The organism is Bradyrhizobium sp. AUGA SZCCT0431 (assembly GCF_018131065.1).
Classification (GTDB): Bacteria; Pseudomonadota; Alphaproteobacteria; order Rhizobiales; family Xanthobacteraceae; genus Bradyrhizobium.
Genome location: NZ_JAFCLR010000015.1, coordinates 114,436 through 170,841, shown reverse-complemented (window position 1 = coordinate 170,841; position 56,406 = coordinate 114,436). Strand labels below are relative to the sequence as shown.

General features: G+C 63.3%; 51 protein-coding genes (1 of these 51 only partly in view). 20 read left to right on the top strand and 31 right to left on the bottom strand.

Translation table 11 applies throughout. The annotated features are described in order from the left end of the window. Window positions 1–74 precede the first annotated feature (74 nt). From JQ567_RS17100 to JQ567_RS17090, 3 genes are all read left to right on the top strand, one after another. Window positions 75–1,148, top strand: coding sequence for a hypothetical protein (locus JQ567_RS17100; RefSeq protein WP_212439902.1), 1,074 nt, complete (start codon window positions 75–77; stop codon window positions 1,146–1,148). Window positions 1,149–1,314: 166 nt separating this feature from the next. Continuing rightward, window positions 1,315–1,713, top strand: coding sequence for a YciI family protein (locus JQ567_RS17095; RefSeq protein ID WP_212439901.1), 399 nt, complete (start codon window positions 1,315–1,317; stop codon window positions 1,711–1,713). Window positions 1,714–1,744: 31 nt separating this feature from the next. Continuing rightward, a complete protein-coding gene (locus JQ567_RS17090) occupies window positions 1,745–3,016 on the top strand; it encodes an RNA polymerase sigma factor (protein ID WP_212439900.1) in 1,272 nt (423 codons plus the stop codon). Window positions 3,017–3,018: 2 nt separating this feature from the next. Here JQ567_RS17090 and JQ567_RS17085 read toward each other — a convergent pair whose 3' ends face one another. After that, window positions 3,019–3,330 carry a putative quinol monooxygenase gene (locus tag JQ567_RS17085; protein WP_212439899.1) on the bottom strand — a complete coding sequence of 104 codons (312 nt, stop codon included), beginning with the start codon at window positions 3,328–3,330 and terminating at the stop codon, window positions 3,019–3,021. 177 nt (window positions 3,331–3,507) lie between these two features. Between JQ567_RS17085 and JQ567_RS17080 the strand changes: the two genes are divergently transcribed. Then, window positions 3,508–3,885 carry a hypothetical protein gene (locus tag JQ567_RS17080; protein WP_212439898.1) on the top strand — a complete coding sequence of 126 codons (378 nt, stop codon included), beginning with the start codon at window positions 3,508–3,510 and terminating at the stop codon, window positions 3,883–3,885. A gap of 249 nt (window positions 3,886–4,134) precedes the next feature. Here the strand turns inward: JQ567_RS17080 and JQ567_RS17075 are convergent, their stop codons facing one another. The 3 genes from JQ567_RS17075 to JQ567_RS17065 form a co-directional block, all read right to left on the bottom strand. Then, entirely contained in the window at window positions 4,135–4,368 is a 234-nt protein-coding gene (locus tag JQ567_RS17075) for a 4-oxalocrotonate tautomerase family protein (RefSeq protein WP_212439897.1), read from the bottom strand. A gap of 35 nt (window positions 4,369–4,403) precedes the next feature. Beyond that, a complete protein-coding gene (locus tag JQ567_RS17070) occupies window positions 4,404–5,114 on the bottom strand; it encodes an SDR family NAD(P)-dependent oxidoreductase (RefSeq protein WP_212439896.1) in 711 nt (236 codons plus the stop codon). 100 nt (window positions 5,115–5,214) lie between these two features. Then, the gene (locus JQ567_RS17065) at window positions 5,215–6,183 is read right to left on the bottom strand and encodes a LysR family transcriptional regulator (RefSeq protein ID WP_212439927.1); all 969 of its coding nucleotides are present in this window, start codon (window positions 6,181–6,183) and stop codon (window positions 5,215–5,217) included. Between the two features lie 227 nt (window positions 6,184–6,410). On the opposite strand from JQ567_RS17065, the gene JQ567_RS17060 reads away from it, so the two are divergent. Beyond that, window positions 6,411–7,922 carry a serine hydrolase gene (locus tag JQ567_RS17060; protein WP_249165514.1) on the top strand — a complete coding sequence of 504 codons (1,512 nt, stop codon included), beginning with the start codon at window positions 6,411–6,413 and terminating at the stop codon, window positions 7,920–7,922. A 62-nt stretch (window positions 7,923–7,984) separates the two neighbouring features. Here the strand turns inward: JQ567_RS17060 and JQ567_RS17055 are convergent, their stop codons facing one another. The 5 genes from JQ567_RS17055 to JQ567_RS17035 are packed head-to-tail and all read right to left on the bottom strand — an operon-like array spanning window position 7,985 to window position 11,577. Continuing rightward, complete coding sequence (locus tag JQ567_RS17055) at window positions 7,985–8,491, bottom strand: hypothetical protein (RefSeq protein WP_212439894.1); 507 nt, start codon at window positions 8,489–8,491, stop codon at window positions 7,985–7,987. Window positions 8,492–8,503: 12 nt separating this feature from the next. Next, on the bottom strand, window positions 8,504–9,310 hold the full coding sequence (locus JQ567_RS17050; RefSeq protein ID WP_212439893.1) for a molybdate ABC transporter substrate-binding protein: 807 nt from the start codon (window positions 9,308–9,310) through the stop codon (window positions 8,504–8,506). Continuing rightward, a complete protein-coding gene (locus JQ567_RS17045) occupies window positions 9,310–10,137 on the bottom strand; it encodes an extracellular solute-binding protein (protein ID WP_212439892.1) in 828 nt (275 codons plus the stop codon). The genes JQ567_RS17050 and JQ567_RS17045 overlap by 1 nt, the downstream gene beginning before the upstream one ends. Before the next feature lie 22 nt (window positions 10,138–10,159). Continuing rightward, on the bottom strand, window positions 10,160–10,882 hold the full coding sequence (locus JQ567_RS17040; protein ID WP_212439891.1) for an ABC transporter ATP-binding protein: 723 nt from the start codon (window positions 10,880–10,882) through the stop codon (window positions 10,160–10,162). A gap of 2 nt (window positions 10,883–10,884) precedes the next feature. Continuing rightward, entirely contained in the window at window positions 10,885–11,577 is a 693-nt protein-coding gene (locus JQ567_RS17035) for an ABC transporter permease (RefSeq protein ID WP_212439890.1), read from the bottom strand. A gap of 96 nt (window positions 11,578–11,673) precedes the next feature. Here JQ567_RS17035 and JQ567_RS17030 point away from each other — a divergent pair, with 96 nt between their 5' ends. Continuing rightward, window positions 11,674–12,567 (top strand): helix-turn-helix transcriptional regulator, encoded by an 894-nt coding sequence (locus JQ567_RS17030; RefSeq protein ID WP_212439889.1) that lies wholly within the window; start codon window positions 11,674–11,676, stop codon window positions 12,565–12,567. A 73-nt stretch (window positions 12,568–12,640) separates the two neighbouring features. Here JQ567_RS17030 and JQ567_RS17025 read toward each other — a convergent pair whose 3' ends face one another. From JQ567_RS17025 to JQ567_RS17015, 3 genes are all read right to left on the bottom strand, one after another. Beyond that, the gene (locus JQ567_RS17025; protein WP_212439888.1) at window positions 12,641–14,083 is read right to left on the bottom strand and encodes a serine hydrolase; all 1,443 of its coding nucleotides are present in this window, start codon (window positions 14,081–14,083) and stop codon (window positions 12,641–12,643) included. A 104-nt stretch (window positions 14,084–14,187) separates the two neighbouring features. Further along, window positions 14,188–15,297 (bottom strand): hypothetical protein, encoded by a 1,110-nt coding sequence (locus JQ567_RS17020; RefSeq protein WP_212439887.1) that lies wholly within the window; start codon window positions 15,295–15,297, stop codon window positions 14,188–14,190. Window positions 15,298–15,534: 237 nt separating this feature from the next. Continuing rightward, a complete protein-coding gene (locus tag JQ567_RS17015) occupies window positions 15,535–16,527 on the bottom strand; it encodes a tripartite tricarboxylate transporter substrate binding protein (RefSeq protein ID WP_212439886.1) in 993 nt (330 codons plus the stop codon). Between the two features lie 69 nt (window positions 16,528–16,596). On the opposite strand from JQ567_RS17015, the gene JQ567_RS17010 reads away from it, so the two are divergent. Continuing rightward, window positions 16,597–17,535 (top strand): helix-turn-helix domain-containing protein, encoded by a 939-nt coding sequence (locus JQ567_RS17010; RefSeq protein WP_212439885.1) that lies wholly within the window; start codon window positions 16,597–16,599, stop codon window positions 17,533–17,535. 31 nt (window positions 17,536–17,566) lie between these two features. On the opposite strand, the gene radC is transcribed toward JQ567_RS17010, so the two are convergent. The 4 genes from radC to JQ567_RS16990 all read right to left on the bottom strand — a co-directional run bounded on the left by radC (window position 17,567) and on the right by JQ567_RS16990 (window position 21,896). After that, window positions 17,567–18,280: a RadC family protein gene (gene radC, locus JQ567_RS17005; RefSeq protein WP_212439926.1), complete on the bottom strand. Its 714-nt coding sequence runs from the start codon at window positions 18,278–18,280 to the stop codon at window positions 17,567–17,569. Between the two features lie 127 nt (window positions 18,281–18,407). Beyond that, window positions 18,408–19,367, bottom strand: a complete 960-nt coding sequence (locus JQ567_RS17000; RefSeq protein WP_212439884.1) for an MBL fold metallo-hydrolase — start codon at window positions 19,365–19,367, stop codon at window positions 18,408–18,410. A gap of 269 nt (window positions 19,368–19,636) precedes the next feature. After that, window positions 19,637–20,461 carry a type I methionyl aminopeptidase gene (gene map, locus JQ567_RS16995; protein ID WP_211998364.1) on the bottom strand — a complete coding sequence of 275 codons (825 nt, stop codon included), beginning with the start codon at window positions 20,459–20,461 and terminating at the stop codon, window positions 19,637–19,639. A gap of 118 nt (window positions 20,462–20,579) precedes the next feature. Continuing rightward, window positions 20,580–21,896 carry a mechanosensitive ion channel domain-containing protein gene (locus JQ567_RS16990; RefSeq protein WP_212439883.1) on the bottom strand — a complete coding sequence of 439 codons (1,317 nt, stop codon included), beginning with the start codon at window positions 21,894–21,896 and terminating at the stop codon, window positions 20,580–20,582. A 274-nt stretch (window positions 21,897–22,170) separates the two neighbouring features. Between JQ567_RS16990 and JQ567_RS16985 the strand changes: the two genes are divergently transcribed. The 3 genes from JQ567_RS16985 to JQ567_RS16975 all read left to right on the top strand — a co-directional run bounded on the left by JQ567_RS16985 (window position 22,171) and on the right by JQ567_RS16975 (window position 26,452). After that, window positions 22,171–23,964: a potassium/proton antiporter gene (locus JQ567_RS16985; protein WP_212439882.1), complete on the top strand. Its 1,794-nt coding sequence runs from the start codon at window positions 22,171–22,173 to the stop codon at window positions 23,962–23,964. 187 nt (window positions 23,965–24,151) lie between these two features. Then, window positions 24,152–25,081, top strand: coding sequence for a glycine/sarcosine/betaine reductase selenoprotein B family protein (locus JQ567_RS16980; RefSeq protein WP_212439881.1), 930 nt, complete (start codon window positions 24,152–24,154; stop codon window positions 25,079–25,081). Between the two features lie 177 nt (window positions 25,082–25,258). Continuing rightward, window positions 25,259–26,452, top strand: a complete 1,194-nt coding sequence (locus tag JQ567_RS16975) for a CaiB/BaiF CoA-transferase family protein (protein ID WP_212439880.1) — start codon at window positions 25,259–25,261, stop codon at window positions 26,450–26,452. On the opposite strand, the gene JQ567_RS16970 is transcribed toward JQ567_RS16975, so the two are convergent. The 6 genes from JQ567_RS16970 to mepA all read right to left on the bottom strand — a co-directional run bounded on the left by JQ567_RS16970 (window position 26,449) and on the right by mepA (window position 30,692). Beyond that, complete coding sequence (locus tag JQ567_RS16970) at window positions 26,449–26,730, bottom strand: hypothetical protein (RefSeq protein WP_212439879.1); 282 nt, start codon at window positions 26,728–26,730, stop codon at window positions 26,449–26,451. The two genes, JQ567_RS16975 and JQ567_RS16970, sit on opposite strands and share 4 nt — an antisense overlap. A gap of 266 nt (window positions 26,731–26,996) precedes the next feature. After that, a complete protein-coding gene (modC, locus tag JQ567_RS16965) occupies window positions 26,997–27,671 on the bottom strand; it encodes a molybdenum ABC transporter ATP-binding protein (protein WP_212415108.1) in 675 nt (224 codons plus the stop codon). Window positions 27,672–27,673: 2 nt separating this feature from the next. Next, window positions 27,674–28,369, bottom strand: a complete 696-nt coding sequence (gene modB / locus JQ567_RS16960; RefSeq protein WP_192739217.1) for a molybdate ABC transporter permease subunit — start codon at window positions 28,367–28,369, stop codon at window positions 27,674–27,676. Then, entirely contained in the window at window positions 28,369–29,154 is a 786-nt protein-coding gene (gene modA, locus JQ567_RS16955; protein WP_212439878.1) for a molybdate ABC transporter substrate-binding protein, read from the bottom strand. Before modA ends, modB begins: the two co-directional genes overlap by 1 nt. Before the next feature lie 220 nt (window positions 29,155–29,374). Next, window positions 29,375–29,584, bottom strand: coding sequence for a molybdopterin-binding protein (locus JQ567_RS16950; protein ID WP_212265795.1), 210 nt, complete (start codon window positions 29,582–29,584; stop codon window positions 29,375–29,377). 160 nt (window positions 29,585–29,744) lie between these two features. Further along, on the bottom strand, window positions 29,745–30,692 hold the full coding sequence (mepA, locus tag JQ567_RS16945; protein WP_212439877.1) for a penicillin-insensitive murein endopeptidase: 948 nt from the start codon (window positions 30,690–30,692) through the stop codon (window positions 29,745–29,747). 244 nt (window positions 30,693–30,936) lie between these two features. Here mepA and JQ567_RS16940 point away from each other — a divergent pair, with 244 nt between their 5' ends. The 4 genes from JQ567_RS16940 to JQ567_RS16925 all read left to right on the top strand — a co-directional run bounded on the left by JQ567_RS16940 (window position 30,937) and on the right by JQ567_RS16925 (window position 37,684). Beyond that, window positions 30,937–31,371 (top strand): L,D-transpeptidase, encoded by a 435-nt coding sequence (locus tag JQ567_RS16940; protein WP_212439876.1) that lies wholly within the window; start codon window positions 30,937–30,939, stop codon window positions 31,369–31,371. A gap of 381 nt (window positions 31,372–31,752) precedes the next feature. After that, on the top strand, window positions 31,753–32,928 hold the full coding sequence (locus JQ567_RS16935; protein ID WP_212439875.1) for an ABC transporter substrate-binding protein: 1,176 nt from the start codon (window positions 31,753–31,755) through the stop codon (window positions 32,926–32,928). A 77-nt stretch (window positions 32,929–33,005) separates the two neighbouring features. Beyond that, on the top strand, window positions 33,006–35,123 hold the full coding sequence (locus JQ567_RS16930; protein WP_212439874.1) for a methyl-accepting chemotaxis protein: 2,118 nt from the start codon (window positions 33,006–33,008) through the stop codon (window positions 35,121–35,123). 341 nt (window positions 35,124–35,464) lie between these two features. Next, complete coding sequence (locus JQ567_RS16925; RefSeq protein WP_212439873.1) at window positions 35,465–37,684, top strand: bifunctional diguanylate cyclase/phosphodiesterase; 2,220 nt, start codon at window positions 35,465–35,467, stop codon at window positions 37,682–37,684. 848 nt (window positions 37,685–38,532) lie between these two features. Here JQ567_RS16925 and JQ567_RS16920 read toward each other — a convergent pair. From JQ567_RS16920 to JQ567_RS16910, 3 genes are all read right to left on the bottom strand, one after another. Continuing rightward, window positions 38,533–38,988, bottom strand: a complete 456-nt coding sequence (locus JQ567_RS16920; RefSeq protein ID WP_212439872.1) for a DUF1801 domain-containing protein — start codon at window positions 38,986–38,988, stop codon at window positions 38,533–38,535. 17 nt (window positions 38,989–39,005) lie between these two features. Further along, entirely contained in the window at window positions 39,006–40,178 is a 1,173-nt protein-coding gene (locus JQ567_RS16915) for an acyl-CoA dehydrogenase family protein (RefSeq protein WP_212439871.1), read from the bottom strand. A gap of 90 nt (window positions 40,179–40,268) precedes the next feature. After that, window positions 40,269–41,516 carry an MFS transporter gene (locus JQ567_RS16910; protein WP_212439870.1) on the bottom strand — a complete coding sequence of 416 codons (1,248 nt, stop codon included), beginning with the start codon at window positions 41,514–41,516 and terminating at the stop codon, window positions 40,269–40,271. Window positions 41,517–41,690: 174 nt separating this feature from the next. Here JQ567_RS16910 and JQ567_RS16905 point away from each other — a divergent pair, with 174 nt between their 5' ends. Beyond that, entirely contained in the window at window positions 41,691–42,815 is a 1,125-nt protein-coding gene (locus JQ567_RS16905; protein WP_212439869.1) for a DUF2652 domain-containing protein, read from the top strand. Window positions 42,816–42,917: 102 nt separating this feature from the next. On the opposite strand, the gene lepA is transcribed toward JQ567_RS16905, so the two are convergent. After that, entirely contained in the window at window positions 42,918–44,729 is a 1,812-nt protein-coding gene (gene lepA, locus JQ567_RS16900; RefSeq protein ID WP_212439868.1) for a translation elongation factor 4, read from the bottom strand. A gap of 115 nt (window positions 44,730–44,844) precedes the next feature. Here lepA and JQ567_RS16895 point away from each other — a divergent pair, with 115 nt between their 5' ends. Continuing rightward, window positions 44,845–46,449, top strand: coding sequence for a glycosyltransferase family 39 protein (locus tag JQ567_RS16895; RefSeq protein ID WP_212439867.1), 1,605 nt, complete (start codon window positions 44,845–44,847; stop codon window positions 46,447–46,449). A gap of 46 nt (window positions 46,450–46,495) precedes the next feature. Continuing rightward, window positions 46,496–47,293 carry an SDR family NAD(P)-dependent oxidoreductase gene (locus tag JQ567_RS16890; RefSeq protein ID WP_212439866.1) on the top strand — a complete coding sequence of 266 codons (798 nt, stop codon included), beginning with the start codon at window positions 46,496–46,498 and terminating at the stop codon, window positions 47,291–47,293. Between the two features lie 139 nt (window positions 47,294–47,432). On the opposite strand, the gene JQ567_RS16885 is transcribed toward JQ567_RS16890, so the two are convergent. The 5 genes from JQ567_RS16885 to JQ567_RS16865 all read right to left on the bottom strand — a co-directional run bounded on the left by JQ567_RS16885 (window position 47,433) and on the right by JQ567_RS16865 (window position 51,433). After that, window positions 47,433–47,759 (bottom strand): HPr family phosphocarrier protein, encoded by a 327-nt coding sequence (locus JQ567_RS16885; protein ID WP_212439865.1) that lies wholly within the window; start codon window positions 47,757–47,759, stop codon window positions 47,433–47,435. Continuing rightward, the gene (locus JQ567_RS16880) at window positions 47,756–48,157 is read right to left on the bottom strand and encodes a PTS sugar transporter subunit IIA (protein ID WP_021076632.1); all 402 of its coding nucleotides are present in this window, start codon (window positions 48,155–48,157) and stop codon (window positions 47,756–47,758) included. The genes JQ567_RS16885 and JQ567_RS16880 overlap by 4 nt, the downstream gene beginning before the upstream one ends. Before the next feature lie 133 nt (window positions 48,158–48,290). Next, window positions 48,291–48,812: an HPr kinase/phosphorylase gene (locus tag JQ567_RS16875; protein ID WP_212439864.1), complete on the bottom strand. Its 522-nt coding sequence runs from the start codon at window positions 48,810–48,812 to the stop codon at window positions 48,291–48,293. Next, on the bottom strand, window positions 48,809–50,620 hold the full coding sequence (locus tag JQ567_RS16870; protein WP_212439863.1) for a sensor histidine kinase: 1,812 nt from the start codon (window positions 50,618–50,620) through the stop codon (window positions 48,809–48,811). Before JQ567_RS16870 ends, JQ567_RS16875 begins: the two co-directional genes overlap by 4 nt. 111 nt (window positions 50,621–50,731) lie before the next feature. Next, a complete protein-coding gene (locus tag JQ567_RS16865) occupies window positions 50,732–51,433 on the bottom strand; it encodes a response regulator transcription factor (protein WP_016843287.1) in 702 nt (233 codons plus the stop codon). Between the two features lie 214 nt (window positions 51,434–51,647). Here JQ567_RS16865 and JQ567_RS16860 point away from each other — a divergent pair, with 214 nt between their 5' ends. The 3 genes from JQ567_RS16860 to JQ567_RS16850 all read left to right on the top strand — a co-directional run. After that, window positions 51,648–52,394 carry a HugZ family protein gene (locus JQ567_RS16860; RefSeq protein WP_212439862.1) on the top strand — a complete coding sequence of 249 codons (747 nt, stop codon included), beginning with the start codon at window positions 51,648–51,650 and terminating at the stop codon, window positions 52,392–52,394. 108 nt (window positions 52,395–52,502) lie between these two features. Next, window positions 52,503–55,121: a CHAT domain-containing tetratricopeptide repeat protein gene (locus JQ567_RS16855; RefSeq protein ID WP_212439925.1), complete on the top strand. Its 2,619-nt coding sequence runs from the start codon at window positions 52,503–52,505 to the stop codon at window positions 55,119–55,121. 281 nt (window positions 55,122–55,402) lie between these two features. Continuing rightward, window positions 55,403–56,406: the 5' portion of a phosphoenolpyruvate carboxykinase gene (locus tag JQ567_RS16850; protein WP_212439861.1), read on the top strand. 610 nt of this gene lie beyond the right edge of the window; 1,004 of the gene's 1,614 nt are visible here — the first part of the coding sequence; its start codon is at window positions 55,403–55,405; its stop codon lies off the right edge, out of view.

Genomic DNA, 56,406 nt, shown 5'->3' with positions numbered 1-56,406 from the left:
CGCCCGGTTCCGCGCACGCGGTCCAATCGTGGGGAAACTGAACCGCGGCGGGCCGGGAACCGTAGGGATCAGTCATGTCGCTCTTTGGCTATGTCAGGCGCATGTTGATGGCGCCCATTACGCTCCTGGTCTTGACGGTCGCTGGATCGGCTTCAGCGCAGTCATTGGTTCCGCCCCATCTTGCGGGCTGGTGGATTGCGGTCGACAACGTCGCCTTTCCGCCGCTGTGGCAGGATGGCACCATCGTGGCGATGGAGGAGCTTCTCATCATCGAGAGCGACGGGCGGTTCGAGAACCGCATGATGGGATTTTACGGTATCGATCCCGGCTATTGCGCCAAGGAAAACCTCTGCAGCGATGCTCCGCTGGTTGCCACCGGACGGCTCGCGCTTTCAGGTTCGACCCGCGCCACCAGCAAGGGACAGACTTTTGAGTCCGGCAACAAACTCCTGCTCAGCGATATCAGCACAGCGGCGAACCGAATTGACTCGCCGCGCGGCGATCCGATCATCCGCGCGCGCAGCGTGAGCGCAACAAGTGCCTGGATGGTGGAGGGTCGAGTGGATGTGGACGACGGTACCCTCTTCTTGCGTCGGGCCGCAGGCGAAGAGCCCCGTGCCTTTGTCAAGATAGCGCCCGAGAAATTGCGCCGGCTGCGCGCGGGCATCATCGTGTCCGACCTCTCCGCCATGCAGCATTGGCGCTGCTATCTCGCTTCCGCCACCGGCGGAGACGCCAGGTTGATGCCGCTGCGCAATGACAAGCCGATGCTGCCCGCGGTCCGCGACTACATCGCGGCTGCGCACTATTATTTGACCGCGCTGACCTACGCGGGCCGGCCAATGGTCGATGATCCCGATCCCGCCCAGCGTCAGCTTGCCGGCGTTGCGCTCGAGGACCTGATGACCGGATCGCTGGCAAAGCTGCCGCAGCCCAGGACCGTTCAGGAGCGGCGCGAGGTCAAGGCGGTTGCAAGATATCTCACCGTGCTGGTCAAGGGCGAGCAGCCGGAAGCGGCAAAGGCCATGATGGCACGGGAATTCCCCGGCGTCCCCTTGCGCCAGGATTTGACCGAACCGGAAATATTGGCGTTGACGACCTATTTGCGCGGCGGCGCGGACCGAAACCGGCTGTTTTGCGCTGGATGAGGCCGGTATCACCGCCGCGAGCGCGCTGATCCCGGGTCAGCACGTCCATCCTCGAAAAATTCCTAAGACCCCTGTCGATTCCCGGCAGCACCGTTCGTCGTCTCAAATAGCGGGACAGTTCCTGCGGGCAGGGTGCCTGCGGCTCGCCTCAAAACAGGAGTTTTGCATGCGCATCATGTACATCGTCACCTCGCCCAAGCCCGATCAGGGTCCGTCGCCGGCCCTGATGGAGGCGATGGGCAAGCTGGCCGAGCGCGAGATCAAGGCCGGCCGCATGCTCGATACGGGCGGCCTGATGCCGATCGCCATGGCCGGCGCGCAGGTCAAGATCACGAACGGCAAGATCGGCGTCGTCGACGGGCCCTTTGTCGAGACCAAGGAACTGATCGGCGGTTACGCGATCTTCGAACTCCGCGACATGGAAGAGGCCGTCGCTTCCGCGCGGGAATTCATGCAACTGCATGTTGAGCACATGCCGGGCTGGGAAGGCACCTGCGAAGTCCGCGTGATGGCGACGCCCGGCGTGGACGGCGCGTGCGAGGCCGGCATAAGCGCCCACGCATGACCGGCGCAATCGCAAGGCGAAGTCGGCGGCGATGACCGCCGCCGACATCCATCGCACCGTCGTCGCCGTCTGGCGCATCGAGCAGCCGCGGTTGCTCACCAGCCTCTCGCGGATGCTGCGCGACGTGCCGCTGGCCGAGGACCTGACGCAGGAAGCGCTGCTGGCGGCGATCGAGCACTGGCCTGTCACGGGCGTTCCGGAAAAGCCCGGCGCCTGGCTGATGGCGATCGCCAAGCGGCGGGCGCTGGATCATCTGCGCCGCCGCCAGATGCTCACCCGCAAGCACGAGATCGTGGCGCGGGACATGGAGCAGGAACAGCAGGCCATGCCCGATTTCGACAGCGCGCTCGACGACGATATCGGCGATGAATTGCTGCGGCTGATCTTTACCGCGTGCCATCCGCGCCTGTCGCGCGAAGCCCGCGCCGCGCTGGCGTTGCGGATGATCTGCGGCCTGACCACGGACGAGATCGCGCGCGCCTTCCTGCTGCCGGAGGCGACCATTGCTCAAAGGGTCGTGCGGGCAAAGCGGACGCTTTCGGAATCCGGGCTCGCTTACGAGACCCCGCGCGGCGAGGAGCTTTCCGAACGGCTCGCCTCCGTGCTCGAGGTCGTCTACCTCATCTTCAACGAGGGCTATACCGCCGCCCGCGGCGACGAATGGCTGCGGCCGCAGCTTTGCAACGATGCGCTGCGCATGGGTCGCGTGCTGACCTCGATCGCGCCGCAGCAATCTGAGGCGCACGGCCTGCTGGCGTTGATGGAATTGAACGGCTCGCGCATCGCCGCGCGCACCGATAAAGCCGGCGATCCGATCCTGCTGATGGACCAGAACCGCGGACTGTGGGACCAACTCCAGATTCGCCGGGGCATGTTGGCGCTGGCGCGGGTGCGCGAACTTGGCGGCGCCGGCGGCTTCTATGCGTTGCAGGCAGCGATCATCGCCTGCCACGCTCAGGCGTCGACGCCCGATGAAACCCCTTGGTCACGCATTGCAGAACTCTACGCCGAACTGGCCGCGTTGGTGCGTTCGCCCGTGATCGAACTTAACCGCGCGGTCGCGGTCGGCATGGCTGAGGGACCGGCAGCGGCGCTTGCGATCGTGGACCGTCTCGCGCACGAACCCGCGATGAAGACCTATCATCTGCTGGGAAGCGTTCGCGGCGATCTCCTGCACAAGCTCGGCCGCTTCGAAGAAGCGCGCGCCGCGTTCGAGGCGGCTGCCAGTCTCGCCGGCAACAAGCGCGAGCAGGAATTGTTGAAGCGGCGCGCCGCCGAGGCAGGAAGCGGCGCGCCGGCTTGAGCCTAGATGAAGCGGAACTGCGACCGTTCGCGCTTCGCCAGTTTTGGAATGGCCTGGCCGACGATGATGTTCTTGAAGTGCGGTGTCTGTTGGTGATCGGCAAACGCCGCTTCGCCTGCGAACACCTCATAGAAGAAATATTTCCGCGGCTCGGCCAGGTTCTGATGGATATGGAATTCCTTCACGCCGGGCTCGCGCTGCGCTTGCGGCAGGAAATCTTTCAGTAGATTCGCGACCGCCGCTTCCTCGCCCGGATTGACCTCCCAGAACGCGGTGACGACCAGGCTTTGGTTGGCGTTGTCGATTGCTGCCATGTTGTTCTCCTGTGAAACATCCAGCGCCGTTTCCGGCGGCTGACATTCATCCTAGTCGGGATCACGACAACAATGCTTCGACATCAGTCGAATTATCATATCAAGACGGAATTTGGAACCGGCGCGAGGATCCATGCGTTTGGTCCGCGAGCGCTTCACCCGATATGGAACCAACGCATGGCGAAAAAGACCGTGCTCGCGATCGGCATCGAGCCTTCCTTTGTGGATTTCAGCGCCTTTCCGGGGCTGACACCCGAGCTCGTCAGGAATTTCATCGAGGCGCAAATCGAAATACTGCGCGCGCTCGGCTACGACGCGGAGAGCTGTCTGATCGATCCCGGCGAAACCGCCGAGGCGGTGACCGTTGCCGCGCTCAAATCGAGACATCTGGATTGCGTGGTGATCGGCGCCGGCCTGCGCGAGCCCGCGGAGCGATTGCTGCTGTTCGAAAGAATCCTCAATCTCATCCTGATCCACGTGCCGCATGTCCGGATCTGCTTCAACACCACGCCCGCGGATACGGCGGAGGCGGTGCAGCGCTGGGTCAGGCCGTGAGCGGAAGCTTTCGGTCGGTCACCGTTCCCGCCCGGCCGTCAGCGCGGTAACGAGATCGATCGCCAGCGAGACGGTGACCGCGCCCGCACCGATCACGTAGTTCGGCCGTTGCCGCGTGGGCGGGGTGACCGAGATTCGTCCTCGTCATGGACATGGCTTAGAATCCTGGATGCCTCATGAAAAATGATGAGTTGAGATCGAAGCCATCGCTGCTGGCGATGACTTGCGATCTCAGGACACCCCGTCCCGCTAGCCTGCGCGCGCACGCTTCGTTCGATAGTCGAGCACGGGAAGCCCGCCCCAACCCCAATTGCCGGTCTCGACTTCGTCGATGACGACGAAGGTCGATTCCAGCGGCTTCTTCAGCACGTCGAGCAGCAGCTGGCTGACGCCCTTGATCAGCGCGGCTTTTTCTTCCCTTGTGGCCGCGTCGGCACCGGGCTCGGTGCCTTCGCGGGTGATCTGGATGGTGACGATGGGCATTTTCATTGTCCTTGCTGGAGTGTTCCGGATGGCTGTCAGTGACCGGCGCTCTGGCCGCCATCGACATGCAGGATCTCGCCGGTAACGAAGGCGGCGCCTTCCAGAAACAGCACGGCGTCGACGATGTCCTTGGCTTCGCCCATGCGCCCGACCGGATGCAGATTGGCCAGGAATTCGTGCGTTTCAGGTTTGTGCATCGGGGTCTTGATGACACCCGGGGAGACAGCGTTGACGCGGATGCCCCGCTTTGCGTACTCGATCGCGAGCGATTTGGTGGCGGCGTTCAAACCGCCCTTGGTCAGCGAGGCCAGCACCGAGGGAACGTTGCTGTTGGCATGATCGACCAGGCTGGTCGTGATCTGCACGATGTGACCCGAACCCTGCTTCAGCATCTCGGCCGCGGCGAGCTTGGAGAGGTGGAAGAAGCTGCCGAGATTGATCGCAATCACCGATGCGTAGTCTTCCGCGCTGTAATCGGTGAACGGCTTGGCGATGAAAATGCCGGCATTGTTGACCAGGGAATCGATGCGGCCGAAACGCTCGAGCGCCTGCGTCACGATTTTCTGCGCGGTCGCCGGGTCGGAAACGTCGCCGGCAACAGCCAGAATATCCGGATCGCTGGACGGCTTGATCGAACGGGAATTGGCGACGACGCGGTAGTTGCGGTCGCGATATCCCTTCACCAGATCCGCGCCGATGCCCTGCGATGCGCCGCTGATGATGACGACTTTCTGTTCCTTACCCATGGTAGCCTCCTGATCTCTGTGAAGCGGCAGGTTTGCCGCCGGGCCGTGTGGCGCCGATGGAGATCAGGCTAGTTCTTCCGGGTTTCGGTGCGAATACCCGCTATTCGGAGGGCACTCTTCCGCTGCGCGAACGAATGGCGCTGGCGTTCTTGTCGGCCTCGTTCGAAAGCCGGGTGAAATACCGCTTCAGGCGCGGCGCGGCGAAATCGACAAAGGCGCGCACCTTCGGCACCGACAGACGCCCCTGCGGCGCCAGCAAATGAACCGGCAGCGGCGGGTGTTCGTCCTTGCCGAGCAGCAGTTGCAGCCGGCCGTCGCGGATTTCGTCGGCGATGTGATAGGAAAACAGCCGCGTGACCCCGTGCCCTTCCGTCACAGGGGCGATCGCCGCGCGAACCGTGTTGACGACCAGCCGCGGCGCGAACTGGACCACCCGCGGAACGGAGGATCCCTTCAGCGGCGGGAAGCTCCAGGAATCCAGCCCGAAATGGGTCATGGCGACAATCCGGTGCTTTGCCAGATCGGCCGGTTCGCGGATGACGGGATGCCGCGCCAGATATCCCGGTGACGCCGCGATCACGCGGCGAACTTCGCCGACACGCACTGCGACGAAATTCGAATCGGCGAGATGTGCGATGCGGAGCGCAACATCGATGCCCTCGTCGATCAGATTCACCGGCCGGTCGAGCAGAACGAGCCGCGCCGACACCGCCTGATATTCGTTCGTGAAAGCTTCGAGGATCGACCGCAGAATGTCTTCACCGGTGATGATGGGCGCGGTGAGGGTCAGCGTGCCGCGAGGCGCCGAGCGTTCGCTGCCGGCGACGAGATCGGCCTCCTCGAGTTCGACGAGGACGCGGCGGCACGCCGCAACATAGCGCTCGCCGGCCTCGCTCAGCTTCAGCGACCGCGTGGTGCGATGAAGCAGTTCAGCCCCGACATGGTTCTCGAGGAAGGCGATCGCGCGGCTCACGGCGGCCGGTGACCGGCGCAGGCGCCGGCCGGCACCGGCAAGGCTGCCCTCGTCGACGGCGGAGACAAAGACTTTCATCGCGTCGATGCGGTCCATTTGTTCTTCCGACCAGGGGAACACTGGGCGTCCGGTCATAGGCATTCTTCCGCAGGTCGGCAAGGTGGGTAACCGGCCGACGAATGTAGCTCCGGTGCCGACCTCGGTTGCGGTGCGCAGGGGTGATTGACATTCCGATCCCAGGTCGCAAATGATTGAGCCTACAATCAAGCGGCGAGGCGTTCATGCCAAACATACGATCTGCCGTTTCAGGGTCCGCGCTCGGCATGCTCGCTCTGGCGGCCCTGATCTGCGGCCCCGCAGCATTTTCTCAAGCGGCAGCAGAAGGCGTCTGGCCAACCCGGCAATGGCAAACATCCACGCCTGAAGAGCAGGGCATGGATTCGATGGCGCTCGCCAATCTGCTCGATTTCGGGAAAACCCGCAGCCTCGACAGCCTCCTGCTGGTTCGGCATGGACGTATCGTGCTGGATGCCTATTACGCGCCCTATACGGCCGACATTCCGCACCGGATAAACTCTGCGACCAAAGCGGTCGTCGGGACGCTGGCGGCGATTGCCCACAAGGATGGTCTGCTGGATAGCTTCGACCATCCGGTGCTGGAGTTCTTTGGCGATCGCAGCATCGCTGATGTCGACGACCGAAAGAAAGCCATCACGGTTCAGCACCTGTTGGATATGACATCGGGAATCGACTGGAAGGAACCGCTGGACGGGCGTCCGGATTCGATCATCGAAATGAGCCGCCAGCGGGACTGGATCAAATTCATTCTTGATCGTCCGATGTCGGGCGTGCCGGGAGAGGCCTTCAACTACAACAGCGGCGGCACGCACCTGTTGTCCGGCATCATCACCAAACTCACCGGCATGAGCGCCGCGGACTATGCGAAGGCCAGGCTGTTCGGGCCGCTCGGGATCACCGTCTCGAATTGGTGGCGTGATCCCCAGGGTAACTCGACCGGCGGATACGGTCTGGCCTTACTGCCGCGCGACATGGCGAAGATTGGCTATCTGTATTTGCGCAATGGCCAATGGGAGGACAAATCGCTGCTTCCACCTGGCTGGATCGACAAGGTGAGCCACGCCACCGTGAACATGAATATGCCGAGAGCGCCGGATCTGCGGTACTCCAATTTGTTCTGGGCGCTTCCCGACAAGCACGTCTACATGGCGAACGGATACCATTGCCAGCTCATCATGGTTTTGCCCCGGCTGGACATCGTCGTGGTGACGACGGCGCGCGACTTTTGCCCGTTAGGCAGGCTGGCTGATCTGATTTCTGGCGCCGTCAAATCCGAAACGGCATTGCCCCCGGATTCCACCGCCTCGAATCGGCTCGCGGACAAGATTCGCGAGATATCGACCGAGACGGCGACGGAAATCGGCGAGACGCCTGGCACCGCGGCCGCTGTCTCGGGGCGTACTTACAAATTTCCGGCCAATGGGCTCAACGTCAAATCGATATCGCTGATCCTCACTCATCCAAGCCCGCACTACGACCTCGAAATATACGCGTCCGACCGGACCCAGCCGTCGCGCCGGTTTATCGGTCCGATTGGACTTGATGGCCTGTATCGGAAGGCAGAGTCGATCGCCGGCGGCGTATTTGCGACCAAGGGGAAGTGGTTGAACGGCTCCATGTTTGAGATTGAGCGGCAGGCGGTGGGGATGGACGAGCTACAGAAGTGGACCCTGTCGTTTGACGGCGACAGGCTTCACCTTCGCGGCAGGGACAGGGCCGGCCGCGAAATTTCGGCCGATGGCGAAGCCGGCGGTTAGTCGGCGAAAAGCCGGTTGTGCGGCACGCGCTTCGCCCAAGGCTCGATCTGGCCAGGCAGAAACTATTCGACAGCGCTTATCGCGATGACGATCGCATCCGATGCGACGCCGCTGACCTGCAGCGTGAACGGGGTGGCACGAAGCTCCAGGCGCAGGCTCTTCCGCAATCCCGGGCAATCGCTTCGCCCGGTGCTGCCGACGGAGCGTGCGTAGCGCCCGTCCTGCACGATATCGATCCACGCGTCCTCCGAGAGGGTCACCTGATAAATGCCCGGCCGCTCAGTCGCCGGAAATCGAACGGAGCCGCCAAACCATCGTTTGATCCGCGGCTTCCGCTCCGGCGGCATTTCGAATACCGCCTCACCGGCCGGCTGCAGACGAATCGCAATGGCGGCCTTCGGAAATGCGGCGAGCGTTGCGCCGGGCGCGACGCTCACCTTGTCGGATGCCGCAAGCCATGCCCGCTCGCGCGCCAGCGACCACGCGAACTTTTCGCAGCCGTCGTCGGCCGTGCTCGCGGGTGTAACGAGAGCAAGGAGCGTGATGCCGAGCAGGCCGATGCGGCGCATCTTCTCCATCCCTTATGGCGCCGCGCCCGGCGCCGCAAAGCCGTGCTTTGCGAGCAACTGCTGGCCCTCGGTCGAAAGAATGAACAGCGCAAATTTGTAGGCAGGCGCTGACGCGTCGTTGATCACGGTCAGTCCGTAGTCGGCGCCGACCGCCAGCGCGTCGGGAAGGCCGACGATCTGCTGCTGCGGATTTTCCTTCTGCGCGGCCAGCGCGCCGGTGCAATAGGTCAGGAAGATGTCGGCGGCGCCCTGTGCGAGCAAATTTCCATAGATCGAGCGGTCCGGAGGTGCCGGGGGGCTGGTCGGTCCACCGGTGAGCTGCAGCGCTTTCTTGTCGAGCAGGGCGTAGGCGCCGGGTTTGATCTTGTCGGCCTTGCGAAACACTTCCCAGGCATAGTCGCCTGACGGGTCGGCGCGCGGCGTCGAGGTGCCAAGCTTGATCTCGGCGTCGAGCATCCGGTCGAGCAGCGTCGCGGGCTCGATTGCGAGACCCGGCTTCACCAGTGCGCACAGCTTGTTGCGCGCGAACAGCACCGCCGGACCGCTGCGCTTGGCGAGCGCCAATGCGCGCGGGTGCTCCATGTTGGCGGAAGCGAACACTTCAGCCTGGGCGCCGCCCGCGATCTCGTCCTTCAGCAGACCGGATGCGCCGAACTTTGCCTTCACCTTGGTCCCGGTTGCCGCCTCGAAACTGGCCGCAACGTCGCTTAGCGCGCCGCGCAGGCTGCCGGCGGCATGAAGCAGCACCAGATCTTCCGCAATGGCCGGTGCTGACATCAACGCGAGAACCGCAAGGCTTGCAAAAAGGCGAATGCGCATCAGGCGCCCGGATCGCTGGCATTGGGATAGAACAGCTGCTCGCCGTTGATCTTGAAATCGGCGATCGCCTTCTGGCCCTCGGACGAAACCAGCCAATCGATGAATTGCTGGCCGAAATCCTTCTTGACGTTCGGATGCTTCGCCGGATTCACCAGCATGACGCCATACTGGTTGAACAGCCGCTTGTCGCCTTCGACCTCGATGACGAGTTCGCCCTTGTTCTTGAACGAAAGCCAGGTGGCGCGATCGGTCAGCACATAGGCGTTTGAAGCCGCCGCGGTGTTGAGCGCGGCGCCCATGCCCTGGCCGATCTCCTTGTACCAGGGGCCCTTATCCGTCGCGATGTCGATGCCGGCGACCTTCCAGAGATTAAGCTCGGCCTGGTGCGTGCCGGACTTGTCGCCGCGCGAAATGAAGTCGATGCCCTTGTCCTTGAGCGTCTTGAACGCGGCGACGATATCCCTTGATCCCTTGATGCCTGCAGGATCGCTTTTCGGGCCGACCAGGACGAAGTCGTTGTACATGACGGGGTAACGCTTGACGCCAAAGCCTTCGCTGAGGAATTTTTCTTCCGCCGCCTTGGCGTGGACGAACAGCACGTCGGCGTCGCCGCGGCGGCCGGTATCGATCGCCTGGCCGGTGCCCTGTGCAACCACCTTCACGTCGATGCCCGTCTTGGCCTTGAACATCGGCAACAGGTGACCGAACAGGCCGGAATCCTGCGTCGAGGTGGTCGACGCCACCAGGATCGATTTGTCCTGCGCGAAGGCGGAGCCGGCGAAAGCGACGCTGACGGCGATCGCCATCAGCAAGCGGCGAGTAAACATTTCATGTCCTCCAAAAGATCAGTCAAACGAGCAGTTCGCCGGCGATGAACGTTTTCGCTTCGCCGGTTTGTGGTGTGTTGAAGAACGACGCGGCCGGGCCGGTTTCGACCACGCGGCCGCGGTGAAGCATGACGATGTCCCCCGCCAGCCGCCGGGCTTCGCCGAGGTCATGGGTCGCCATGACGATTTTGATGCCGCGCTGGCTCACCGCCTGGACGATGTCCTCGATCGCCTTGGTGGCGGCGGGATCGAGGCTCGCGGTCGGCTCGTCCAGAAAAAGGATGGCGGGGTCGCGGGCGAGCGCGCGCGCCAGCGCAAGCCGCTGCTGTTCGCCGCCCGACAGCCGGCGCGCGGGACGATCCGCCAGTTGGCCGAGGCCGACCAGTGCCAGCAATTCATCGATCCGGCTTTGCTGCTCCGTTCGCGCGACATCAGACGCGCGCAGGGCGTAGCGGATATTGCCGCTTGCGCTACGCCGCAGCATGGCCGGGCGCTGCAGCACGATGGCGCGCCGCGTCGGCGGGACGTCTTCCCGACCGCCCCACGTCACGCGCCCCTGTGATGGCCGCACCAGTCCCATCGCCGTGCGCAAGAACGTACTTTTTCCCGAACCGTTTGGCCCGATCAGGATGGTCGGCGTCCCCGGGTTCAGCGTGAGGCTGATACCATCGAGGATCGTCACCGCCCCGGCGGCGACGGTGACGTTCTCGAACCTGATCGGCAGATCGGAAATTGGTGCGCGCATGGTCACCCCGCCATTCGCTCGCCCGCGCGCCGGGCGGTCCAGGCGAGCGCGTTGACCGCGATCACGATCGCGATCAGCACCATGCCAAGTCCGACGGCCAGCGGCAGGTCGCCCTTGGACGTTTCCAGCGCGATTGCGGTCGTCATGGTGCGGGTGAAGCCGTCGATATTGCCGCCGACAATGATGATGGCGCCGACCTCGGCCGCTGCCCGGCCAAACCCGGCAAGCAATGCGGTGACGAGACTGAAGCGCGCATCCCAGATCAGCGTCGCCACCCGGCCGACCGGGCCGACATTCATCGCGGTGAGTTCGTCGCGGTATTCGAGCCACAGATCTTCGATGGTCTGGCGCGTGAGGGCCGCGATGATCGGGGCCACCAGCACCGTTTGCGCGATCACCATCGCCTTCGGCGTGAACAGCAGACCCCATGAGCCGAGCGGACCCGCACGTGACAGCGCCAGGAAAACCGCCAGCCCGACCACCACCGGCGGCAGGCCCATCAGTGCGTTGAGCACGACGATGATGGCCTGGCGGCCGGGAAACTGGATCAGTGCCAGCGCTGCCCCGAAGGGGACCGCAATCAGGGCGGCGAGGACGACGGCGGAAAGGCTCACGATCAGCGACAGCCGCACGATGGCCAGCAGCGCTGGGTCACCGGTCAGCACCAGTTGAAGCGCAGAAACATCGCCTGTCATCCCAAATCCATCCCTCCGCGCATCTTGTGCAGAAGCCGCGGTTATGGTCAAATTTCGTAATATATTCATACAAATGCATGTCTGTGCTTGTTTGCCATGGCGGATTTACTGACCACCGACGAGGCCGCGACCTACCTGCGGCTGTCCGAGCGCAAGCTCTATGAACTGGTCGCGCAGGGCGCGGTGCCGTGCACCAAGGTGACGGGCCGGTGGCTGTTTCCGCGCGCGGCGCTTGACCGCTGGGTGACGGCCGGCCTGATCGCACCGGCGGCACTCACCCATGTCGCAGCCCCCCCGATCGTTGGCGGCAGTCATGATCCCCTGCTGGAATGGGCGCTACGCGAGAGCGGCTGCGGCCTGGCGAGCCTGCCGGAAGGAAGCGAAGAAGGATTGCGGCGGCTGACCCGCGGCGAGGTGATGGCCGCGGCGATTCATTTGCACGCCCAAAAAGATGATGGAGATGACGAGCAGGTCAATATCGCAACCGTTGCCGGCGCACCGGGGTTGCACGATGCCGTCGTGATCTCGTTTGCGCGGCGCGAGCAAGGCATCCTGGTTGCACCTGATAATCCTCTGAAGCTGAGCGATATTGCCTCGGTCGCGCGGACCGGCGCGCGGATGGCGCAGCGTCCGCTCGGTGCCGGGGCGCAACTGCTGCTGCTCGCGCTGCTGGCCCGCGCCGGCCTCGCAGCGCATGATCTGCGCTTGTTGAAGCCGGCTTGCCCGACCGGAACCGACATCGCGCAGGCGGTGCGCTCGGGCCGCGCCGATTGCGGGATCGCAACAAGGTCGGTTGCACTCGCCGCCGCGCTCGAATTCCTGCCGCTGACATGGGAAAACTTCGATCTGGTGCTGCGGCAGCGCGATTACTTCCTGCCCGGGCCGCAGCGCCTGTTCGGCTTCCTGCGGTCGGCGGCGTTCCGCGAGCATGCGACAGAACTTGCCGGCTACGACATCGACCGTGTCGGCGAAGTTCTGCTGGTGAACTAGGCCGTGGACTCATAAAATCGAGTTTCATTCGCGCGGCGTAAGCGGAAGCATCTCTTATGGTGTGGAGAGAATGCTATGTGACCCGGATAAACTTCGCCTCGCCGAACCAGTCGGACCAACAAAGCCCGTCGATTTCATTCTGGGCAGCACGAAACCGGACCTGAGCGCGTTCACCCCGCGGTACCTCTGCGGCTGCTATTGCCGGCCAAGCCAGGGCATCGCGATCACCCTGGTGTTCGAAGCTCAAATCAGAATAGCGAACCAGCGGCCCGTCAAAGCCAGACAATCCATCGATCCGAAACCACAGATGATCGTTTCTCGGCTCGATATGCAGAGAACCAAAACCTTCGTGCTGGTAATTGCCGATGAAGTCGTCCAGCCTCCAACGAGACGTGGAAACCGGCTCCTCGAATCTTTCCTTGTCGAAGCGGGCGATACGTTCGTTCAACTCGCCTTTTGCCATTTCGTCAAAATGCGCGATCCAGTCGGTAACAGCTTCTCCGCGTATGGCTTGAATTATACGATTGGTGATCGCGAATTGAGCGAAGCCGGAACCGAGATTGGTCGTGACGAATATGCCGAGGCCGCCCGCGAGGTCACACCAGATGTTGGTGCGAAATCCGCGAACGGCTCCGTCGTGCTGGATGCGCCGGTTGCGAACATGCCAGCCAAAGCCATATCCGTCGTTCGCAGCCTGATCTCTGCGCGCAACCTGCAAAAGGTGCGTTTCCCGTAGCTGTTGCGGAGAAACGAGCCGGGTGTCTTGGCGCGTCCCCTCTTCAAGGTGAAACGCGAGCCATCTGGCTGCATCGCGCGCGCTCATAGCCTGGCCAATCGCTCCCGACAGGTTGTCCGTGGACATGGGCGGGACCACCTGAACCTTGCTGGCTACCTTGTAGTGCGGGGCCGCAACATTGCTGGTTGCCATGCTCTGCACTTCGGAGACGGTGCTAGGCGTCACCCCAAGTGGCCTCCGAAGGTATTCGTCCATCACATGATCGAAGGGATGACCAGCCGTCAGCGCCATGGCCTCGGCGGCAGCGGCGTAACCGACATTGCAGTAGGTGAACTGATCGCGAAAGCCGGCGATCGGCTGGATGTAGCGGGCCTGATGCAACAGCTCTGCACGGCTCAGGTCGGACCCATATTCTCCAACGCTTGCGCGCGACAATCCTGTCCGATTGGCCAACAAATCTCGGAGCGTTACGCGGTCGCTGATCCAGCGGTCATACAACTGGAATGATGGCAGATACTTCCGGATTGGATCGTCCCAATCGATCTTACCGGCATCTACCAATGCTGCGGCCAACCCGGAAGTGAAAGCCTTTGAACATGATCCGATCGCAAAGGTCGTATCGACATCCACGGGAGCGGAACTGGTGACGCTACTTACGCCGTAGGCATGCACGTGCAGTGGCCCATCGCGCCGCACTATCGCCACCGCGACGCCAGGTACCTCCCAACGCTCTCTCACTTCCGCAACGAAGGCATCGACGTGCGAAGACAGTGAACTCAATTGGCAAACCTCCGAATGTCGGCATATCAAGATTTACATAACGACCGGTTATCGCACCGCCTAGCACTTCTCGAAGTGAGGGCTACCCAGACTTCCCTTCCAGGTTAGTTTTTGCCGGGCCCGGCCCAATGCTCCCCTGTCAACATCAGACGCATGAGTTCGGCCTGACGTGTCGTGCCGGTCTTTGCAAAGATGCGATGCAGATGGGTCCGCGCCGTCGCAATCTTGATCCCAAGGCGGTCCGCGGCGGTCTGAAGACTGCTGCCCTGGATTAATTCGTGAATCAGCCCGACTTCCGCCGGCGTAAGGGCGAACTTCTTCTGCAATTGCTTGTCGTCCGGCAGCACCACATTGTCCGGATCGGTGATGAAAATGACCGCCGCCCGGTTATGTCTTGCGATCGCTTCGATCTCGAATCGCAGCGGAATGACCAGCAGCGAAAGCGCGCTCTTGGACTCACCGCGCGAAATGCTAACCGAGTCGCGCGTGTCGCTTTCGCCCGCCTGCGCGCTCGCCGCGATCGCCAGATGCAAACGGGCCGTCTCTGCCGAGGAGGCGCCGCAAAGCACGCCGTCGTCGAGCCGCAGGCCATCGGCGAACGCGCTGTCGCAGACCCGGTTGGCAAACAGGACGCGCGCCCGGGCATCGACGACGAGCACGCCCTGACCGATGCCGTCGAGCGCGGCGAAGGAATAATGGCGATCGAGCGCCAGGGTTTGCAGGCGATGGTTGAGCTGCACCGCCCGTTTCAAATGCGGCGCAATCGCCTCATAAAGCTTCAGCTGCTCTGGCCCGAATTCGTGTTTGCCGGGAACGACGAACTCGACGCGCCAGTCGTCGTCGGCCAGCAGCGTTGCTCCCATCACCGAGAGATACCCTTGCGGCCGCGACCATTCGTTGAAGAACGGGCTGGAATGCAGCGTCTCCTTTGGCAGCACCATGCGGTCGGTCACGACAGTCCCGACCGGCAGGCTCGCCGCCCGCTGCCAGAACAGATTGAGCGGGTGGTAGTACGTGCCATAGCTTTGCAGGAACGCCGGATCGGTGCGGGGAGCCACCAGCCACGGGACGTCCCGCTGCGAGACCGCGCTGAGCGAGGCATCGCCGGCGCCAAACGCATCGGCGATGGTCTGCAGCACCACCGGCCAGCGGTCGATATCCGCCGCCGCGCCATAGATCTGGTCGATCAGGGCGAGCAACTCGTCCTGGTTCATCGGCCCCCCGTGCCGCCATGGCGGCGGTCGCAATCGGACCAAAGCTTAAAGCCTGCAAGACGGCTGGCAAGAGCCCGCGTATCAGGAATGAGGAGGCTAGATCAGCGGCCTTGCTCTGTCACAAAGCAGACTTCGCTGGATCAGCTCTATGGCAGTGCGTGAGGACGGCGAGCTTGCGGGCATGTTTCCGCGGCTTTGCATCTAAGCATGGTATTGCCCTCGGCACCCGTCCGGCAGTCATTCGCGGATCTTGATCCCGGCGTCCTTCACGACCTTGCCCCAGTGCGCGATCTGCGACTTGATATGCGCGCCGAACTCGCCGGGCGTGCCGCCAGCAGGCTCCGCCGCGATCTTCGCGAACGCCTCGCGCACGCTCGCCTGCGACAAGGCTTTGTTGATGGCCTCATTCAGTGTGCCGATGATGGCGTCTGGTGTGCCGCTCTTGACCACGAAACCGAACCAGTCTGCGATCACGAGCTCGGGGAATCCCGCCTCGACGACGGTGGGAACGTCCTTCAGGGCTGCCATCCGCGTCGGCGCCGTGACCGCGAGCGCCCGGAGCTGGCCGGCGGCAATCAGGTCGAGAACAGGCAGAGGCGTGATGAACTGATAGTGGTTGGTGCCGTTGATGAGATCCCCGATCGCCTGCGGCAGGGCCCGGTAGGGGACGTGCGTCACGCGCACCCCGGTCTGAAGCCTGAACTGTTCGCCTGCGAGATGGGCTGGCGTGCCCATTCCGCCTGATGAGAATGTGAGCTTGTCGGGTTGGCTCTTCAGCAAGGCGACAAGCTCCGCCATCGACTTGGCGGATACCGACGGATTGGCAACCAGAACGTGATGCGCGGTCATGACCTTGATGACCGGTGCGAAGTCAGTGTCGTGCCGAAAGGCTATGTTCGGCAGCAGTGCGGGAGCTGCCGAGGCGCTCAGCGTGAAGGCCAGGATCGAATATCCGTCCGCCGGCTGCTTGAGGACCTCGCCCGCTGCAAGCGTCGCGGTGGCCCCGGGTTTGTTCTCGACGATAATCCGCCAGCCTTCGCTCTGCCCAAGCTCGTTCGCGACGATGCGCGTGATGATGTCAGGCGGCGAGCCCGCGCTGCTTCCGACGAAGATGCGGATCATGCCCGACGGATAGGATTGCGCGACCGCCGGCTGGGCCATTGCTCCCAGGCACACTGCCAGCAGGAGGCGCCAGAGCCAACGGATTCCACGAAGTGTCTGCGTTGCCATTCTCATCCTCCTTGGGATGCGCAGCATCGTGCTGCCTCGGATGTCTCGCTCGCGAAGGATCGGGCCGAGATGTGCGAGACACCACAAAAATCGGAGTGGATTCCGGTAGGCGGAACGCTGGATTCCGGACTGCGGAACGCTGGACTCGGCGCGGCGGAACGAGAAAAATGGCTGAGCTCGACGAGCGATGAGGAAACGGCAATGCCGAGGGTGGAAACAATCCGGGGATTGGAGCGAGGACTGCAGGTCCTCAAGTTTCTTCACTCGGAACCGATTTCGTCACTGCACGACATCCATCGTGCAACGGCAATATCCAAGCCCAGCCTGCTGCGCATTCTGAACACGCTGGAGCGGGCGGGCATGGTCGCGCGGCGTCTGGCCGACGGCCGCTATCGGCTCAGCGTTTTCACGGATGTGGTGCGAAAGCGGGACCGGTACGACCGGGTTGCCGAGGCTGCGGCGCCCGTTCTGGCGCAGCTGTGCAAGAAAGTGAAATGGCCGTCCGATCTGTTCGTGCCCGCCGGCAACTGCTTGGAAAGACGCGAGACGACAATGCCGCACAGCCCATTCGTGCTCCCGGGGCATGACGGCCGGATTGGCAACCGGGTGGGGTGGCTGATGACGGGCGTCGGGCGCGCTTATCTTGCATGGTGTCCGGAAAAGGAACGGGAGGCGACTTTGCGCACACTCTGGAAATCCGGCAACCCGGAGGATTGGCTCGCGCGCGAGCCGAGGAAGCTCGAGCGAATTCTCGGTGAGGTGCGGCACCGGGGTTACGCAACACGCGACCCAAGCTACGTGGCCGGCCGATACGGAGAAATGCCGGTCGATGATGGAGCAGCCGCGATCGCCGTCGCGCTGTTCGATGGCAGACGCGTTCATGGCTCAATCAATTTTCGCTGGATCAGGACGGCATTCACGGTGGAGGATTTTGCCGCCCGGCACCTTGCCGATCTGCAGAATGCCGCACGCGAGATCGTGGGCTCTCTGCAGAGGCCGGCAAGGTAGCAGGTCTCCTTCGCGCCTGAAGGCCGTCTTGCTAGATCAACCGCAACCCCTTCAAGCTCGCATGCCCGTTCTTGCCCACTATGATGTGGTCGTGCACGGAGATGCCGAGCGGCGCTGCGATGTCGACGATCGCCTTGGTCATCTGGATGTCCGCCTGCGAGGGCGTCGGATCGCCGGACGGGTGGTTGTGCACCAGGATCAGCGCGGTCGCGGATAATTCCAGCGCGCGCTTGATCACCTCGCGCGGATAGACCGGGGTGTGGTCGACGGTGCCGGTCTGTTGCACCTCGTCGGCGATCAGCTGGTTGCGTTTGTCGAGGAACAGCAGGCGAAACTGTTCCTTGTCGGCGAATGCCATGCTGCTGCGGCAATAGCCGATCACGTCGTTCCAGGACGACAGCGCGATGCTGCGCTTGATCTCGCCTTTCGCCACCCGGCTCGCGGCGGCCGCGAGCAGCTTGATCTGGTGGACGGAGGCATCGCCGATCCCATCGACTTCGCGCAGGCGCGCTTCCGGCGCGTGGACGACTTCGGCAAAGGAGCCGAACTTCTTCAGCAGTAGTTTGGCCAGCGGCTTGGTGTCGCGCCGGGGCAGGGCGGGGAATAGCGCCATCTCCAGCAGCTCATAATCGCTGAGCGCGTCCGGCCCGGCGCTGTAGAAGCGCTCGCGCAGCCGCTCGCGATGGCCGTGGTAATGCGGCGTCTCGGCAGGTTCGGCATTGGGATCGCGCGGCTTGGCGGGCATCGGCATCAAGCATGCCGTGCCGGCCAGCTTTTGCAACTCTGAAGTGCCGGGCGGCGGCGGATTTCGGATAGAGAAAAGGCGCCGCACGACATGCGGCGCCCTTCAGGTGTTTCGGACCAGTCCGCTATCAGGCTTTCACGGCCGCGAACGCATAGCCATTGCCATCCTTCGACAGCGTGCCGACATTCGGGAAGCCGAAATGATAGCCGGCGATCATGCCCTTCTCGGCAATGACGCGATCGAAGAAAGCGCGGCGCGTGGCTTCCGCTTTCGGTCCGTCTGCATCGAAGCTGGAGAACCAGCCGGGGTTCCTGACGAACAGCTGGTGCATGCCGGTGACGTCGCTCTGGATGTAGAGCTGCTGTCCACCCGAAGCCACCAGGAAGGACATGTGTCCGACCGTATGGCCAGGCGTGGCGATCGCTTTCACGCCGGGCGCGAGGTCGGCGCCGTCGCTGTATTGCTTGACGTTCTTCCAGGTCGGGAACGTCGCCTGGATGCGCTTGACCATCGGACGGTTGGCTTCCGGCACCTTCTCCACCAGCGCCGGATCGGTCCAGTACTTGAACTCGACCTCGGGCATCATGATTTCCGCGTTCGGGAACACCTGCGCGTTGGTCTCCTTTACCCACAGGCCGGAGATGTGGTCGCCATGGAAATGCGAGATCACCACCGTGGAGACGGTCGCGGGATCGAGGCCGGCGGCCTTCATGTTGTCGGCGAGCTTGCCCACCGTGGCCGGACCGTTGCCGCCAAAGCCGGTATCGAACAGCACGACCTTGCCGCCGGTCCGGATCGCCGTGACGGTAAAGGGGTTGTCGATCTTGTCAGGTCCGATGCCGGCCGCGCTCAGCGCCTTCTTGACGTCGTCGAGCGAGGCGTTCTTGACCATCGCTTCGGTGACGGTGCGCTCGACGGAGCCCTCATGCAGGCTGAACACCTCGATGTCGCCGACCTTGTATTTGAGGCTGTCCGCGGCGCGCTGCGCGTGCGCCGCATCGATGAACGAAACCGGTCCCTTGAGGCCGAAAACGAGCGCGGCCGCCGTGCTCCCGAGAATCAGATCGCGACGTGAAATCTCGAACATTGTTCTTGCTCCCTTGGTTGATCGCCCGTCGGAGGCCCCGACTGAGAGCGTCCGCGTCGAGTTCTACCCCGTCGCGCGCGGCGTATTCCGCAAGGATTCAAGTTAGGAGACCGGCATCTTGCCGCAGGAGGGAAGACGGCAGGCTTTGTATTGAGAACAATTTGCAACAAGCGCCTTTGGCCGTCGTTCTCACGGCATCGCGTCGCTCAGCGCGATCAAAGGTATGGTTCAGAAAGTTGGGATCGATCGGAATTTAAGCCGTAACCCAACTATGCCTTAGCCAGAGGCTTCTCGGCGTGGCGCTGCGACAGCGTGAAGATTTCGACGCCATCAGCGGTCACGCCGACCGAATGCTCGAACTGCGCCGACAGCGAGCGGTCGCGCGTCACCGCGGTCCAGCCGTCGGAGAGGATCTTCACATGCGGTTTGCCGAGATTGATCATCGGCTCGATGGTGAAGAACATGCCGGGCTTCAGCGCCACGCCTTCGCCGGGCCGGCCGATATGGATGATGTTCGGCTCGTCGTGGAACATGCGCCCCAAACCATGGCCGCAGAAATCGCGCACCACGCTCATGCCTTGCGGCTCCACAAAACTCTGGATGGCGTGGCCGATGTCGCCGGTGGTGGCGCCGGGTTTTACGGCGGCAATACCGCGCATCATCGCCTCATAGGTGACCTCGATCAGCCGCTCGGCCTTGCGGGCGATCGGGCCGATCACATACATGCGGCTGGAATCGCCATACCAGCCGTCGACGATGAAGGTGACGTCGATATTGACGATGTCGCCTTCCTTCAGCGCGCGATCGCCGGGCATGCCGTGGCAGACCACGTGATTGATCGAGGTGCAGGTCGAATAGCGGTAGCCGCGATACATCAGCGTCGCCGGGTAGGCGCCGTGGCTGAACGCAAAGTCGCGGACGAATTCGTCGATCCGCGAGGTGGGAATGCCTTCCTTGACGATGTCGGTGAGCTCGTCGAGGCATTTGGCGACCAGGGCGCCTGCCTTGCGCATGCCGGCGAAACCGCTCGCGCCATGCAGCTTGATCTGTCCGGTCTTTCGCAAGGAGGTATCTGTTGCTTCGATATAGCTCATGGGCGGGTCATGCTTCGGAATAGAGGGCGTCAAAGGCTGATTTGCCGCCTAATTTAATGATCGCAGCTAGCAGTGCAAGCCAAGGTTGGGGGGCTGGAGGGCATCTAAACGCTTGATTTCAGCTGGAAACCTCAACCACGGATTCGACCGGCAGCGCGCCGCCCCGGACCCGGATTTCACGCACCGGATAGGGAACCCGGATGCCCTCGCGTTTGAAGGCGTCCCACAGCGACAGCATGACGTCGCTCTTCACGGTGTCCATGCCGTCGGGGTCGGCGATCCAGAAGGTCAGGGAGAATTTCATCCCGGCCTCGGCGAATTCGGTCAGGATGCAGTTCGGCGGCTTGTTTTTGATGGCGCGGGGCGCGGCCGCGGCGATCTCGACGGCCAGCTTGCAGACCAGCCGTGGATCGGCGTCGTAATTGGTGCCGAACAGCACCTTCACCAGCGTGTTCTTGTCGGTATAGGTCCAGTTCACGACCTTCTGGGTCACCAGATCCTCGTTCGGGATCAGGAATTCGCGGCCGTCGCCGGCGGCGACCGAAATATAGCGCGTCTTCATCGCGCTGATCCGCCCCGAGCTGTCGCCGATGGTGACGAGATCGCCGGGTTTTACCGATTTGTCCGCCAGCAGGATGATGCCCGAGATGAAGTTGGCGACGATCTTCTGCAGGCCGATACCGATACCGACGCCGACCGCACCGGAAAACACCGCGAGCGCGGACAGATTGATGCCGACGGCGCTGAGCGCGATGATGATCGCCAGCACCATCAGGCCCATGCGGATCATCTTCACCAGCAGCACCTGGATCGACGGCGTCAGGTCCGCGGAGCGGGTGATGCGACTTTCGACGAAATTGCTGGCGATGTTGGTCAGCCACAGCGCCACGATCAGCAGGGCGCCGAGCTTGATCAGGACCAGCGGCGTCAGCCGCAATCCGCCGAGCACGATCGAGGCCGCATCCGAATCCAGCAAGTCCAGGGTCGGTTGAAGCTGGCCGACGACGCTGAGCGCCGCGACCAGCCATGCCGACAGCGACACCAGGCGGACGATGAACTCGTTGCGAATGACCGACGTCACGAGGCGAATGACCAGCCAGGCCAGCGCCAGCTTGGCGCAGACCGCCAGCAGATAGCTGCGGCTCGGCCAGGTCGATTGGACCATCGTGATGCGGGCGGCGATCATCAGAACGGCGAACACCGCGGTGGAAGCGCTAAAGACCAGCACGCGGGCGAAGTGCCTGAGCGGCAGCGGCAAGCCCATCGCGAACGAGGTCATGTCGACGCGCGAACGAATCGCCGCGTCGCTCGCATAGGCGATGCCTGCGCCGGCGAGGATCAGGCCAAACTGCAGATAGAACCAGGGTGAGGTGACCTCCGCGCCGAGCGACCGCGCGGTGGTGTGCAGCAACTCGATAATCTCTTTCGGATCCATCGGCAAAATCTCGTTCGGGGCCAGCTTGCTTATCAAGCTGCCCCATCATGCAAAATTGATTCGAAGCGCTGGCAGATTCCCACAAGCCAGCTGCGGATGCCATCGATACAAGGCGTCCGCAAGGGCAAGTTAGGCCGATAAATCGGGCACATTGCCACTATCTGGAGAAATGGGTTGGCGTTCAACTGTGGCGACGATAAGGATGCAATTGCAAGTATTTGCCCAACGTTGCAGAGCTGCAAATCTTCTCTAGATTCGAGGCTTCCCTAAATTTATGGCTTCTCTCGATTCAGTAAGTCTGGCGATTTTGCTCGGAGCCGCCCTGATAATGGCCGGAATTCTCTCGAGCCTGCTGGCGCTGCGCTTTGGCGCGCCGTTGCTGCTGGTCTTCCTGCTGATCGGCATGCTGGCGGGCGATTCCGGGCCCGGCCAGCTGAGCTTCGACGACGTGCGCTCGACCTATCTGGTGGGATCGGTGGCGCTGGCGCTGATCCTGTTCGACGGCGGTCTGAAAACGCGGTTTCAAAGTATCCGTGCGGTGCTGGCGCCGTCCACGGTACTGGCGACGGTCGGCGTGTTGCTCACCGCCCTGGTCACGGCGCCGTTCGCCAAATATGTGCTCGATCTGAACTGGAGCGAGTCGCTGCTGGTCGGTGCCGTCGTCGCCTCGACCGATGCGGCGGCGGTGTTCCTGCTGGTGCATGCGCAGGGCCTGCGGCTGCGCCCTCGGGTGGGTGCGACACTGGAAGCCGAATCCGGCACCAACGATCCCTTCGCGGTCTTCCTCACGCTGATGCTGGTCCAGTACATTTCGCTCGGTCAAAGCTCGGCCGCGCATATCGCGCTTGAATTCATCCGTGAAGCCGGGCTCGGTGCCATCGTCGGCGTGATCGGCGGTCGTCTGGTGGTGGTGGGGCTCAATCGCGTGGCGCTGCCGCAGGGCCTGCATGCGCCCTTTGTCGCCACCGCGGCGCTGGTGATTTTCGGGGCGGCGCAGATCGCGCACGCCAGCGGCTTTCTCGCGGTCTATCTCGCCGGCATCATCATCGGCAACCGGCCGACGCGCGCGCATAATTCGGTGGTGACGTTCCTCGATGCCGCGACCTGGCTGGCGCAGATCGTGATGTTCGTCATGCTCGGCCTGCTGGTGTCGCCGCAGCGGCTGGTGAGCAGCATCGGTCCGGCCGTGCTGGTGGCGCTGGTGCTGATGCTGCTGGCGCGGCCGCTGGCGGTGTTTCTCTGTCTCGCGCCGTTTCGCTTCAACTGGCGGGAAAAGCTCTTCATCGCCTGGACCGGCCTGCGCGGCGCGGTTGCGATCTTCCTGGCATCGATCCCGATGCTGGTGGGGCTTTCGAAAGCCTATCTCTATTTCGACGTCGCCTTTGTCGTCGTCTTCATCTCGCTGCTGCTGCAGGGCTGGACGCTGGCGCCGGCGGCGCGGCTGCTGCATGTGGCGTTGCCCCGCGCCGACCGTGGCCCGCGCCGTGTCGAGCTCGATCTGCCCGGCCAGCTCGAGCAACAACTGGTCGGCTATCCCGTGCGTTCAAAGAGCTTGTATTTCCGTCGCGGGCTGATCCCGTCCTGGTCGAAGCCGACGCTGGTGATCCGCGACGAGCGGATCCTCTCGCCCACCGAGGCCGATCCGATCGCGCCCGGCGATTACATCTATCTGCTGGCGCCGCCGGAAAAGGCCGAGGCGCTGGATCGGTTCTTTGTCGACATGGCGCCGAGTTCGGCGCCCGATCCGCATCTGCTCGGCGATTTCACGGTGTCGGGCGAGCACACGCTGGGCGAACTCGCTGCGATCTACGGCGTTGCGGTCGGTGAAGAGCAGGCCAAGCTGACGCTGGCGGACTATTTCGACATCCATCTCGACCACGCGCCAAAGGAAGGCGCCGAGCTGGTGCTGGATCCCATCGTCCTGGTCGCGCGCAGCATCAGTGGCGGCCGGGTCAGTGTCATCGGCCTTCGGCTGCCCGAGGAAGAGGAAGTGGCCGTGCCCTTGACGCGCATGCAGACGTTCAGGCGCAAGCTTGCCGAGATATGGTCGCAGGTCGCGGGGGTGTAGCGGTAGTTTGTAGGGCGGATTGAGCCGAAGGCGATATCCGCCGATTGTGGCCCTCAAGACGGCGGATTACGCCTTCGGCTCCAATCCGCCCTACAAACTGGGGAGCCATCGGATATCCGCTGTTGAGGAATAGGCGGACACTCATTAGCTTGGGCCCAACGCTCAGGGAAACGCAGGAGACACAACAATGTCCGGCCCGTCCGACGATCAACTGGGCTTTGCGCCCGACTACGATTCTCCGGTCCCCTATATGCAGCGGACCCGCGATTATTATGCGGCGATCGGCTACACCACGGCCTACCGCTGGGCGCACTACGTCGATGCGCCATTCCAGCCGCTGAAAAAGCCGCTGGCGCAATCGCGGGTGACCATCGTTACGACCGCCGCGCAATATGACCCCACCAAGGGCGATCAGGGTCCGGGTGCGGCGTATAATGGCGGCGCGAAATTCTACACGGTCTATGACGGCGATACGTCGCAGCAGCACGATCTGCGGATCTCGCATATCGGCTATGACCGCAAGCACACGTCAGCAACCGACAGCGGCACCTGGTTTCCGCTGCCGCAGCTCCTGAAGGCGCAAGCCGCGGGGCGGATCGGCGAGGTGGCGCCGCGCTTCTTCGGCGCGCCGACCAATCGCAGCCATCGCGTCACCATCGACACCGACGCGCCGGAGATTCTTGAGCGTTGCCTCGCCGACAAGGTCGACGTCGCCGTGCTGGTGCCGAACTGCCCGGTGTGCCACCAGACCTCGGCTTTGGTCGCGCGCCATCTCGAAGCCAATGGCATCGCCACCGTGGTGATGGGCTGCGCCAAGGACATCGTCGAGCACGCCGCCGTGCCGCGTTTCCTGTTCTCGGATTTCCCGCTCGGCAACTCCGCCGGCAAGCCGCAGGATGTGGCCTCGCAGGCGCAGACGCTCGAACTGGCGCTGCGCCTGTTGGAAACTGCGTCCGGCGCGCGCACCACGATGCAATCGCCGCTGCGCTGGAGCGACGATGCCTCCTGGAAGCTCGACTACAACAACATCGCGCAGATGAGCCCGGAAGAACTGGCACGGCGCCGGGCCGAGTTCGACAAGCAGAAAGAAATCGCGCGCGGCAACCGCGCGGCGTGACGCGGTGCCTTCCTTCTCCCCTTGTGGGAGAAGGTGGCGCGCAAAGCGCGCCGGATGAGGGGTCTCTATCCTCATCTAGAGGCTAGCCGTGAGGAGAGAACCCCTCACCCGTCTTCGCTTCGCGAAGCCACCCTCTCCCACAAGGGGAGAGGGAAGAAAGCACCAGGAGGACCTCCATTGACCCGACCGTTCGAAGGCGTGAAGATTCTCGACTTCACGCAGGTGCTGGCCGGCCCCTATGCGAGCTACCAGCTCGCGCTGCTCGGCGCTGACGTCATCAAGGTGGAGCGGCGCGAGGGCGAGGACATGCGGCGGACGCCGCTGAGCCGCGAATGGGCCGAGCGCGGTCTCGCTCCCGGCTGGCAGGCGGTCAACGGCAACAAGCGCAGCCTGACGCTCGACCTGCAAAAGCCGGAAGCGATCGGAATCGTCAAGCAGCTTGCGGCGCAGGCCGACGTGGTGATGGAGAATTTCCGCCCCGGCGTGATGGACAAGCTCGGCATCGGCTATGCGGCGCTCTCGGCGATCAACCCGCGGCTGATCTATTGCGCGATCTCGGGCTTCGGCCAGACCGGTCCGGCACGGCTTGGCGCCGGCTATGACGGCAAGATCCAGGCGCTGTCGGGCATCATGTCCATTACGGGCCACGCCGAGACCGGACCGACCCGCGCCGGCTTTGCGGTCTGCGACGTCTTGTCCGGCTCGACCGCGGCGTTCGGCGTCTCGAGCGCGCTGTTCCAGCGCACCCATACCGGCAAGGGGCAGATGGTCGATGTCTCCATGCTGGAGGCGACGCTGGCGTTTCTTTCAGGTCAGGTGGCGGATTACGCGGTTGCCGGTCATCGCCAGCAACTCTCCGGCAATCAGGCCGTCAGCCGGCGGCCGACCGCCAACCTGTTCAAGGCCGGCGACGGCTATCTCTTGCTCGCCGTCAACAGCGAGAAGCAATATCAGTCGCTGATGAAGGCGCTCGGCCGCACTGACGCGCTGGAAGATCCGCGGTTTGTCGATTGGTTCGCCCGGCAGGAAAACGAGCCGGCGTTGCGCGGCATCATCGAGGAGGCGTTGTCGACGAAAGACCCGCGCGCGTGGGAGACGATCCTGGAAGCGGCCGGCGCGCCCTGCGCCAGCATCTGGAAGGTCGAGGAAGTGATCGATCACCCGCAGATCGCAGCGCGCGGCGCCATTCAGGAAATCGACACGCCCTATGGCCGGCTTCGTTTCGCCGGCAGCGGTTTTCAACTCGCCCATGGCGGTGGCAAGCTCGACCGCATGGCGCCCGAACTCAGCGCCCATACCGACGAGGTGCTGGCCTCGCTCGGCTACGACGCCGGCGCGATCGCGGACTTGCGGGCACGCGAAATCGTCTAGGTGAAATTGATACAGCCCTGCAAAAGGGAGAAGGCCCCAGCCTTCGGCTGAGGCCTTCTTGCGATGGCCGTCAGCTTACAGATAGCGGCCGCAGACGTAGATGCGACGCGGTCCGAAGTCGGTCCACACCGTCTTCCAGCAGCTTCCGCCGATGTAGAACGATCCGAAGTGATGATGACCGTGGTGATGATGACCGTGGTGGTGATGATGATGGCCATGACCGTGATGATGATGACCATGATGATGGCCGTGATGGCCATGACCGTGATGACCACCATGACCGTGGCCCCCCTTACCACCAGCCGAAGCCGGGGCAACAGCAGCAGCGGTCAGAGCGATCGCGGCAGCAGCTGCAAGAGCGATTTTACGGAACATAGTTGTAGTCTCCATTGTGCTAGGCGTGATTGCCTGATGCGTTTATGAGACGCGTCGCCCGCGAAAATAGTTCGAAAGATTTTTCTGAACGGGTGTTCAGGAAGTGCCTATAAACACTGGATTTCTTCGGTTTTGCGCCGATCGAACGTGATCTGGATCACGGACGATATCAAGCAGGCGTGCTGCCCGTCAGCACCTTCACTCCGCCGAGCGCGGTGACGCGTCCGTTGCGCAGCATCACGATCTGCGTCGCGAGCTGGCGCAGCTCCGCGGCATCGTGGCTGACATAGACCATCGGGATGCCTTCGTCGCGCAGCCGGATAAGATAGGGCAGGATTTCGACCTTGCGTCCCTCGTCGAGCGATCCCAGCGGTTCATCGAGCAACAGCAATCGCGGTTTCGACAACAGCGCGCGGCCGAGCGCGACGCGCTGACGCTCGCCGCCGGAGAGTTTTCCGGGCCGGCGATCCAGCAGGCCACCGATGTCGAGCAGGCCGGTGATGCGCGCATGCTGCGCCGGATCCTCGGCGAGGCTGTTCATGCGTCGGCCGTAGTCGAGATTTTGCCGTACGTCGAGATGCGGAAACAGCCGGGCATCCTGGAACACGTAGCCGATGCGGCGGCGATGCGGCGGCACGTGCGCGCCCGTCGAGGTATCGTCGAGCGTTTCGCCGTCGAGGGTGATGACGCCGCGGTCGGGACGCAGCAAGCCCGCGATCATGTTGATCAGCGAGGTCTTGCCGGCGCCGGACGCGCCGAACAGACCGGTGACGCGGCCCTCGCTGGTGAACGAGGCTTCCAGCGAGAACTCGCCAAGCTGCTTTGTGACCTCGACGCGCAGCATGATCAATTCCCGTGCAGGCGCTGCGTGGCGCGCCGTGCGAACCACTCGGATGCGATCAGCGCGCCCATCGCGATCACGATGGAGATCAGCACCAGCCGCCCCGCCGCGCGGTCGCCGTCGGGCGTCTGGATCAGCGAATAGATCGCCGAGGAAATCGTCTGGGTCTCGCCGGGAATATTCGAGACGAACGTAATGGTGGCGCCGAACTCGCCGATCGCCTTGGCAAAGCCGAGCACCATGCCGGCCAGGATGCCCGGCAGCGCCAGCGGCAGGGTCACGGTCGCAAACACCTGCCACGGTGCCGCGCCGAGCGTGCTCGATGCCTGTTCCAGCCGCCGGTCGATCGCCTCGATCGACAGCCGGATCGGCCGCACCAGAAGCGGAAACGACATCACGCCGCAGGCCAGCGCAGCTCCGGTCCAGCGAAATGCGAACACGATGCCGAGATTGTCGGCCAGCCACGCGCCGACCATGCCGCGGCGGCCGAAGGTGAGCAGCAGCAGATAGCCTGTCACGACCGGCGGCAGCACCAGCGGCAGATGGACCAGCGCGTCGAGGATCGACTTGCCCCAGAAATTGTGCCGCGCCAGCAGCCACGCCAGCGCGATGCCGAACGGCGTCGCCACCAGCGTTGCGATGATGGCGACCCGCAAGCTGAGCAGGATCGCCGTCCATTCCGTCGGCGAGATATCGAACATCAGGTCGAGGGGCTGACCAGGAACTTGAAGCCGTATTTTTCAAGGATGTTCTTGGCCGCGGTCGAGCGCAGGAAGGCAAGATAATCCGACGTTTCCGGCCTGGCTGTCGTGGTCGCTGCGACGGGATAGATGATCGCGGGATGGGAATCGCCCGGGAAGGTGCCGACGACCTTGACGCCGGGCTCGACCCTGGCGTCGGTGGAGTAGACGATGCCAAGTACGGCTTCGCCGCGCGCCACCAGCGTCAGCGCCGCGCGCACGCTGTCGGCCATCGCGAATTTCGGTTCGGCCGCCTGCCAGGCGCCGAGCTTCTCCAGCGCGGCCTTGCCATATTTGCCGACCGGCACGGATTTGACGTCGCCGGTTGCGATCTTGCCGTCACCCGCGAGCTTGGCGAGGTCGAAGCCCGCGCCGATGCTGACATTGTCGATCTTGGAATCCTTCGGCGCGATCAGCACAATGGAATTGCCGAGCAAATTGACCCGGGTCGGCTCGTTGATGGTTTTCTTTCCGATCGCATAATCCATCCAGTCGGTGTCGGCGGAGATGAACACGTCGGCCGGCGCGCCCTGTTCGATCTGTTTTGCCAGTGCCGAGCTCGCGGCATAGCTTACCGTGACCCTGACGCCGGTCTTGGCGGTATAGGCGGCGTCGATGTCGTCGAGCGCATTCTTCATCGAGGCGGCGGCGAACACCGTGATGGTCTTGTCCTGTGCGGCAGCGGGCGAATGGATCGCGCCAAACAGAATGAAAAAGGCGGCAAAAATTCCGGCGGGACGATACATGTTGGCGCTCCTGCGAGTCCGCGGCGCGGTTGGCGCGCGCAAATCAGGCATTGCTTGGGTCAGGGATGCGACAGGCGGAAGCGCCGTTCCGGCAATCCCGATGACTTACGGTCGGTCGGGATATCGCTGACCGGAACAATAGCAGGCTGACAGGCCGGGTAAAGAGACCCTTCGTCCCACATCTTAGCCTATTCCGTCGTCAGGATTGCGAGCGCGCATGTCAGTCCACCGCGATCATGACGTCCGAGGCCTTGATCACAACGATGGCTTTGCCACCCGTCTTGATGCCGAGGTCATCGACGGCTTCGTTGGTGATCGAGGAGGTGATGATCTGGCCATTGCCGATATCGACGCGGACATGCGAGGTGGTCGCGCCTTTCCTGACTTCGACGACGGTGCCCTTGATCTGGTTGCGTGCACTGATGCGCATGACGGTCCTCACGAAATGATGCTGCGCGCAGCCTGGCCGCGCACAGGGTGGCTATCGGTTGAGATGTGAAGCTGAGGACCGTCGTCCCAGGAAGTCCGCCCGCGCTTACGGCGTGAGGCGCTGCAACACTAGCGCATTGCGGACGAGAATGAAATGGCGGCTATTGCTTTGCATCCGGTGCGGTCAGCACTGCTTTGCAGGCCGGGGGGAGCTGCGCCATCGTCATCGGCGGTTTTGGTTTCGGCGGGATGAGCGGCGGCTTCGGATGGAGCACTGAATCCTTGAACCAGTAGGCGAGGTCGCCGGCGCTGCAGCCTTCGCCTTCGGTCGGATCGGGCTGGCTTTCGCATTCACCGGCGCCGGGCGGGCATTTGATGCGGATGTGGAAATGATAGTCGTGGCCATACATCGGCCGCACCTTGTGCAGCCAGCTGCGATCGCCCTTGGCCTCGCGGCACAGCGCCTTCTTGATCGCGGCGTTGACGAAGATGCGCTGCACCGTCGGCTCCTGCGCGGCAGCGCGGATCACCACCAGATGGCTTGGTGTGAACACTTTGGGATCGATGTCGAGCCTGTCCCCGCGCACCATCATGACAGCCGACATTTCCTCGCGTTCGTTGCGCGACAACCGGCGGTTCGGCATCGGCGTCAGCCAGATGTCGGCGTCGAGTCCCACCTGATGGCTGGCATGGCCTGTCAACATCGGGCCGCCGCGCGGCTGCGACACGTCGCCGACCAGAATGCCGGGCCAGCCGGCATCCTTGTGCGCCTTGTTGGCCAGCCGCTTCACCAGCGCGACCATGTCGGGATGCCCCCAGTAGCGGTTGCGCGACAGCCGCATCACCTGCCAGGTGTCGCCATTGATCGGCAGTCCCTCCGCGCCCGCGATGCAGCCATGGGCGTAAAAGCCGAGCACCCGCGTCGGCGTCGCCGCCGGCAGCAGCTTGCGGCCGAACAATTCCTTGGCGCCGATGTTGGGGTCGTTGGGATTGGCCAGCGGCGGCAGCGGCTTGGGGTCAACGCTGCCCTTGTCCTGCGCCCACGCCATGGTGGCATTGGCGAGACCGATCAAGACCAGGAGCGGGATCAGAATCAGGCGGGGTGTCATCGGATCACTCTATCTGCCCAAAACGTAACATGGAATCGGCAGCGCGGGACAACCGCGCCAATCGCAATTGTTTGATCTCCCACAGCATCTGCACGCGGCAATACCACGCTATCCCGGTTGCCCCGGGTTAAGATTAATTCGGACCCTTTGCGCCCGGCCGGGCCGCCGCTCTTTACAAGGGCGCGTTTCCAAAACACATCATGCCGCCATTCGAGAGATCTTTTTTTGGCGGCAGGGCGTCATTATGAAATTTCGGTTGGGTGTGCGGCTGTCATTTGTGGCCGCGATTTTCATGTCGGCATTGGCACTGAGTCCGGCACGCGCCGCGGTCGTGGTCCAGATCGACAAATCATCGCAGCGCATGGCGGTCAGCATCGACGGCGCGACGCGGTACAGCTGGCCGGTCTCGACCGGTCGCAGCGGCTATGGCACGCCGAGTGGCGTATTCCGTCCGCAATCGATGCATCGACGTTATTTCTCGCGCAAATATTACAGTTCGCCGATGCCGCACGCGATCTTCTTCTATTACGGATTCGCCATCCACGGCACCACGGATATCAAGCGGCTCGGCGGCCGCGCCTCGCATGGCTGCGTCAGGCTGCACCCGTCGCATGCGGCGGCGCTGTTCGCGCTGGTGCAGCGTAACGGCCAACGCAATACGCGGATCGAGATCAACTAAGTTATGGTATCGGAGAGCGGTCGCCCGCGGCGTCGCACGGACAGGCGATCATCTTAACCCTTCGATAACCTTGCCGGTCACCGCAAGAATTTCGGACACTTGTCGCTGATCCGCGCAAGTGACGATTCTGCTTTGGGTATTTCCTGGGTCTTTGGTTCTGCGATGATCGTCGCCTTGCGCGGCTGCGTGTTCACAGGTGCAACCTCGCCGTGAACCTCGCCTTGATTCCGCAACCGTACAAATACGCACCGGTCAAATCATTAATCTGTTCTGAAGCAATCGGGCTCACAATCGCAACGCAGTGTTGCTGTGTCGTCATGCCAACGATGACCCGGGCCAGCAGATCCGTTCGACCATTACACCCGCCAAAGGACAATTCATATGCGAGCTACTCCGTTCAACGCCTTCCTTGCTGCGTCGGCTGTTCTCCTCGCGACCAGCATTCCCGCATCCGCCGAAAACGGCGTGTCGGCCGACAAGATCGTGTTTGGTCAAGCCGCGGCGCTTGACGGTCCGGCGTCGGCCCTGGGCCAGGGCATGAAGATTGGGCTGGAAGCAGCCTTCGCCGAGATCAACAAGGCCGGTGGCGTCAAGGGCCGCAAGCTCGAACTCAAGAGCGTCGACGACGGCTATGAGCCGACCAAGTCGATCGAAGCGGCCAAGAAGCTGCTGGAGGAAGACAAGGTGTTCGCGCTCGTCGGTGCGGTTGGCACCCCGACATCCGCCGCCACCCAGCCGATCGCAACGGCGGCAGGCGCCCCCTTCATCGGTGCCTTCACCGGCGCCGAATTCCTGCGCGAGCCGCACAAGCCGCTGGTGATGAATATTCGCGCCAGCTACTTCCAGGAAACCGAAGCCATGGTCGAACGGGTGACCAAGGATCTCGGCGCGACCAAGATCGCGATCATGTACCAGGACGACGCCTTCGGTCAGGCCGGCCTTGCCGGCGTCAAGAAGGCGCTCGAAAAGCGGCAGATGCAGCTTGCCGGCGAAGGCACCTTCGAGCGCAACACGGTGGCCGTGAAAGCCGCGCTGCTGGCCATCAAGAAGGCCGAGCCCCAGGCCGTGATCATGATCAGCCCCTACAAGCCCGCGGCTGAGTTCATCAAGCTGGCCAAGCAGATCAAGCTCGACGCCACTTTCGTGAACATCTCCTTTGTCGGGTCCGATGCGCTTGCAAAGGAACTCGGCGCTGCCGGCACCGGCGTCGTGATCACGCAGGTCGTTCCGTTCCCGAAGGATGCGGCGATCCCGGTGGTCGGGCGCTATCATGCTTCGCTCAAGGCCAGCGCGCCCGATGCGCAGCCCGGCTTCGTTTCGCTCGAGGGTTACCTCGTCGGCCGTGCGATTGCCGCAGCGCTCGAGAAGGTTGATGGCGACCTGACCCGCCAGGCCATGATCGACGCCGTGCAAAAAGCCGGCAGCCTCGATCTCGGCGGCTTCAAGCTCTCCTACAGCCCCACCAGCAACCGCGGCTCGAATGAAGTGTTCCTGACCGTGATCCAGGCGGACGGCAGCTTCAAGGCGGTCGACCGGCTCGAGAAGTCCGGATCGTAAATCTAGAAAGCCGCGAGCACCGGGGTAACACCCGGCTGCTCGCGGCACGATTTTGCTTTGTTGATTGGAGTTTTGCGATGAACGCTGGCATGTCGTGGTATCACCTCGGCCTTCGCGGTCGCTTGTTTATGGCCTTTGGCGTCGTCGCGGCGCTCACGGTGCTCGCAAGCGGCAGCGCGATCATCTCCTACGACAGCCTCGGCCGTTCGCTGGGCGCGATCTCCGAGAAGAGCCTGCCTGAGATCACGCGGGCCTCCGAGGTCGCCAGGGCCGCCGGCGACGTCGCCGCCGCGGCACCCCGCCTTCTCGCCGCGACCGATCAGGCCGAGCGCGATCACGCCTCCAGGATCTTGACCGCGGCGCGTCAGGAGCTCAAGCAGAGCATCGGCGCGCTCGCCGCCGACGACGTCGCCAAAGTCAGCCAGACCGCCGATCGCATCCTGGTCAATCTCGATCGGCTGGTGCAATCCGTCACCGAGCGCCAGACCATTGCCGCCTCGCGCGACGCGCTGGTCGCGAGCTTGCGCAAATCGCATCAGAAGCTTGCCGAAAAACTGTCGCCGATGGCCGATGACGCCGGGTTCAGCCTGACGATGGGCCTGCAGACCGCGGCCGACAACAAGGATCTGGAAGTCGTTCAGAAGACGCTGTCGGCGCTGGCCGACAACGAACTGGCGTCGCTGCAAGCCATTCTGGAGTTGCGCGCGGAATCCAATTTGATACTGGGAATCCTGGTGGAGGCCGCCGACCTGCCGTCTGCCGATCTGCTGCCGCCGGTCAAGGACCGCTTCACGGCGACCGCGGGCCGCCTTGGCAAGGCAGCCGCGGCCTTCAAGAATCCCGAGGCGTCGAAACTGGTCGATGAGCTGGTCAAGACCGGCAAGGACGCCGGCAATATTTTCGAACTCAAGCAACGCGAACTGGTGGCCGCGAAGGCCGGCGCCAATGTGGTGACGGAGAACCGCACGCTCGCCCAGGAGTTCGAGAAGGAAGTCGCCAGCTTGCGAAAGCGCAGCGAAGCGGGCGCAGCCACCGCGGTCCGTGACTCGGAGGCGGAGATCGGGCAGGGACGCATCATCCTGATCAGTCTTGCGCTCGTCAGCCTTTTAACGGCGCTGGTCATTGGCTGGTACTATGTCGGGCGCGGCGTCGTGCGCCGTCTGGTGCATCTGCAGAACAGCATGAAGTCCATTGCCGCGGGCGATCTGGCGACCAATATTGCGACCGGCGGCTCGGACGAAATCGCCGACATGGCGGGTGCGCTGCAGGTCTTCAAGGACAACATGCTGGAATCGAACCGGCTGCGCGCGGAACGTTCGGAAACCGAAAAGCACGCGCATGCCCAGCGAAGGGCGGAAATGCAGAAACTCGCGGCCGAGTTCGAGGCCGCGGTCGGCGAGATCGTGCAGACCGTATCCTCGGCTTCAACGGAACTGGAAGCCTCGGCGACCAGTCTGACCCGAACCGCCGAAGAGACGCAGCAGCTCTCCGGCAGGGTGGAGGCGGCCTCCGAGGAGGCCTCCTCGAACGTCAGGTCGGTCGCCGCCGCGACGGAAGAAATGACCGCGTCGGTCGCCGAAATCAGCCGCCAGGTCCAGGAGTCGAACCGGATCGCCGGCGAAGCCGTCAATCAGGCAGAGATGACCGACGCGCGCATCAACGAGCTGTCGAAGGCAGCCTTGCGGATCGGCGACGTCGTCAATCTGATCACCACGATCGCCGAACAGACCAATCTCCTGGCGCTGAACGCCACCATCGAGGCGGCGCGCGCCGGCGATTCGGGACGGGGCTTTGCGGTGGTCGCGCAGGAAGTCAAAGCGCTCGCCGCGCAGACCGCCAACGCAACCAAGGAAATCAGCAGCCAGATTGCCGGGATGCAGGTTGCGACCCAGGAATCGGTTCTGGCGATCAAGCAGATCGGCACCACCATCGGCCGGATCTCGCAAATCGCCGCGACGATCTCGACCTCGGTGGATCAGCAGGGCAGCGCCACGCAGGAGATCGCGCGCAACGTCGAGCAGGCTGCAGTGGGCACCTCCGATGTCGCCACCAACATCGTCGACGTGAACCAGGGCGCCCGCCGGACCGGCTCCGCTTCCGCGCAGGTTCTTTCTTCGGCTCAGTCGCTGTCCGGCGAAAGCAACCGCCTCCGGCTGGAGGTCGACAAATTCCTCGATACGGTGCGCGCGGCTTAAGCTCTTTAGGCAGCTTGCACTGTGCGGCGATCAGCTCCGGCTTAACGCTTCAATAACCTTGTCGACCATTGGCGCATATTGATGCGCCAGCGCGAGATCTCGCGCATTCCGTGTGCAATCCGAATGCGTGTCGCGTGTTCTTCGTGCGCTGGCTGAGATTCTGCGTGTGCATTTGCGTTTGGTCTCGCGCGCCTGTTGCAGCAACACACGCATAGCGTGAACCAGCCTTTCTAGCGGGCACCGGAGAGCCGGGCGCGGGGCTGTTCGAACCGGCAGGAGATACCATTTTTTCAGACACTTATCGGAGAACATTGCACGCAGAAGGCGGGTGAGGCGCGGCAATGCCGAAGATAAGGCCAAAGACAATCAAGAAACCAAAGCAGCCCTCGATTGCTCGCCTGTTCGGTCGACCGGTAAAACCCAGCCCGAAGCTTTCAGGTCATCGTCGCCATGGTCCCGCCGAGCGCAGCGAGATCATGCGCACGCGCGCCGAGGCGGAGGCCGCGATTGCGGACGCGCGCAAATCGCATGAACGGCTGCGCGAGGCGATCGACATCCTGCCCCAGGGCATCGTGTTTCTCGACGCCGAAGGGCGCTACATTCTCTGGAACAAGAAATATGCGGAGATCTACACCCGCAGCTCGGACCTGTTCAGGCCGGGCGCGCGGCTGGCGGACACCATCCGCGTCGGCGTCGAGCGCGGCGATTATCCGGAAGCGATTGGCCGCGAGGAGGAATGGCTCACCGAGCGTCTGACCAGGCTTCACCAGCCGGGCGATCGTCACGAGCAGACGCTGGCCGATGGCCGCGTGATCCTGATCGACGAGCGGCTGACCGAAGACGGCGGCGTCATCGGTCTGCGCGTCGATATTACCGAGTTGAAACAGCGCGAGGCGTCATTCCGCCTGCTGTTCGACAGCAACCCGGTGCCGATGATCGTTTGTTCGCTGGATGGCGAGCGCATTCTCGGCGTCAACGACGCCGCGCTCCAGCACTATGGCTATAGCCGCACCGAGTTCGAGCGACTGACGATCCGCAGTCTGCAGGCGTTCGACCCGGAATTGCCGTGGGCGGGCGATCGCAGCAGTGACGAACAGGCGGCCCGGACCTGGAAGCATGTCAGGGCCGACGGCGCGCTGATCGATCTGGCGATCTATTCGCGCCAGCTGGTTTACGGCGACCAGCCGGCCGTGCTGCTGGCGTTGATGGACATCACCGAACGCAAGCGTGCCGAAGCGCGGCTTGCCTTTATGGCCCAGCACGACAGCCTGACCGGACTGCCGAACCGCACCCTGCTGCGTCAGCAGATGGACGATCTCCTGCTGCATACGCGGCGCAGCGCCGAGAAGGTGGCGGTGCTGGTGCTCGGCGTCGACAATTTCAAGGCGGTCAACGATACGCTCGGCCATGGCGTCGGCGACAAGCTGCTGCGCGGCGTCGCCAAGCGCCTGCGATCGACGCTGCGTGAGGAAGACGTGCTGGCGCGGCTCAACTCCGACGAGTTCGCGATCGTCCAGAGCGGGGTGACGCGCCCCGAAGACGCCGTGCTGCTGGCCAGGCGTCTGCTGGAGGCGATCGGCGACCCCTATCTGCTCGACGGCCATTCGGTGGTGATCGGCGCCAGCATCGGCATCGCGATGTCGCCGGGCGACGGCGACGAGTCCGAGAGATTGCTGAAGAACGCCGACATGGCGCTGTCGCGCGCCAAGAACGAGTTCCGGGGCACGTTCAGCTTCTTCGAAGCCGAAATGGACGCCCGCGCGCAGTCCCGCCGCAAGATCGAGATCGAGCTGCGCCACGCGATCGAGAACGATTTGCTGCGGCCGCATTATCAGCCGCTGGTCGACCTTTCGACCGGGCGCGTGACCGGCTTCGAGGCGCTGGTGCGCTGGCCGCATCCCGAACGCGGCATGGTCTCGCCCGGCGAGTTCATCCCCGTTGCCGAAGAGACCGGCCTGATCAACGCCGTGGGCGGCTTAATGCTGCGCCGCGCCTGCATGGATGCGGCGCAATGGCCCGACGACGTCCGTGTCGCGGTCAATCTGTCGCCGCTGCAGTTCCGCGTCGGCAATCTGCTGTCGATGGTGATGGAAACGTTGAAACAAACCGGTCTGGCGGCGACGCGGCTCGAACTCGAGATCACCGAGACGCTGGTATTGGAAAAGAGCAGCCAGGTGCTGGCGACGCTGCATGCGCTGCGCTCGCTCGGCGTCCGCATCTCGATGGACGATTTCGGCACCGGCTATTCCAGCCTTAGTTACCTCCGCAGCTTTCCGTTCGACAAGATCAAGATCGACCAGTCGTTCGTGCGCGATCTCGGCTCCAACCGCGATGCGCAGGCGATCGTGCGTTCGATCATCAGCCTCGGCAAGGGCCTCGGCGTCACCATCACCGCCGAAGGCGTCGAGACCGAAGCCGAACTGAGCTGCCTGCGCAACGAAGGCTGCCACGAAGGCCAGGGTTTTCTGTTCAGCCGCGCCCGGCCCAATGCCGAGATCATCAGCCTGTTGAAGGCGCAGCGCGGCGAAGAAGCCGGCGGGGATACGGCGCTGGTGGCGTGAAGCACGCGTGTAACCACGCGTCATTGCGAGCGGAGCGAAGCAATCCATGGCGCGGCATAGCGACTGTGGATTGCTTCGTCGCTTTCGCTCCTCGCAATGACGTTGGAGTGCGACAAAACGGCCCGACGGCCGCGCCCGGCGTAGCCTTGGCGAAGCCGGGGCAAAACACTTCTGTTTTACAGAAACCGTGTCAAGCCCCGAAATAAAAAATATTTCGCTTTTCCAGAAAGCAAATCAGGCATACATATTTGGCCATCCCGTCCCACTCAGAGGGCGTCGGCCGTCGTCACGGACGTTGGACGGGTTGCGGTGGACGCTGATGTTGCGAAGACGTAACGCGACAGAGGCGTACGGCGAAGGCGCGTGGTCCTGACACCCCGTTGCTGGTGTCAAGTTCCTGAGAGGCCAAAAGCTGATCGGGAGCGACGGTGGCAAGAAAGCCCGTTCACCGGGGAGATCGCGTTATAAGTCGTAAAGCCATTGCGCAGGGAAGGCCGGGTGTTCTCCGCTGCCCTGTATGCTCGTGTGCATTTTGTTTTGTGCAAACCGCACGCGAGACCGCGGGTGCAGCGCGCACCCGGTCTTCCCTGCGCCCTCTCATGAGAGGGCGGGAAGTTTCTGGCAAAGCTCGGGCGCAATGCGTCGCGAGAATAATTTTTGTCGTCCCGGCGAAGGCCGGGACCCATACGCCGCGGCCCCTGTTATTGAAAAAAGGAAGATGACGACCAGCGTGCAAAACAATTATCGCCGGTGGGTATGGGTCCCGGCCTTCGCCGGGACGACAGTGGATTCGCTTCGGGACGACGCTCGGAGCGAGCGTTGTGCGCTCCTCGCAATGACGGTGGAGATTACTTCGCTCCCGCGCCCTTCCGCTTCCCCAGATGATAAGTCAGCGCCAGCGCCACGCAGTGGCGCAACTCTGCTTCCGGTACCTTGTCGTCGGCGCCGAGAAGAATGCTGCGGTTGCCGCCATAGCGAAGCTCCGGATAAAGCTCGCGAAAGGTCTCGACCAGATTGGTCTGGCAATGGAAGTAAAGCGCGTATTGCCCGGGCACCGGCTTGACCTGATCGATCCGGATCGTGCTGCCGCTTTTGGTCTCCGCCGTGAGATAGCTCGGCTGTCCCCATTTCAACGTCTCTTCCAGCGCGCCGACGCCCTTGGTGGTTTTCGCGGTATCGAAGATCAGCCGGCGCAGCGCCAGCAATCTGGCTTTGACGGGCTTGGGATAGACGGCGAAGACGGCTTCGACGGTGGAAGCCGGGTTTTTCGTGGGCTGCTTTTTTGCAGCTTTTGTCCCGGCCATTTTCCTCGCAACCCCCATCAGCGTGCGGTCGGCGGCGTGTCGAGATTGGCGAAAAGAATCGCCTTGCCGGCATCCTCGTAATGGGTATCGCGGGCCTGGATCTGCTGCGCGATGGCGTGCATGTCGCGAAAGCGCCGTTCGAACTTGTTGGCGCTGAAGACGGCGGTGGCGCCGGCCATGTGATAGGCCGTGTCGACCACGGAGGCCGATTGATGAATGGTCCAGGTCGCGGCGATCCGCAGCGCGATCCGGTGCTGTTCGGTAATGGCGTCGCCGCGCGCCAGGTCGCGCCAGACCTCGGCAGCGGTGGCGTAGAGATAGGCGCGCGCGGCGCGCAGGCTCGCCTCGGTGCGCCCGATCAGGCCCTGCACGGCGTTGTTGTCGCGCATCGCCTTGAGGCCTTGCGGCGTCTTGCCGCGCGCCAGATCGGTGGCGGCATCCAGCGTCGCGCGTGCGACACCGAGCGAGGTCGCGGCAAAGCCCATGCTGAACACCATGTTGGTGGAGAGCTTGTAGAGCGGGCCGTGTTCGCGGAGCGCCGCAGGGTCGTCGCGCAGCGCGGCGAATTTGTCCGGGATGAACAGATTGTCGACCGAGTAGGAATCGGTGCCGGTGCCGCGCAGACCGATGACGTCCCAGACGTCGTACATCGTGGCATCAGCCACCGGAAACAGGATGGTGCGGATCTCTGGCGAGCCATCCGCCTTGCGCCGCGGGCTGCCGTCGGCCTCGACGACCCTGACATGGGCGCCGAGCCAGCTCGCCTGACGGGAGCCGCTGGCAAAATCCCAGCGCGCGCTGGCCTTGTAGCCGCCGGGCACGACCTGCACTTCATGGTTGATCGCGCCCCAGGCGAGGATGCCGGGCGCGACGTTGAAGATCTCGTTGGCGGCATCGGCGTCGAGATAGGCCGCGGTCATGGCGCAGACGCTGCACTGGCCGAGGCACCAGGCGGTGGAAGCATCGGCCTTGGCGATTTCCTCCTGCATCTGCATGAAGATCTCGAGCGGCAATTCGGCGCCGCCGAGGCTCTGCGGCAACAGCGAACGATAAAGCCCGTTCTCGATCAGGGCCGCGGTTACATCAGGCGTCAGCCGCCGCGTCCGCTCGATTTCGTCGGCGTCGCGCGCGATCAATGGCTGCAGCATGCGCGCGCGCTCGACGAGGTCGAGGCCGGGGTGCTTGTTCATGCGCTTCCTCGCATTGTCTTGTTTTGTTTGCGCGAGGCGCGATGGTGGCCCATCCGCCGTCCCCGATCAAGGCGGCGGAGGATACGCATCTCAAGCCGCGGCGCGTCCGAGATCGAGCGAAGGCTGCGATGGCCGCTTCGCCGACGGGAAACTCAGCGCCACCGCGACCGCGGTAATGCCGATCGCGAAGGAGCCGACATAGAGCCAGTTGTAGGCGTGGAAAGTGTCGAACACCCACCCGCCGGCCAAGGGCCCCAGCGCCATGCCGAGGCTGGCAAAGGCGGAGACCGCGCCGAACACCGTGCCCATGATGCGCGCGCCGAAATATTCGCGCACCAGCACGGCGTAGAGCGGCATCACGCCGCCATAGGCGAGCCCGAAGATCACAGACAGCGCATAGAACTCGCCGAGCTGGCCGACCGCAAGATAGGTCGCGACCGACATCGCCTGCACGAACAGCCCGCCGACCAGCACCGGCTTGGCACCGAGACGGTCGGCCATGATTCCGAGCAGCAGACGGCCGCCGAGGCCGGAGAATCCGGCAAGGCTGTAAACGGTGACGGCGGTGAGCGGCGCGATGCCGCAGATCATCGCGTAGCTCACCATGTGGAAGATCGGTCCCGAATGCGCCGCGCAGCAGGCGAAATGCGCCAATGCCAGCGTGACGAACTGCGGCGTCCGCAACGCCTGCCCGACGGACCACTGCATTTCCGGCGCGTCAGATCCGCCGCTTGCGGGTGCTGCGGCCTCCGGCGCTGGACGCACCAGGAACGACGCCGGGATCAACAGCGCCCAGGAGGCGATGCCGATCGCCAGCATCGCGGTGCGCCAGTCATAGGCCGTGATCAGCCAGCTTGCGAATGGCGCAATCGTCAGTGGCGACACGCCCATGCCGGCCGACACCAGCGCCACCGCAAGGCTGCGGCGATGTTCGATCCAGGCGCTCGCCACCGCGACCATCGGCGCATAGAAACTGCCGGCCGCGATCCCGATCAGCACGCCGAAGAAAAACTGGAATTGCCAGAGGCCTGTGGCCTGGCTCGCGCCGACCAGGCCGATACCGAGCAGCACGGCGCCGGCCAAAACCACGATGCGGGTTCCGAACCGGTCGGACAATGCGCCCCAGAAGAACGCCGCAAATCCCATGGCAAGGAAATCGATCGTCGCCGCCGCCGAGACGCCGCTCACCGACCATCCCGTATCCGTCGCAATCGGCTGCAGGAACACGGCCAGCGACAACATCGTGCCGAAGCCGACACAGGTCATCAGCGCGCCGGCGCCGACGACGATCCAGCCATAAGAGAAACCGGGCTGGGAGAAACCGGCGGGCTTGCTCATGCGTTTCCTCAGCATTTTTTTGGATTTTATGGTTTGAGCAGCAGCAATGTTGACCCATCCTGCGCCGCAGAGCAAGGCGGGGCACCGCGCTGGGACGCGAGAAACCAGCGCGAATGCCACAACTTTCTGCTAGAATGGACGTATTGCGCGTCGTGTTTCCAGGGAGTGCTGGCTATGGCGCAACAGGGCTTTCTGCTCATTGCCGACATTACCGGCTACACCATATTCCTCACGCGCTCGGAGCTCGAGCACGCGCAAGGCATTCTCGATGCTCTGTTCAAGAGCATCTTTGCCGAGATCAGGGCACCGATCATCCTGTCGAATTTGCAGGGCGATGCGGCGCTGACTCATCTGCCCGATGTGAACCTGCCGCAGCGCCAGTTTCCGCTCGATGCCATCGAGCGCATCTATTGCAGCTTCAGCCATGCACTCGGCGCCATGCGCGTCAACACGACATGCGAGTGCAACGCCTGCCGCAACATGGGTCAGCTTGATCTCAAATTCTTCCTGCATCACGGCACCTATGCGACGCAGCAGATGGCGGGGCGCACCGAATTGCAGGGGGCGGAGGTGATCCACCTGCACCGCCTGATGAAGAATTCGGTGACGGCGACAACCGGCATCAAGGCCTATGCGCTGGTGACCGAACAGGCGGCGGAAGCGATCGGCTTGCCGGATTTCTTTGCGGGCACGATCCGTCACATCGAAGACACCGGCGATTTCGGCGACACCGTTTGTTACGTCTACGATCTGGCCCCGATCTTTGCGCGATGGCGCGCGACGCGTCGCATCGTGGTGCAGCCCGATGAGCCTTTGGCGTTCGAATCGATGGAATGCGATTTGCCGGTGCCGCCGGCGATGGCCTGGGCCTATGTCACCGACGTCGAGAAGAAAATCCGCTGGCAGCACGGTATCGACGGCATGACCATGACCGGGCTGGCTCGCGGGCGGATCGGGCTGGGCGCGACGCAGCATTGCGCCCACGGCAAAGATTCAATAGTTCACGACATCGTCGACTGGCGGCCGTTCGACTACGTCACCTGGCACATCCGGCTGCCGATGGGCGCCATCGTGCGACAGATGGCCGAACTGACGCCGCTCGAAAATGGCGGCACGCATCTGTCGCTGCGCTGCGCGAAGGCGGAAGGCCCCAATCCGGTGGCGACGGCGCTGGTGCGGACGATCACTCGGCTCGCCATGGCCAAGAAGCTGGTCAGCGAACAGCGCGCGTCGAAGGCCGCGCTGGAGCGGTTGGTGGCGGAGGAGAGGACGACGGCAGGTGAGGGGACGGAGGCGTAGGCAAGCCGTCATTCCGGGGCGCGTAGCGCGAACCCGGAATCTCGAGATTCCGGGTCTGGTCCTCTGGACCATCCCGGAATGACGAGTGACGTTAACCGGGCCTCAGCTATCCACCTTCAGCGCGGCAATGAAGGCTTCCTGCGGGATGTCGACCTTGCCGAACTGCCGCATCTTCTTCTTGCCTTCCTTCTGCTTCTCCAGAAGCTTGCGCTTGCGCGTGATGTCGCCGCCGTAGCATTTCGCGGTGACGTCCTTGCGCAGCGCGCGGACGGTCTCGCGGGCGATCACCTTGCCGCCGATCGCAGCCTGGATCGGAATCACGAACATGTGCGGCGGGATCAGTTCCTTCATCCGCTCGACCATGGCGCGGCCGCGGCCTTCGGCGCGGGTGCGATGCACCAGCATCGACAGCGCGTCGACCGGCTCGAGGTTGACGAGGATCTGCATCTTGACGAGGTCGGCAGGCTTGTAGTCGGTCAGATGGTAGTCGAACGAGGCATAGCCCTTCGAGACCGATTTGAGCCGGTCGTAGAAATCGAACACGACCTCGTTGAGCGGCAAATCGTACTTCACCATCGCGCGCGAGCCGACATAGGTCAGCTCCTTCTGCGAACCGCGGCGGTCCTGGCAAAGTTTCAAAACGCTGCCGAGATATTCGTCCGGGGTCAGGATGGTAGCTTCGATCCACGGCTCCTGGATCTCGGCGATCTTGACCACGTCGGGCATGTCGACGGGATTGTGGATCTCGATCTCTTGCCCATCCGTGAGGTGCATCTTGTAGATCACGCTCGGCGCGGTCGCGATCAGGTTGAGATCGAACTCGCGCTGCAGGCGCTCCTGGATGATTTCCAGATGCAGCAGCCCGAGGAAGCCGCAGCGGAAGCCGAAGCCGAGCGCGGCGGAGGTTTCCATCTCGAACGAGAAGCTCGCATCATTGAGGCGCAGCTTGCCCATCGCCGCGCGCAACGTTTCGAAGTCGTCGGCATCGACCGGGAACAGGCCGCAGAACACCACGGGGATCGCGGGCTTGAAGCCCGGCAGCATGTCGGTGATCGGCTTGCGGTCGTCGGTGATGGTATCGCCCACTCTCGTGTCGGCGACTTCCTTGATCGCCGCGGTGATGAAGCCGATCTCGCCGGGGCCGAGTTCGTCGATCTGCGTCATCTTCGGGGTGAAGAAGCCGACGCGCTCGACGTCATAGGCGGCGTTGGTGCCCATCATTCGGATGCGGCTGCCCTTCTTCATCACGCCATCGACGACGCGAATGAGAACGACGACGCCGAGGTAGACGTCGTACCAGCTGTCCACCAGCAGCGCCTTCAGCGTCGCCCCGCGGTCGCCCTTCGGCGGCGGCAGGCGGGTGACGATGGCTTCCAGCACGTCGGGAATGCCAAGCCCGGTCTTGGCCGAGATCATCACCGCGTCGGCGGCGCTGATGCCGATCACATCCTCGATCTGCTGCCTGACCTTTTCCGGTTCGGCGGCGGGCAGGTCGACCTTGTTGAGCACCGGCACGATCTCATGACCCGCGTCGAGCGCGTGGTAGACGTTGGCGAGCGTCTGCGCCTCGACGCCCTGGCTGGCGTCGACCACCAGCAGCGATCCTTCACAGGCCGCCAGCGAGCGCGAGACTTCGTAGGCGAAGTCGACATGGCCCGGCGTGTCCATCAGGTTGAAGATGTAATCCTTGCCGTCCTTGGCGCGGTATTTCAGCCGGACCGTCTGCGCCTTGATGGTGATGCCGCGCTCGCGCTCGATATCCATGGAATCGAGCACCTGCTCCTTGCCCGCCATTTCGCGATCGGTCAGCCCGCCGGTGGTCTGGATCAGGCGGTCGGCCAGCGTCGATTTGCCATGGTCGATATGGGCGACGATGGAGAAGTTGCGGATGTTGGAAATCGGGGCAGTTGTCATGGGGCGCGGGATAGCATTCACATCCCCGTGCGGCAACCATATTGCTGTATTTTAAGGGGCATTCTTCACGCCAAGCTGATTCCACGCGCGCCAAAAACGCGCTACGCACTCCTCCATGTCGACTGCATCGATTTTACCCGCCGCCGCGCGTTCCAGGCGCAGATTGTCCGTCCGGCGGCTGGCGGCATGGCTGGCCTCATGCGCCAGCGACCCCAAGGGCGCTTTGTGGCTGGTGAGCGGCTTTGCCGTGGTCCATGCCGCGCTCTGGACGCTGATCCTGGTCAATCTGAAGACCGGCCAGGACATCCATATGGACGTCGCCGAGGCGTTCGGCTGGGGCCAGAAGTTCCTGTTCGGCTATGGCAAGCATCCGCCGCTGTCGGGATGGGTGGCGGGCGCCTGGTTCAGGGTGTTTCCGGTCACCGATTGGGCGGCCTATGCGCTGGCGATGGCGACGCTGGGCCTGGGGCTCGTGATCTGCTGGCTGCTGGCGCTGCGCGTGGTCGATCACCGCCGCGCCTTCCTCGTCGTGGTGATGCTCGCGCTCTATCCGATCTTCAACTTCAAGGGCTTCAAGTACAATCCGGACCTGCTGCAGCTGGTGACGCTGCCGCTTCTGGTGCTGGCCTATCTCGACGCATTCGAGAAGCGCAGCGTGAAATCCGGATGGTTGCTTGGGATCGCCGGCGCGCTGGCGCTGATGACCAAATACTGGGCGCTGACCATGATCGGCGCTATCGGCCTCGCCGCGCTGATCCACCCGCAGCGCCTGCAATTCCTGCGCTCGCCGGCGCCGTGGGTGGCAATCTTCGTGCTCGTCGTGGCGATGGCCCCGCATTTGATCTGGCTGAGGGACGTGAATTTCGTCCCGTTCACCTATGCCGGCGAAATCTATTCGATCACCGACCGCCGCATGATCGACAACCTTGCGCTCGGTTATGTCGGCCATAATCTGGCGCTGCTGGCGTTGCCGGTGGTGCTGGCGGGAGTAGCGCTGGCGTGGCCGTCGCGCTGGCGCAAGCCGTCTTTTGCATTCTGGTCGCGCGGTGCGAATGCCCGTGTGAACACCACGCAGGCACTCAATGTCTGGCTGATCCAGGCGGTGGTCGCGATCGGACCGCCACTCGGCGCGGTGCTGTTCCAGATCTACATAAAGACCGATTGGGGCATTCCGCTGTTCTTCCTGGTGCCGCTGGCGCTGATCGCGATCCCGGCGCTGCGCGTGCGGAGCATCGCGTTGCTGCGGCTGACCGCGACCTGGCTGGTGCTGACGCTGGCGGTATTGATCCTATCGCCGCAGATCGCCGCCTATGATGCCGGCCAGCATCGCAACGAAGGCGCCAGCTACCGGGCGCGCTCCGAACTTGCGCGTGAGCTGACGGAAGTCTGGCACCGGCGGTTTTTCTCAGCCTTGCCCGTGGTTGCGGCCTACAGTGATATCGGCCACCCCGTCACCTTCTACGGCGTCGATCATCCGGCGGTCCTGACGCCGTACGAGCCGTGGTCGTCGGGGCTGACCTCGCTCGAAGAGGCCAAGCGATCCGGCTTTATCGGGATCTGCGAAACCGGCGACTGGAAGTTCGAAAAATGCGAGGCATGGATGAAGGACCATGCCGCCAATGGCGAGCGCATGGTGATCACGACACGAAGGTTTTTCTCAGGGGGGCCGGGCCCCGCCACGATCTGGAACGTGATCGTGGTGCCGCCGGAAAAGAAATAGCCGCGAACAAGAAATTTTGGGCAAGAAAATTTGGGAGTGCAACGTTATGAATCTCGATTTGACCGGAAAGACCGCGCTGGTCACCGGCTCGACGCGCGGCATCGGGCTCGCAACCGCCATCGGGCTTGCGCGGATGGGCGCGGAAGTCATCGTCAACGGACGCGAGCAAGCTGCTGTCACTGAAGCCATGACAAAGGTCCGGCAAGCTGCGCCTGCTGCCGAGGTGCACTCGGCGGCGGTCGATCTCGGAGGCGCCGAAGGCTGCGCCGCGCTTACAGCGCAATTTCCTGAAGTCGACATCCTCGTCAACAATCTCGGCATCTACGAGCCGAAAGGATTTTTCGATATCGAGGATTCCGACTGGACGAGGATGTTCGAAGTCAACGTGATGAGCGGCGTGCGCCTCACCCGGCATTATCTGAAGCGGATGCTTGATAACAAGGATTGGGGCCGCGTCGTGTTCGTCTCCAGCGAATCCGGCGTCTTCATTCCCAAGGAGATGGTTCACTACGGCTTCTCCAAGGCCGCCCAGCTCGTGGTGGCGCGCGGCGCCGCCGAACTCACCAAGGCGACCAACGTGACCGTCAATTCGGTCATGCCGGGGCCGACATGGGTCGAGATGGCGCCGGTGCGGCTGGCCGCGCGTGCCAAGGGCATGGGAACGACCGTCGACGACCTTGTCGCGCGCACCTTCAGCGAACGGCGGCCGGCCTCGCTGTTGCAGCGCTACGCCGAGCCCGAGGAGATCGCCAATCTGATCTGCTACGTCTGTTCGAAAGCCTCAAGCGCCACCAACGGCGCCGCGCTGCGCGCCGACGGCGGCATCGTCACCAATCCGTTTTGAGATGATTCGTAGGGTGGGCAAAGCGAAGCGTGCCTACCATTCACGGCGATGATCTGGACGGATGGTGGGCACGGCGCAGCTGCGCCTTTGCCCACCCTACGAGAGCGCAGCGCTACGAGCGTCTAGTCTAGACTAGCGCTCACACGCCTTCTTCGTTGAACTTGTCGGCGACGAGACCCGCGATCGCATCGACCGCGGCCTGCGCCTCGGGGCCAACAGCGGAAACCACCACCGTGGTGCCGGGGCCCGCGGCCAGCATCATCAATCCCATGATCGAGGTGCCGCCGACGGTCTCGTTGCCGCGCGTCACCCAGACCTCGGCGTTGAAACGCTCGACCATCTGGACGAATTTGGCCGACGCGCGCGCATGCAGTCCGCGCTTGTTGATGATGAGAAGTTCGCGGGAAATGGCGCCGGCTGGCACGCTCGGCCCGACGTCGTTTCCGGGCGCGGCCTCGTCGCTCATTTGCCGGCGAGTACGCGGCTGGCGATGGTGACGTATTTGCGACCGGCTTCCTGGGCCATCGCAATGGCGTCCGGAAGCGAGCGCTCTTCGCGCACCTTGGCAAGCTTCACCAGCATGGGAAGGTTGATACCTGCGAGTACTTCCACCTTGGGGCGGCTCATGCAGGAGATCGCCAGGTTGGAGGGTGTGCCACCGAACATGTCGGTAAGGATAGCAACCCCATCGCCACTGTCGACGCGATTCACCGCTTCGATAATGTCGCTTCGACACAAATCGGAGTCGTCCTCGGCTCCGATCGTAATCGCTTCAATTTGTTTCTGCGGACCCATGACATGTTCGAGCGCCGCCCTGAACTCGTCGGCAAGGCGCCCATGGGTCACAAGCACTAGACCAATCATCGGAAACTCCTCGCGGGTGCTTTTGGTGCACCGCACGAACGCGCCACTTTGACCATCCAGAGGCCCCGCGCAAGAGGGCATCTTGGCTATTCTCCCGGAAACTTGGTGGCAGAGAGGGGAGCCTGCGCCGGTCTTATTCGGTCGCGATAGTGGGGCTTATATGGTTACCAAACCCCTTCACACAATCGGCCGTATTATTACCGGAAGGTGAACTTTCAGTTGTCGTCAGCGCCGCGACAACCAGCGGAAGGGGCTGAAAGCCGGTTCCGACAGGGATTCTCGGTATCAAAACACCATTAAGGCTGACTTCGAGGGCTTCCGGCGGCGGCAGCCGTTCCGCGTCATCAGCCGCGAGATCGACAACCAGACCGACTACTGCCTCGCTGACGCAATCACAGCGGCGAATCCCGAGGCCCCGGATTTCGATCAGGCCGGCCAATTCGGCCGCCGGGCGGACCCACAATTCTCCGGCCAGTGTGTCGAGATGGACACGGTCATCGCCCACCAAAATGGCCGGTGGAACCTGGCCGGTACGGCCGGCCAGAATCAGGTCGAAGGCCAGCCGTGACTTGCCGGAACCCGACGGCCCGCGGATCAGGACGGCGCGGTCGCCAACCAGCACGGCGGAGGCGTGCACGCTGGCATTCTCCGTCATGGCGTCGGCAGCCTGACCACGAAGCGCGCGCCCGATACCGTCGGGTTGCCGTCGGAGTCGGCCGGACCGGCGCGGTTTTCCGCCCAGATACGCCCGCCATGGGCCTCGATGATCTGCTTGGAGATCGACAGCCCGAGGCCGGAATTCTGGCCAAAACCCTGATGCGGCCGGTCGGTGTAAAAGCGCTCGAAGATGCGCTCGAGCGCATCCTCGCCGATGCCCGGGCCGTCGTCGTCGACCACGATTTCGATTTCCGAACGGACGCGGCGGCAAACGATGCGCACCTTGCCGCCGGCGTGGGAGAACGATTGAGCGTTCGACAGGAGGTTGGAGATGACCTGGCCGAGCCGCGAATCATGGCCGGGCACCGAGAAGGTATCGGCCGGGCTGCGGCCCTCGAAGCGCGCCTCGACGGAGACGTCGTGGCCGAGCTTGGTTTCATTGGCGACCGAGGTCAGCGTCGTCAGCAAGCGCCTGAAATCGACCGGCGCCATATCCTGCCGCTGCAGTTCGGCATCGAGGCGGCTGGCGTCGGAAATGTCTGATATCAGCCGGTCGAGCCGCCTGACGTCGTGTTCGATGACGGCGAGCAGCCGCGCGCGGCTGTTTTCATTGCGCGCCAGCGGCAGCGTTTCCACCGCCGAGCGCAGCGAGGTCAGCGGGTTCTTGAGTTCATGGGCGACGTCGGCGGCAAACATCTCGATTGCCTCGATGCGGCTATAAAGTGCATTGGTCATGTCGCGCAGCGCGCCGGAGAGATGGCCGATCTCGTCGCGGCGGCGGGTGAAGTCGGGAATTTCGACGCGGGTCTGGATGCGGCGGCGAACGCGCTCGGCGCCGTCGGCCAGGCGCCGCACTGGACCGGCGATCGTGCTCGCCAGCAGCAGCGACAATACGATCATGACGGCGGAGGCGACGCCGCCGATTTTCAGGATCGCCCAGCGCTCGGCACCGACCATCTGGTCGATGTCGTCGCCCTGGGTCGTGAGCATCAGCGCGCCACGCACCGCGCGGAAGTGTTGCACCGGCACCGCGACCGACACGATGACCGCGCCGCGCTCATTGACGCGGACCATGCTGCTCTTCTGGCCGCCCAGCGATTGCGCGACTTCCTGATAGCCTTTGCCGCCCTCGGGGCCGAGTTCGCGATAGATCGGCAGGTCGCCGCGATTGAACCAGGTGCGGATCGCGGTCAGCGTCCGCTCCGCAATATTGGGCTTGCCCGCCGACGGTGGCGGCAATTCGAACCGCAGCACGTCGCCGCGGGCAAACAGATTGCGGCTGTCCAGGATAAGCCCGCCTTCGCGGTCGAAAATACGTGCGCGCGTCTTGGTCGGCGCGATCAGGCGGCGCAACACCGGCGCGACGCGCTCCGGGTTGATCGGAAAGTCGGAATACTCGTCCGGGATGCCATAGCTTTCTCCGGGCTTCAGATCGAGCAGGCGGTCGGGATCGACGGTGATGGTGCCGCCCTCGACCGTGGCCGAGGTCGCGATCGCTTCGGAGATAATCTCGGCATACACCAGCAAGCTCTGCGCTCGCGCCTCGATCAGGCCGGCGCGGAACTGCGACAGATAGAGGATGCTTGCCACCAGCGCGACGAGGCCCGCCAGATTGAGCGAGACGATACGGCGGGTCAGACTCGAGAAAGAGAGTGCAAAGAAGAATTGTCCGGCGCGACGCAACCAGCCCAGCGGCCGCCGCCAGCCCTGGTTGGGCGCCTTGTCGTCGGCAACGTAATCCCGATCGAGGGACGCAGATGCATCCTCGCTGTTCCGGCCTCGATCAGGCTGCGTTCGATCTAGCAATGGCTAAAACTGCCGGTTGTCTCGACTGTCCCTGCAAAGCGCTGCTCGCGCGCTCAATCCTACCCCAGACGCGCCAAGGCGTCAGTTAACGAGCCGTATCGAAAGTGCAGATCAGGCTTCCTTGAAGCGATAGCCGACGCCGTAGAGCGTCTCGATCATCTCGAAATCGTCGTCCACCACCTTGAACTTCTTGCGCAGCCGCTTGATGTGGCTGTCGATGGTGCGGTCGTCGACATAGACCTGATCGTCATAGGCGGCGTCCATCAGCGCGTTGCGGCTTTTCACCACACCGGGCCGCGTCGCCAGCGCCTGCAGGATCAGGAACTCGGTCACCGTCAGCGTCACCGGCTCGTTCTTCCAGGTGCAGGTGTGACGCTCCGGATCCATTCGCAGCAGGCCGCGGTCGAGTGCACGTGCATCCGGCTCCTTCGGTGCGGCGGTCGGATCCTTGGGCTGTCCCCGGCGCAGCACGGCCTTGACGCGTTCGACCAGCAGGCGCTGGGAGAACGGCTTGCGGATGAAATCGTCGGCGCCCATCTTGAGGCCGAACAATTCGTCGATCTCTTCATCCTTGGAGGTGAGGAAGATGACCGGCAGATCAGACTTCTGCCGCAGCCGCCGCAGCGTCTCCATGCCGTCCATGCGCGGCATCTTGATGTCGAGGATCGCAAGGTCCGGCGGCGAGGTGCGGAAACCATCGAGAGCCGATGCACCATCCGTATAGGTCATGATGCGATAGCCTTCGGCTTCGAGCGCGATCGAGACGGAAGTGAGAATGTTGCGGTCGTCATCGACCAAGGCGATTGTGGGCATGAGCCTGCTTTCGAAAGAGAAGTGGCTTAAACGGCGGGCAACTCAGCCATGCGCCGTATAAATGGGCTTCGTATTCGGTCTACGAGCAATGCAAGCTGGGCTGAAGTGTGACCGAGTTCCGCGAAAACGTTCCGCGGACGATGCGTAGCACCCATATAGCACCCTCAAGGCCTGAGCAAAGGGCCTTTTTGCAGTAAAATGGCTGGGAAAACCTATGGAACCGACGGCTGATTTTAATCCTTCCAGACTGGCCCGCTCGCTGCTGCGGCGCAGCCGGCAGGGCGCGTTGGGAACCCTGATGGCCGGCAGCGGCGACCCCTATTGTTCGCTGGTCAATATCGCCTGTCATTTTGACGCCTCGCCGATCCTGCTGATCTCCCGGCTGGCGCTGCACACCAGGAATATCCTGGCCGATAACAGGGTCTCGCTGATGCTGGACGAGCGCGCCGCCGGCGATCCGCTGGAGGGAGCCCGGATCATGCTGGCGGGGCGGGCCGAGGAGGCCACAGGCGACCAGGCCGAGATCCTGCGCCGGCGCTATCTCAACGCCCATCCGTCCGCGGAAGCCTTTGTAGAATTTAAGGATTTTTCGTTCTTCCGGATCGCACCAATAGGCGCCCATCTGGTCGCCGGGTTTGGCCGGATCATCGACCTGACCCCCCAGCAGTTCCTGACCGATATCAGCGATGCCGAGGGGCTGTTGGAAGCCGAGCAGGGCGCCGTGGAACACATGAACGAGGACCACCGCGAGGCCATGAACCTCTACGCCACGCGCCTGCTCGGGGCCGACAGCGCCGACTGGACCTGCACCGGCTGCGACCCCGATGGCATGGACATGCAGGCAGGCCGCGCCACGCTGCGGCTGGATTTCCCGGAACGGGTCACCAATGGAACCGCCCTGCGCAAGATGCTGGTCCGGCTGGCGGGCGAGGCGCGGGCCAAAGAGCCCGCCAAGCCGTAGGCCGCCACGCGAAAGCGGAATTTGCAAAAGTGGAGTTTGAACGGCTGCGGCTATTCGCGCGACCTAATCGACGCCCGCGTCGAGATGGCCAAAGGTCAAGTCCGCATCATGAATTCCCGCAATCGTTTGGTATTTTCGCTGTGCCTCACGCTGCTGGCGACAACTTGCCTCAGCGCGCCGTCCTCGGCGCAAAAGAGCGAGACCGCGGCGGTCAGCGCCAAAATCAACGAGCTCAGCCGCGCCGGAAAATATGCCGAAGCTGTTGCGCTGGCGCAGGGGCAGGTCGAATCCCTGGAAATGAAATACGGCCCCGCGCATCGCGACATCGGAGCCGCGCTGAACAATCTGGCGCAGCTCTATGGCAGTCAGGGCCGGGACGCTGAAGCCGAGCCGCTGTCCAGGCGGGCCATCGCGATCCTGGAGAAGACGGCCGGCGCCGAGTCGCCGGAGATCGCTGCCGCGTTGAACAATCTCGCTGCGCTCTATCAGCGCCAGGAGCGCTACGCCGAAGCTGAGCCGCTGTTCAAGCGGGCACTGGCGATCCGTGAGCGATCGCTGGGGTCCGGGCATCCCGACGTCGCGCAGTCCCTGAACAATCTGGGCACCCACTACGAGAAGCAGGGCCGCCATGACGACTCCAAGCCGTTGTTCAGGCGCGCGCTGGCGATCTACGAGAAAGCGGCGGGTCCGGAGCATCCGGCGGTCGCGACGCTTCTGAACAATCTCGGCCAGGTCGAGAAGGTCGAAGGCCATTTCGCGAAGGCGGAGCCGCTGATCAAGCGCTCGCTGGCGATCCGCGAGAAAGTGCTCGGCCCCGATCATCCCGATGTGGCGCGTTCGCTGAACAATCTGGCCGATCTCTACGATGGGCCGACCGACCGGGTCCGTGATGCGGAGCGGCTTTTCGAGCGGGCGTTGGCGATCCGTGAACGCGCGCTCGGCCCCGATCATCCGGATACCGCCAGATCCATGAACAATTTGGCGCTCTTCGAGGCCCAGACGGGTTACCCGGAGAAGGCGTTGCCGCTGGCGCTGCGGCTGGTCGCGAACGGGCGGGGCGAACTCCGCGCCGTGCTCCCGATGCTGGCGGACGCGGAGCGCAACCAGTTGATCCCGACCGATCAAGCGGTGGATGCGATGCTCAATGCGATCCAGCGCGGCACCCAGTCGTCGGCGGCGTCCGCCGTCAATAAGCTGGCGGTGCGGCTGGCCGCGGGCAACGATCGGCTCGCTGAACTGGTGCGCCGGGATCAGGATCTCGCCGCGGAAGCGGAAGCACTCGACAAGGCCCTGGTGGCGGCGGTCTCGAAAGAGCGATCGAAGCGAGACCTTGCTGCCGAGCAGAAGACCAAGGCCAGGCTTGCCGCCATTTCGACCGAACGCCCGTCGTTGCAAAAGACCTTGTCTGCGGAATTTCCCGATTACGCCGCGTTGTCGAATCCGCTGCCAATGACGGTGAAGGAGATTCAGTCGCTGTTATCAGGCGATGAGGCGATGGTGCTGCTCACGGTCACGGTAAAGGACAGCTACGTCATTGCGATCACGCGCGAGGGATTTGACTGGTCCCCGATCGGGCGTGGCTCGGAAGGGCTGCATGAGTTGGTCGCCGATTTCCGCCGTGGACTGGATATCGCCAATGCCAGCGATTCGTCCGGAAAATCCACGCTGTTCAATCTCGAATTCGCCCACTGGCTGTACAACCACCTGCTGGGTCGCGTCGAGACACGGTTGAAGGACAAGCGCAGCCTTCTGATTGTTCCCACGGGCGCGTTGACGGCGCTGCCGTTTCATTTGCTGGTGACGGAGAAGCCGCCGGCCGCGATCCCGGAAAAACTCGACGGTTACCGCGATGCCGCCTGGCTGCTCAAGCGTCATGCGGTGTCGGTGTTGCCGTCGGTCGCAAGCCTGAAGACGCTGCGGGCGATTGCCCGCAAGGATCAAACCACCAAACCGATGACCGGTTTTGGCGATCCGCTGTTCAATCCGTTGCAGGATAGCAGCGGCGACAAGCGCGGCACGGCCAAGCCGGCGGCGATCAAGTCCGCGGCGCGCGGCGTCACCAACGTCGCCTATACCGACTTCTGGCAAGGCGCCGGAGTCGATCGCGCGCGGCTCTCTCGCGTGCTGTCGCAACTGCCTGATACCGCCGACGAACTCAATGCGGTCGCAAAAGATCTCGGCGTTTCCGAAAGCGATATTCATCTCGGCGAGAACGCCAGCGAAACCAATGTGAAGCGCGCCCCGCTTGCCAATTACAGCATCGTCTATTTCGCGACCCATGGTCTTGTCGCCGGTGACGTCAAGGGGATCGCCGAGCCCTCGCTGGTGCTCAGCATTCCGAAGCAGCCGTCCGAACTCGACGACGGCCTGCTCACGTCGAGCGAAGTGGCGCAGCTGAAACTCAACGCCGATTGGGTGGTGCTATCCGCCTGCAATACGATTGCCGGCGACAAGCCTGGCGCCGAAGCGCTTTCGGGATTGGCGCGATCGTTCTTCTATGCCGGCGCGCGTGCATTGCTGGTGTCGCATTGGGCGGTGGATTCCGCGGCCGCCACCCGGCTGACGACATCGACCTTCGATCGGCTCAAGGCTGACCCGAAGCTTGGCCGGGCCGAGGCGCTGCGCCAGTCGATGCTGGCCTATCTCAACGACCCTTCGTCGCCCCGAAATGCCTATCCGGCGTTCTGGGCGCCGTTTGCGCTGATCGGCGAGGGCGCGACCCGCTAAATCAGATTGTGCGACGCAATAATTGAATGGTAGCGCTATCGCGCGGCTGATGGTAGCGCGTTGAGCGTGCGCAATCGTCCCCGCGCCGCAGCAAGTGTTTGATCTGGATCAAGGCCTTGTCTGGAATAAACCAAAACGCGTTGGATCGGCTTGGCAAGCACGGCGTTGCCAAGTATTAGGTCGCCGGACCGGAGCCGGAAGGCTATATTCAGTGGTCACCGCGACAGAAGCGCGTTTAGCGGCATTCGCGCAATCGATACGCGGGTTCGAGGAGGTTCTTCGTGCAAGAGACGGGTCTACGTAACGGTGCCTTTGGCGCCGACAAATTTGGCTTAAAGAAGCTCAAAGAGGTTCGCTGGAACCTCGGAGCGCCGCAGCTCTACCAATATTCGCTGTCATCAGGCGAAGCCGTGCTCTCCGCCGATGGCGCGCTGTGCGCCGACACCGGCGAGTTCACCGGCCGCAGCCCGAAGGACAAGTTCACGGTGCGCGACGCCTCCACCGAAAAGATGTGGTGGGCCGGCAACCAGTCGATCACGTCAGAGCAGTTCGACGCGCTCTATGCTGATTTCCTCAAGCACGCCGAAGGCATGTCGCTGTTCGCGCAGGATCTCTACGGCGGCGCCGATCCCTCCTTCCAGATCAAGACCCGCGTCTTCACGGAATTGGCCTGGCATTCGCTGTTCATCCGCACGCTGCTGATCCGCCCCGAGGCGTCGGATCTCGCCAGCTTCGTGCCGGAACTGACCATCATCGATTTGCCGAGCTTCCGCGCCGATCCCAAACGTCACGGCTGCAAGTCCGAGAACGTCGTGGCGATCGATTTCGCCCGCAAGATCGTCCTGATCGGCGGGTCTTATTATGCCGGCGAGATGAAGAAGAGCGTGTTCACGACGCTGAACTATTATCTGCCCGCCAAGGGCGTGCTGCCGATGCACTGCTCGGCCAATGTCGGCCCCGACGGCGACACGGCGATCTTCTTCGGCCTGTCCGGCACCGGCAAGACGACCTTGTCGGCCGATCCCAAGCGCACGCTGATCGGCGACGACGAGCATGGCTGGGGCAAGGACGGCGTCTTCAACTTCGAAGGCGGCTGCTACGCCAAGTGCATCAAGCTGTCCCCGGAAGCCGAGCCCGAGATTTTCGCGGCCTCCAACCGCTTCGGCGCGGTGCTGGAGAACGTCGTGCTCGGCGAGCGCACCCGCGTGCCGGATTTCGACGACGGTTCGAAGACGGAAAACACCCGCTCGGCCTATCCGCTCGACTTCATCCCGAACGCCTCGCG

What these genes read in the sequence shown, in the direction of transcription:
- JQ567_RS17100 (WP_212439902.1), top strand. Translation starts at nt 75, where the DNA reads ATGTCGCTCTTTGGCTATGTCAGGCGCATGTTGATGGCGCCCATTACG.
- JQ567_RS17095 (WP_212439901.1), top strand. Translation starts at nt 1,315, where the DNA reads ATGCGCATCATGTACATCGTCACCTCGCCCAAGCCCGATCAGGGTCCG.
- JQ567_RS17090 (WP_212439900.1), top strand. Translation starts at nt 1,745, where the DNA reads ATGACCGCCGCCGACATCCATCGCACCGTCGTCGCCGTCTGGCGCATC.
- JQ567_RS17085 (WP_212439899.1), bottom strand. Translation starts at nt 3,330, where the DNA reads ATGGCAGCAATCGACAACGCCAACCAAAGCCTGGTCGTCACCGCGTTC.
- JQ567_RS17080 (WP_212439898.1), top strand. Translation starts at nt 3,508, where the DNA reads ATGGCGAAAAAGACCGTGCTCGCGATCGGCATCGAGCCTTCCTTTGTG.
- JQ567_RS17075 (WP_212439897.1), bottom strand. Translation starts at nt 4,368, where the DNA reads ATGCCCATCGTCACCATCCAGATCACCCGCGAAGGCACCGAGCCCGGT.
- JQ567_RS17070 (WP_212439896.1), bottom strand. Translation starts at nt 5,114, where the DNA reads ATGGGTAAGGAACAGAAAGTCGTCATCATCAGCGGCGCATCGCAGGGC.
- JQ567_RS17065 (WP_212439927.1), bottom strand. Translation starts at nt 6,183, where the DNA reads ATGGACCGCATCGACGCGATGAAAGTCTTTGTCTCCGCCGTCGACGAG.
- JQ567_RS17060 (WP_249165514.1), top strand. Translation starts at nt 6,411, where the DNA reads ATGCTCGCTCTGGCGGCCCTGATCTGCGGCCCCGCAGCATTTTCTCAA.
- JQ567_RS17055 (WP_212439894.1), bottom strand. Translation starts at nt 8,491, where the DNA reads ATGCGCCGCATCGGCCTGCTCGGCATCACGCTCCTTGCTCTCGTTACA.
- JQ567_RS17050 (WP_212439893.1), bottom strand. Translation starts at nt 9,310, where the DNA reads ATGCGCATTCGCCTTTTTGCAAGCCTTGCGGTTCTCGCGTTGATGTCA.
- JQ567_RS17045 (WP_212439892.1), bottom strand. Translation starts at nt 10,137, where the DNA reads ATGTTTACTCGCCGCTTGCTGATGGCGATCGCCGTCAGCGTCGCTTTC.
- JQ567_RS17040 (WP_212439891.1), bottom strand. Translation starts at nt 10,882, where the DNA reads ATGCGCGCACCAATTTCCGATCTGCCGATCAGGTTCGAGAACGTCACC.
- JQ567_RS17035 (WP_212439890.1), bottom strand. Translation starts at nt 11,577, where the DNA reads ATGACAGGCGATGTTTCTGCGCTTCAACTGGTGCTGACCGGTGACCCA.
- JQ567_RS17030 (WP_212439889.1), top strand. Translation starts at nt 11,674, where the DNA reads ATGGCGGATTTACTGACCACCGACGAGGCCGCGACCTACCTGCGGCTG.
- JQ567_RS17020 (WP_212439887.1), bottom strand. Translation starts at nt 15,297, where the DNA reads ATGAACCAGGACGAGTTGCTCGCCCTGATCGACCAGATCTATGGCGCG.
- JQ567_RS17015 (WP_212439886.1), bottom strand. Translation starts at nt 16,527, where the DNA reads ATGGCAACGCAGACACTTCGTGGAATCCGTTGGCTCTGGCGCCTCCTG.
- JQ567_RS17010 (WP_212439885.1), top strand. Translation starts at nt 16,597, where the DNA reads ATGTGCGAGACACCACAAAAATCGGAGTGGATTCCGGTAGGCGGAACG.
- radC (WP_212439926.1), bottom strand. Translation starts at nt 18,280, where the DNA reads ATGCCCGCCAAGCCGCGCGATCCCAATGCCGAACCTGCCGAGACGCCG.
- JQ567_RS17000 (WP_212439884.1), bottom strand. Translation starts at nt 19,367, where the DNA reads ATGTTCGAGATTTCACGTCGCGATCTGATTCTCGGGAGCACGGCGGCC.
- map (WP_211998364.1), bottom strand. Translation starts at nt 20,461, where the DNA reads ATGAGCTATATCGAAGCAACAGATACCTCCTTGCGAAAGACCGGACAG.
- JQ567_RS16990 (WP_212439883.1), bottom strand. Translation starts at nt 21,896, where the DNA reads ATGGATCCGAAAGAGATTATCGAGTTGCTGCACACCACCGCGCGGTCG.
- JQ567_RS16985 (WP_212439882.1), top strand. Translation starts at nt 22,171, where the DNA reads ATGGCTTCTCTCGATTCAGTAAGTCTGGCGATTTTGCTCGGAGCCGCC.
- JQ567_RS16980 (WP_212439881.1), top strand. Translation starts at nt 24,152, where the DNA reads ATGTCCGGCCCGTCCGACGATCAACTGGGCTTTGCGCCCGACTACGAT.
- JQ567_RS16970 (WP_212439879.1), bottom strand. Translation starts at nt 26,730, where the DNA reads ATGGTGGTCATCACGGTCATGGCCATCACGGCCATCATCATGGTCATC.
- modC (WP_212415108.1), bottom strand. Translation starts at nt 27,671, where the DNA reads ATGCTGCGCGTCGAGGTCACAAAGCAGCTTGGCGAGTTCTCGCTGGAA.
- modB (WP_192739217.1), bottom strand. Translation starts at nt 28,369, where the DNA reads ATGTTCGATATCTCGCCGACGGAATGGACGGCGATCCTGCTCAGCTTG.
- modA (WP_212439878.1), bottom strand. Translation starts at nt 29,154, where the DNA reads ATGTATCGTCCCGCCGGAATTTTTGCCGCCTTTTTCATTCTGTTTGGC.
- JQ567_RS16950 (WP_212265795.1), bottom strand. Translation starts at nt 29,584, where the DNA reads ATGCGCATCAGTGCACGCAACCAGATCAAGGGCACCGTCGTCGAAGTC.
- mepA (WP_212439877.1), bottom strand. Translation starts at nt 30,692, where the DNA reads ATGACACCCCGCCTGATTCTGATCCCGCTCCTGGTCTTGATCGGTCTC.
- JQ567_RS16940 (WP_212439876.1), top strand. Translation starts at nt 30,937, where the DNA reads ATGAAATTTCGGTTGGGTGTGCGGCTGTCATTTGTGGCCGCGATTTTC.
- JQ567_RS16935 (WP_212439875.1), top strand. Translation starts at nt 31,753, where the DNA reads ATGCGAGCTACTCCGTTCAACGCCTTCCTTGCTGCGTCGGCTGTTCTC.
- JQ567_RS16930 (WP_212439874.1), top strand. Translation starts at nt 33,006, where the DNA reads ATGAACGCTGGCATGTCGTGGTATCACCTCGGCCTTCGCGGTCGCTTG.
- JQ567_RS16925 (WP_212439873.1), top strand. Translation starts at nt 35,465, where the DNA reads ATGCCGAAGATAAGGCCAAAGACAATCAAGAAACCAAAGCAGCCCTCG.
- JQ567_RS16920 (WP_212439872.1), bottom strand. Translation starts at nt 38,988, where the DNA reads ATGGCCGGGACAAAAGCTGCAAAAAAGCAGCCCACGAAAAACCCGGCT.
- JQ567_RS16915 (WP_212439871.1), bottom strand. Translation starts at nt 40,178, where the DNA reads ATGAACAAGCACCCCGGCCTCGACCTCGTCGAGCGCGCGCGCATGCTG.
- JQ567_RS16910 (WP_212439870.1), bottom strand. Translation starts at nt 41,516, where the DNA reads ATGAGCAAGCCCGCCGGTTTCTCCCAGCCCGGTTTCTCTTATGGCTGG.
- JQ567_RS16905 (WP_212439869.1), top strand. Translation starts at nt 41,691, where the DNA reads ATGGCGCAACAGGGCTTTCTGCTCATTGCCGACATTACCGGCTACACC.
- lepA (WP_212439868.1), bottom strand. Translation starts at nt 44,729, where the DNA reads ATGACAACTGCCCCGATTTCCAACATCCGCAACTTCTCCATCGTCGCC.
- JQ567_RS16895 (WP_212439867.1), top strand. Translation starts at nt 44,845, where the DNA reads ATGTCGACTGCATCGATTTTACCCGCCGCCGCGCGTTCCAGGCGCAGA.
- JQ567_RS16890 (WP_212439866.1), top strand. Translation starts at nt 46,496, where the DNA reads ATGAATCTCGATTTGACCGGAAAGACCGCGCTGGTCACCGGCTCGACG.
- JQ567_RS16885 (WP_212439865.1), bottom strand. Translation starts at nt 47,759, where the DNA reads ATGAGCGACGAGGCCGCGCCCGGAAACGACGTCGGGCCGAGCGTGCCA.
- JQ567_RS16880 (WP_021076632.1), bottom strand. Translation starts at nt 48,157, where the DNA reads ATGATTGGTCTAGTGCTTGTGACCCATGGGCGCCTTGCCGACGAGTTC.
- JQ567_RS16875 (WP_212439864.1), bottom strand. Translation starts at nt 48,812, where the DNA reads ATGACGGAGAATGCCAGCGTGCACGCCTCCGCCGTGCTGGTTGGCGAC.
- JQ567_RS16865 (WP_016843287.1), bottom strand. Translation starts at nt 51,433, where the DNA reads ATGCCCACAATCGCCTTGGTCGATGACGACCGCAACATTCTCACTTCC.
- JQ567_RS16860 (WP_212439862.1), top strand. Translation starts at nt 51,648, where the DNA reads ATGGAACCGACGGCTGATTTTAATCCTTCCAGACTGGCCCGCTCGCTG.
- JQ567_RS16855 (WP_212439925.1), top strand. Translation starts at nt 52,503, where the DNA reads ATGAATTCCCGCAATCGTTTGGTATTTTCGCTGTGCCTCACGCTGCTG.